The sequence below is a fragment of the Mycolicibacter sinensis genome (assembly GCF_001673565.1).
GTDB lineage: Bacteria > Actinomycetota > Actinomycetes > Mycobacteriales > Mycobacteriaceae > Mycobacterium > Mycobacterium sinense_C.
This window is the reverse complement of sequence record NZ_LZMF01000004.1, coordinates 57524-113573: the sequence shown is the minus strand read 5'-3', so window position 1 is coordinate 113573 and position 56050 is coordinate 57524. Positions and strand designations below refer to the sequence as shown.

At 67.6% G+C, this 56050-nt stretch carries 60 protein-coding genes and 1 tRNA gene (2 of these 61 cut by a window edge); 18 read left to right on the top strand and 43 right to left on the bottom strand.

Going from position 1 to position 56050, the window contains the following annotated elements; all coding sequences use genetic code 11:
- The 17 genes from atpA to argS form a co-directional block, all read right to left on the bottom strand.
- Positions 1-405 carry the 5' end (the start) of a F0F1 ATP synthase subunit alpha gene (atpA, locus tag A5648_RS00575; protein ID WP_065022670.1) on the bottom strand. It extends 1245 nt beyond the left edge of the window, so 405 of the gene's 1650 nt are visible here — the first part of the coding sequence; it begins with the start codon at positions 403-405; the stop codon falls past the left edge of the window.
- Positions 406-466: 61 nt separating this feature from the next.
- On the bottom strand, positions 467-1807 hold the full coding sequence (locus tag A5648_RS00570; RefSeq protein ID WP_065022669.1) for a F0F1 ATP synthase subunit B/delta: 1341 nt from the start codon (positions 1805-1807) through the stop codon (positions 467-469).
- A 6-nt stretch (positions 1808-1813) separates the two neighbouring features.
- Complete coding sequence (locus A5648_RS00565) at positions 1814-2320, bottom strand: F0F1 ATP synthase subunit B (RefSeq protein ID WP_065022668.1); 507 nt, start codon at positions 2318-2320, stop codon at positions 1814-1816.
- A gap of 8 nt (positions 2321-2328) precedes the next feature.
- Positions 2329-2589: a F0F1 ATP synthase subunit C gene (locus A5648_RS00560; RefSeq protein ID WP_019735417.1), complete on the bottom strand. Its 261-nt coding sequence runs from the start codon at positions 2587-2589 to the stop codon at positions 2329-2331.
- Positions 2590-2652: 63 nt separating this feature from the next.
- Positions 2653-3408: a F0F1 ATP synthase subunit A gene (gene atpB / locus A5648_RS00555; RefSeq protein WP_065022667.1), complete on the bottom strand. Its 756-nt coding sequence runs from the start codon at positions 3406-3408 to the stop codon at positions 2653-2655.
- Positions 3401-3847 (bottom strand): ATP synthase subunit I, encoded by a 447-nt coding sequence (locus tag A5648_RS00550; RefSeq protein WP_065022666.1) that lies wholly within the window; start codon positions 3845-3847, stop codon positions 3401-3403. The genes atpB and A5648_RS00550 overlap by 8 nt, the downstream gene beginning before the upstream one ends.
- A gap of 115 nt (positions 3848-3962) precedes the next feature.
- Positions 3963-5141 (bottom strand): glycosyltransferase family 4 protein, encoded by a 1179-nt coding sequence (locus tag A5648_RS00545; protein WP_207511550.1) that lies wholly within the window; start codon positions 5139-5141, stop codon positions 3963-3965.
- Positions 5138-5797: an L-threonylcarbamoyladenylate synthase gene (locus A5648_RS00540; protein WP_065022665.1), complete on the bottom strand. Its 660-nt coding sequence runs from the start codon at positions 5795-5797 to the stop codon at positions 5138-5140. Before A5648_RS00540 ends, A5648_RS00545 begins: the two co-directional genes overlap by 4 nt.
- Positions 5794-6639, bottom strand: a complete 846-nt coding sequence (prmC, locus tag A5648_RS00535) for a peptide chain release factor N(5)-glutamine methyltransferase (RefSeq protein ID WP_065022664.1) — start codon at positions 6637-6639, stop codon at positions 5794-5796. Before prmC ends, A5648_RS00540 begins: the two co-directional genes overlap by 4 nt.
- Entirely contained in the window at positions 6636-7712 is a 1077-nt protein-coding gene (gene prfA / locus A5648_RS00530) for a peptide chain release factor 1 (protein ID WP_065022663.1), read from the bottom strand. Before prfA ends, prmC begins: the two co-directional genes overlap by 4 nt.
- A 72-nt stretch (positions 7713-7784) precedes the next feature.
- Positions 7785-8033 carry a 50S ribosomal protein L31 gene (rpmE, locus tag A5648_RS00525; RefSeq protein WP_065022662.1) on the bottom strand — a complete coding sequence of 83 codons (249 nt, stop codon included), beginning with the start codon at positions 8031-8033 and terminating at the stop codon, positions 7785-7787.
- 112 nt (positions 8034-8145) lie between these two features.
- Positions 8146-10176 carry a transcription termination factor Rho gene (gene rho / locus A5648_RS00520; protein ID WP_065022661.1) on the bottom strand — a complete coding sequence of 677 codons (2031 nt, stop codon included), beginning with the start codon at positions 10174-10176 and terminating at the stop codon, positions 8146-8148.
- 264 nt (positions 10177-10440) lie between these two features.
- A complete protein-coding gene (thrB, locus tag A5648_RS00515) occupies positions 10441-11388 on the bottom strand; it encodes a homoserine kinase (RefSeq protein ID WP_065022660.1) in 948 nt (315 codons plus the stop codon).
- Positions 11388-12470, bottom strand: coding sequence for a threonine synthase (gene thrC, locus A5648_RS00510; RefSeq protein ID WP_065022659.1), 1083 nt, complete (start codon positions 12468-12470; stop codon positions 11388-11390). The genes thrB and thrC overlap by 1 nt, the downstream gene beginning before the upstream one ends.
- A complete protein-coding gene (locus A5648_RS00505; protein WP_065022658.1) occupies positions 12467-13792 on the bottom strand; it encodes a homoserine dehydrogenase in 1326 nt (441 codons plus the stop codon). The genes thrC and A5648_RS00505 overlap by 4 nt, the downstream gene beginning before the upstream one ends.
- A gap of 2 nt (positions 13793-13794) precedes the next feature.
- The gene (gene lysA / locus A5648_RS00500; protein ID WP_065022657.1) at positions 13795-15213 is read right to left on the bottom strand and encodes a diaminopimelate decarboxylase; all 1419 of its coding nucleotides are present in this window, start codon (positions 15211-15213) and stop codon (positions 13795-13797) included.
- Positions 15210-16856 carry an arginine--tRNA ligase gene (argS, locus tag A5648_RS00495; RefSeq protein WP_065022656.1) on the bottom strand — a complete coding sequence of 549 codons (1647 nt, stop codon included), beginning with the start codon at positions 16854-16856 and terminating at the stop codon, positions 15210-15212. The genes lysA and argS overlap by 4 nt, the downstream gene beginning before the upstream one ends.
- A gap of 111 nt (positions 16857-16967) precedes the next feature.
- On the opposite strand from argS, the gene A5648_RS00490 reads away from it, so the two are divergent.
- The 6 genes from A5648_RS00490 (at position 16968) to A5648_RS00465 (ending at position 19492) form a co-directional block, all read left to right on the top strand.
- Positions 16968-17040 (top strand) — tRNA-Arg (locus A5648_RS00490).
- 76 nt (positions 17041-17116) lie between these two features.
- Positions 17117-17647 (top strand): hypothetical protein, encoded by a 531-nt coding sequence (locus A5648_RS00485; protein ID WP_065022655.1) that lies wholly within the window; start codon positions 17117-17119, stop codon positions 17645-17647.
- A complete protein-coding gene (locus tag A5648_RS00480) occupies positions 17644-18030 on the top strand; it encodes a hypothetical protein (protein ID WP_065022654.1) in 387 nt (128 codons plus the stop codon). Before A5648_RS00485 ends, A5648_RS00480 begins: the two co-directional genes overlap by 4 nt.
- Positions 18027-18221, top strand: a complete 195-nt coding sequence (locus A5648_RS00475; RefSeq protein ID WP_065022653.1) for a hypothetical protein — start codon at positions 18027-18029, stop codon at positions 18219-18221. The genes A5648_RS00480 and A5648_RS00475 overlap by 4 nt, the downstream gene beginning before the upstream one ends.
- 307 nt (positions 18222-18528) lie before the next feature.
- On the top strand, positions 18529-18921 hold the full coding sequence (locus tag A5648_RS23570; RefSeq protein WP_131810493.1) for a DUF6941 family protein: 393 nt from the start codon (positions 18529-18531) through the stop codon (positions 18919-18921).
- A gap of 241 nt (positions 18922-19162) precedes the next feature.
- Entirely contained in the window at positions 19163-19492 is a 330-nt protein-coding gene (locus A5648_RS00465) for a DUF2283 domain-containing protein (RefSeq protein WP_065022651.1), read from the top strand.
- A 113-nt stretch (positions 19493-19605) separates the two neighbouring features.
- Here the strand turns inward: A5648_RS00465 and A5648_RS00460 are convergent, their stop codons facing one another.
- The 13 genes from A5648_RS00460 to A5648_RS00405 all read right to left on the bottom strand — a co-directional run bounded on the left by A5648_RS00460 (position 19606) and on the right by A5648_RS00405 (position 27321).
- Complete coding sequence (locus tag A5648_RS00460; protein ID WP_065022650.1) at positions 19606-19815, bottom strand: hypothetical protein; 210 nt, start codon at positions 19813-19815, stop codon at positions 19606-19608.
- The gene (locus A5648_RS00455) at positions 19815-20174 is read right to left on the bottom strand and encodes a hypothetical protein (protein ID WP_065022649.1); all 360 of its coding nucleotides are present in this window, start codon (positions 20172-20174) and stop codon (positions 19815-19817) included. Before A5648_RS00455 ends, A5648_RS00460 begins: the two co-directional genes overlap by 1 nt.
- A 411-nt stretch (positions 20175-20585) precedes the next feature.
- Complete coding sequence (locus A5648_RS00450) at positions 20586-22211, bottom strand: hypothetical protein (protein WP_207511548.1); 1626 nt, start codon at positions 22209-22211, stop codon at positions 20586-20588.
- 177 nt (positions 22212-22388) lie between these two features.
- Entirely contained in the window at positions 22389-22763 is a 375-nt protein-coding gene (locus A5648_RS00445) for a capsid cement protein (RefSeq protein WP_065022647.1), read from the bottom strand.
- Positions 22764-22785: 22 nt separating this feature from the next.
- On the bottom strand, positions 22786-23577 hold the full coding sequence (locus A5648_RS00440; protein ID WP_065022646.1) for a hypothetical protein: 792 nt from the start codon (positions 23575-23577) through the stop codon (positions 22786-22788).
- Positions 23574-23888 carry a hypothetical protein gene (locus A5648_RS00435; protein ID WP_065022645.1) on the bottom strand — a complete coding sequence of 105 codons (315 nt, stop codon included), beginning with the start codon at positions 23886-23888 and terminating at the stop codon, positions 23574-23576. Before A5648_RS00435 ends, A5648_RS00440 begins: the two co-directional genes overlap by 4 nt.
- Positions 23885-24217, bottom strand: coding sequence for a hypothetical protein (locus A5648_RS23565; RefSeq protein WP_131810492.1), 333 nt, complete (start codon positions 24215-24217; stop codon positions 23885-23887). The genes A5648_RS00435 and A5648_RS23565 overlap by 4 nt, the downstream gene beginning before the upstream one ends.
- Positions 24214-24474: a hypothetical protein gene (locus A5648_RS00430; RefSeq protein ID WP_131810491.1), complete on the bottom strand. Its 261-nt coding sequence runs from the start codon at positions 24472-24474 to the stop codon at positions 24214-24216. The genes A5648_RS23565 and A5648_RS00430 overlap by 4 nt, the downstream gene beginning before the upstream one ends.
- A 35-nt stretch (positions 24475-24509) precedes the next feature.
- Positions 24510-25088: a hypothetical protein gene (locus tag A5648_RS00425; protein WP_065022643.1), complete on the bottom strand. Its 579-nt coding sequence runs from the start codon at positions 25086-25088 to the stop codon at positions 24510-24512.
- Entirely contained in the window at positions 25085-25369 is a 285-nt protein-coding gene (locus tag A5648_RS00420) for a hypothetical protein (RefSeq protein ID WP_065022642.1), read from the bottom strand. The genes A5648_RS00425 and A5648_RS00420 overlap by 4 nt, the downstream gene beginning before the upstream one ends.
- A gap of 115 nt (positions 25370-25484) precedes the next feature.
- Positions 25485-25853: a hypothetical protein gene (locus tag A5648_RS00415; protein WP_065022641.1), complete on the bottom strand. Its 369-nt coding sequence runs from the start codon at positions 25851-25853 to the stop codon at positions 25485-25487.
- A 119-nt stretch (positions 25854-25972) separates the two neighbouring features.
- Positions 25973-26995, bottom strand: coding sequence for an AAA family ATPase (locus A5648_RS00410; protein WP_131810490.1), 1023 nt, complete (start codon positions 26993-26995; stop codon positions 25973-25975).
- Complete coding sequence (locus A5648_RS00405) at positions 26995-27321, bottom strand: DUF2742 domain-containing protein (RefSeq protein WP_065022639.1); 327 nt, start codon at positions 27319-27321, stop codon at positions 26995-26997. Before A5648_RS00405 ends, A5648_RS00410 begins: the two co-directional genes overlap by 1 nt.
- 241 nt (positions 27322-27562) lie before the next feature.
- Between A5648_RS00405 and A5648_RS25050 the strand changes: the two genes are divergently transcribed.
- Positions 27563-27880 carry a hypothetical protein gene (locus A5648_RS25050; RefSeq protein WP_428844294.1) on the top strand — a complete coding sequence of 106 codons (318 nt, stop codon included), beginning with the start codon at positions 27563-27565 and terminating at the stop codon, positions 27878-27880.
- Positions 27881-28042: 162 nt separating this feature from the next.
- On the opposite strand, the gene A5648_RS00400 is transcribed toward A5648_RS25050, so the two are convergent.
- The gene (locus A5648_RS00400; protein WP_065022638.1) at positions 28043-29146 is read right to left on the bottom strand and encodes a tyrosine-type recombinase/integrase; all 1104 of its coding nucleotides are present in this window, start codon (positions 29144-29146) and stop codon (positions 28043-28045) included.
- Between the two features lie 341 nt (positions 29147-29487).
- Here A5648_RS00400 and A5648_RS00395 point away from each other — a divergent pair, with 341 nt between their 5' ends.
- The gene (locus A5648_RS00395) at positions 29488-30258 is read left to right on the top strand and encodes an emopamil-binding protein (protein ID WP_065022637.1); all 771 of its coding nucleotides are present in this window, start codon (positions 29488-29490) and stop codon (positions 30256-30258) included.
- A gap of 150 nt (positions 30259-30408) precedes the next feature.
- On the top strand, positions 30409-31326 hold the full coding sequence (locus A5648_RS00390; protein ID WP_065022636.1) for an LLM class F420-dependent oxidoreductase: 918 nt from the start codon (positions 30409-30411) through the stop codon (positions 31324-31326).
- Between the two features lie 8 nt (positions 31327-31334).
- On the opposite strand, the gene A5648_RS00385 is transcribed toward A5648_RS00390, so the two are convergent.
- Together A5648_RS00385 and A5648_RS00380 are read right to left on the bottom strand one after the other, a co-directional pair.
- Positions 31335-32774: a DUF4185 domain-containing protein gene (locus A5648_RS00385; protein WP_065022635.1), complete on the bottom strand. Its 1440-nt coding sequence runs from the start codon at positions 32772-32774 to the stop codon at positions 31335-31337.
- Positions 32775-32912: 138 nt separating this feature from the next.
- Complete coding sequence (locus tag A5648_RS00380) at positions 32913-33809, bottom strand: LLM class flavin-dependent oxidoreductase (protein ID WP_065022686.1); 897 nt, start codon at positions 33807-33809, stop codon at positions 32913-32915.
- A gap of 46 nt (positions 33810-33855) precedes the next feature.
- On the opposite strand from A5648_RS00380, the gene A5648_RS00375 reads away from it, so the two are divergent.
- On the top strand, positions 33856-34245 hold the full coding sequence (locus A5648_RS00375) for a VOC family protein (protein ID WP_065022634.1): 390 nt from the start codon (positions 33856-33858) through the stop codon (positions 34243-34245).
- 115 nt (positions 34246-34360) lie between these two features.
- Here A5648_RS00375 and A5648_RS00370 read toward each other — a convergent pair whose 3' ends face one another.
- The 5 genes from A5648_RS00370 to A5648_RS00350 all read right to left on the bottom strand — a co-directional run bounded on the left by A5648_RS00370 (position 34361) and on the right by A5648_RS00350 (position 39100).
- Positions 34361-34834, bottom strand: coding sequence for an Rrf2 family transcriptional regulator (locus A5648_RS00370; protein ID WP_065022685.1), 474 nt, complete (start codon positions 34832-34834; stop codon positions 34361-34363).
- Between the two features lie 83 nt (positions 34835-34917).
- Positions 34918-35646, bottom strand: coding sequence for a 3'(2'),5'-bisphosphate nucleotidase CysQ (locus A5648_RS00365; protein ID WP_065022633.1), 729 nt, complete (start codon positions 35644-35646; stop codon positions 34918-34920).
- Positions 35643-37496 carry an adenylyl-sulfate kinase gene (gene cysC / locus A5648_RS00360; RefSeq protein ID WP_065022632.1) on the bottom strand — a complete coding sequence of 618 codons (1854 nt, stop codon included), beginning with the start codon at positions 37494-37496 and terminating at the stop codon, positions 35643-35645. Before cysC ends, A5648_RS00365 begins: the two co-directional genes overlap by 4 nt.
- Positions 37496-38425 carry a sulfate adenylyltransferase subunit CysD gene (gene cysD / locus A5648_RS00355; protein ID WP_065022631.1) on the bottom strand — a complete coding sequence of 310 codons (930 nt, stop codon included), beginning with the start codon at positions 38423-38425 and terminating at the stop codon, positions 37496-37498. Before cysD ends, cysC begins: the two co-directional genes overlap by 1 nt.
- 183 nt (positions 38426-38608) lie before the next feature.
- On the bottom strand, positions 38609-39100 hold the full coding sequence (locus A5648_RS00350) for a beta-class carbonic anhydrase (RefSeq protein ID WP_065022630.1): 492 nt from the start codon (positions 39098-39100) through the stop codon (positions 38609-38611).
- A 174-nt stretch (positions 39101-39274) separates the two neighbouring features.
- Here A5648_RS00350 and A5648_RS00345 point away from each other — a divergent pair, with 174 nt between their 5' ends.
- The 4 genes from A5648_RS00345 to A5648_RS00330 are packed head-to-tail and all read left to right on the top strand — an operon-like array spanning position 39275 to position 44671.
- Entirely contained in the window at positions 39275-40252 is a 978-nt protein-coding gene (locus tag A5648_RS00345) for an ABC transporter permease (RefSeq protein ID WP_064853723.1), read from the top strand.
- Positions 40249-41130, top strand: coding sequence for an ABC transporter permease (locus tag A5648_RS00340; RefSeq protein WP_065022629.1), 882 nt, complete (start codon positions 40249-40251; stop codon positions 41128-41130). Before A5648_RS00345 ends, A5648_RS00340 begins: the two co-directional genes overlap by 4 nt.
- Positions 41127-42956, top strand: a complete 1830-nt coding sequence (locus tag A5648_RS00335) for an ABC transporter ATP-binding protein (protein WP_065022628.1) — start codon at positions 41127-41129, stop codon at positions 42954-42956. The genes A5648_RS00340 and A5648_RS00335 overlap by 4 nt, the downstream gene beginning before the upstream one ends.
- Positions 42953-44671 (top strand): ABC transporter family substrate-binding protein, encoded by a 1719-nt coding sequence (locus tag A5648_RS00330; RefSeq protein ID WP_109470640.1) that lies wholly within the window; start codon positions 42953-42955, stop codon positions 44669-44671. The genes A5648_RS00335 and A5648_RS00330 overlap by 4 nt, the downstream gene beginning before the upstream one ends.
- Positions 44672-44681: 10 nt before the next feature.
- Here the strand turns inward: A5648_RS00330 and A5648_RS00325 are convergent, their stop codons facing one another.
- Together A5648_RS00325 and A5648_RS00320 are read right to left on the bottom strand one after the other, a co-directional pair.
- Positions 44682-47297: an AAA family ATPase gene (locus tag A5648_RS00325; protein WP_065022627.1), complete on the bottom strand. Its 2616-nt coding sequence runs from the start codon at positions 47295-47297 to the stop codon at positions 44682-44684.
- On the bottom strand, positions 47294-48439 hold the full coding sequence (locus A5648_RS00320) for a metallophosphoesterase family protein (RefSeq protein WP_065022626.1): 1146 nt from the start codon (positions 48437-48439) through the stop codon (positions 47294-47296). The genes A5648_RS00325 and A5648_RS00320 overlap by 4 nt, the downstream gene beginning before the upstream one ends.
- A 337-nt stretch (positions 48440-48776) precedes the next feature.
- Between A5648_RS00320 and A5648_RS00315 the strand changes: the two genes are divergently transcribed.
- Positions 48777-49283 carry a SixA phosphatase family protein gene (locus tag A5648_RS00315; RefSeq protein WP_065022625.1) on the top strand — a complete coding sequence of 169 codons (507 nt, stop codon included), beginning with the start codon at positions 48777-48779 and terminating at the stop codon, positions 49281-49283.
- A 14-nt stretch (positions 49284-49297) separates the two neighbouring features.
- On the opposite strand, the gene A5648_RS00310 is transcribed toward A5648_RS00315, so the two are convergent.
- Positions 49298-49843: a DUF3558 domain-containing protein gene (locus A5648_RS00310; protein WP_065022624.1), complete on the bottom strand. Its 546-nt coding sequence runs from the start codon at positions 49841-49843 to the stop codon at positions 49298-49300.
- Positions 49840-50337 (bottom strand): DUF3558 domain-containing protein, encoded by a 498-nt coding sequence (locus A5648_RS00305; RefSeq protein ID WP_065022683.1) that lies wholly within the window; start codon positions 50335-50337, stop codon positions 49840-49842. Before A5648_RS00305 ends, A5648_RS00310 begins: the two co-directional genes overlap by 4 nt.
- Before the next feature lie 173 nt (positions 50338-50510).
- On the opposite strand from A5648_RS00305, the gene A5648_RS00300 reads away from it, so the two are divergent.
- Positions 50511-52256: an ABC transporter ATP-binding protein gene (locus A5648_RS00300; protein WP_207511546.1), complete on the top strand. Its 1746-nt coding sequence runs from the start codon at positions 50511-50513 to the stop codon at positions 52254-52256.
- 53 nt (positions 52257-52309) lie between these two features.
- Positions 52310-54139 (top strand): ABC transporter ATP-binding protein, encoded by a 1830-nt coding sequence (locus A5648_RS00295; protein WP_234787241.1) that lies wholly within the window; start codon positions 52310-52312, stop codon positions 54137-54139.
- A gap of 158 nt (positions 54140-54297) precedes the next feature.
- Here A5648_RS00295 and A5648_RS00290 read toward each other — a convergent pair whose 3' ends face one another.
- On the bottom strand, positions 54298-55413 hold the full coding sequence (locus tag A5648_RS00290; protein WP_065022621.1) for an adenylate/guanylate cyclase domain-containing protein: 1116 nt from the start codon (positions 55411-55413) through the stop codon (positions 54298-54300).
- Positions 55414-55445: 32 nt separating this feature from the next.
- Here A5648_RS00290 and A5648_RS00285 point away from each other — a divergent pair, with 32 nt between their 5' ends.
- Positions 55446-56050, top strand: the 5' portion of a protein-coding gene (locus tag A5648_RS00285) for a MalY/PatB family protein (protein ID WP_065022620.1). 547 nt of this gene lie beyond the right edge of the window; the window shows 605 of its 1152 coding nt (coding positions 1-605); it begins with the start codon at positions 55446-55448; the stop codon falls past the right edge of the window.

Sequence of the window (56050 nt, the reverse complement as noted above, 5' to 3'; positions counted from 1 at the left end):
CTGCATCTCCAACGGACGCCGGGTCTCGGACTCGATCTCGCCCCGGGCGTCGATCGGCTGACCCAGCGGGTTGACGACGCGACCGAGGAAGCCGTCGCCGACCGGCACCGAAAGCACCTCACCGGTGCGCTTGACCTGCTGGCCCTCTTCGATGTTCTCGAAGTTGCCCAGGATCACCGCGCCGACGTTGTGCTCGTCGAGGTTCAGGGCCACGCCCAGCACCCCGCCGGGGAACTCCAGGAGTTCCTGGGTCATCACCGAAGGCAGGCCCTCGACGTGTGCGATGCCGTCGCCGGCGTCGATGACGGTGCCGACCTCCTCGCGCGCGGTGTCGGCGCTGAAGGAGCTCACGTACTCCTCGATCGCCCCCTGAATGTCGTCAGAGGAGATTGTCAACTCTGCCATGGCTTTTCGTCTTCCTGCCTTCGAAATTGGGTTGTGGGCTCTGGGACCGGGTAGGTCTTGGTCAGTCGGGCAAGTGCGTCTTGGCGGCGGCTAGGCGCGAGGACAGCGTCCCATCGATCACCTCGTCGCCGACCGAGATCGTCAACCCGCCCAGCAGTGCCGGGTCGATGCCGACCTGCACCCGCACCGGGTGGCTGTAGATCCGGCTCAGCACGGTGTTCAGCCGGGTGCGCTGGGCGTCGCTGAGTTCGGCGGCCGCGCCGACGTGCGCCACCACCTCACCGCGGCGTGCCACGGCGAGCTGGGCCAGGTCGGTCACCGCCTGGTGCGCGGATTGACCGCGCAGCAACCGGACCGTCTGCTCCAGCAGCGCCGTCGTGATCGCATTGGTGCCGCTGGCGTTTCCGATGATGTTGCGCAGCAGCCCCGCCCGGCCGGCCGCCGGCGTCGCGGTGTCGCTGAGCAGGGTGTCCAGCCTGGGTTGCGCGTCGAGGATGCGGGAGAACCGGAACAGCTGGTCCTCCACCTCATCGACCTTGCCCGCGCGCTCGGCAGACAGCAGCAGTGCCTGGCGGGCGACGTGTTCGACGGCAGCGACCAGGTCGGCACCGTTGGACCACCGGGCCGACGCGGCGTCGGTCACCAATGTCAGCGCCGGGGCGCCGATCTTGTCGGCGAACAGCCGCTGCGCCAGACGCTCCTTGGGAGCGGCGTCTTCGGTCGGAACGGTCAGGTGGCGTGTCACCACCGTTTCGCGCTCCAACACCTCGGCGACCGCGGTCAGGTCACCGGCCAGCGTGGCCAGTCCCTGCTCGTCGAGATCGCCGGCCACCTCACCGAACTTGTCCAGCAGGCCGTTGAGCGCCTCCCGGCTGGCCGAACGCAACCGGGCCAGGATGGGTGATTCCACCTCGACCGACTTCGGAGCCATGGCGTCGAGTTCGTCAAGGAATCGATCCACGGTCGCCGACTGCCGCCCCGGGTCGCTGACGTGATCGCGCACCAGTTCGCCGGCCCGACGCACGGATTCGTCGCCGAGGTCGGCACGCAGCTCACGAACGAGTTGCGCACGCAGCAGCTGCACCTGGGCGGCGCCCTGCACCTTGATGCGTTCCACTTCGGCGTCGGCCTGGGTGCGCAACTGCGCACCGATGCGTTCGGCGTCGGTGTGGGCTTCCTCGGTGACCCGCTGCGCCTCCGTCTTCGCCCGTGCCACCGCGTCGGCGTGGGCTTGGTCGGCGGTGGCCAGGCGGTCGGCCGCGGCCGCCGCCTCTGCCAGCTGCTGGCGCACCGACTCCTGCTGGGCCGCCATCAGTCTGCGCACCGGCGGCACGACGAAACGCACCAGCAGGAAGACGATCAGCCCGAAACCGACGAGCTGCCCGAGGAAAATGCCGTCCATACCCAGCTACCGTCCTACCGTCGATACGTCCACGCCGAGAATCCGGCCCGCCAGGGTCGCCGACAGGTCCTCGGCTTTGGCGCGCAATTCCGTCGCCATGGCCTCGCCGTCCCGCTTGAGTTGTTCGTCGGCGCTCTGCAGGGTGGCGGCCACCTCAGTGTCCGCCCGACCACGCATGTCGTCCAAGACCGCGCGGCCCTGGGCTCGTGCCTCGTCACGCACCGCCGAGGCCTCCACCCGAGCCGCCGCCATCTGCTGCTCGTAGTCGGCCTCGGCGGCTGCGGCCTGCTCGGCCGCCTGCCTGCTGTCGGCGAGAGTCTTGGTGACCATGTTCTCACGCTCCCGCAGCACCTTCATGATCGGCGGCACCACGAAGGTGCTGATCACGGCGAGCACGATCAGGAAGATCGCGAGCACGACGAAGAAGGTGCCGTCGGGGACAAGGAAGCTCTTCTTCGGGCCTTCCTCAGCCGCCTGGCTCACGGCCAGCACGACAACGCTCATGTCACCCATCTCGTGCGTTACTGCTGCGCGGCGATCGGAGTCGCGAAGACGAACAACGCCATGAAGGCCAGGTTGATGAAGTAGGCCGCCTCAACCAGACCAACGGTGATGAAGAACGGCGTGAACAGCCGACCCTGGGCCTCGGGCTGCCGAGCGATACCGGCGATCAACGCGTTACCGGCAATACCGTCACCGATACCGGCGCCGATGGCGCCACCGCCCATGATGAGACCGCCGCCGATGAGGGCACCGAGTCCGATCAGATTGGGATCTGCCATTTCCTATCCTCCTTGCTTAGCTGGTAGGGCTCTACCAGGTCTGATGTGGTCGTGCAGGTCGTACTAGTGGTGGTCTTCTTCGAGCTCCATGGCCTGACTGAAGTACAGGATGGTCAGCAGCGCGAAGATGAACGCCTGGATCAGTCCGACGAACAGGTCGAAGGACTTCCAGATCGCGTTCGGCGCCACCATGTAAACGGGCCCCAGCAACGCGATCAGGCTGACCAGGATGCCGCCGGCGAAGATGTTGCCGAACAGACGAAGGGAGAGCGAGACCGGCTTGGCGATCTCCTCGACCAGGTTGATCGGCGCCAGGATCGCCACGTGACCCTTGAGCACCCGTAGCGGGTGGCCCACCAGGCCGCGACGCCAGAACCCGGCCAGGTGATAGCCGACGAAAACCAGCAGCGCCAGCGCCAGGACGAAGTTGATGTCGGCCGCAGCAGAGCTGAGCAATTCGTGGACGCTGCCGTCTTTGGAGTACTGCACCGGCAACACCGACAGCCAGTTGCAGACCAGGATGAACACGAAGATGGTGACTGCCAGCGGCAACACGAACGGCGCGATCCTCATCCCGATGGCGCCCTCGATCTGGTTGCGCATCTGGATGGTGATCGCCTCGAAGAACAGCTGCACGCCGCCGGGAACTCCGGTCGAGGTGACCTTGGCACGCAAGAACAGCGCCAGGGCGATCACGATCACCGCGGCGATCGCGGTGGAGGTGATGGTGTCGATGTTGACCTCACCGACCAGCGGCCATACCGCGGTCTCGTGGTGGCCGACCTCGATGCCACCCTCAGCCAGGATCGACTCAGTCATTTTCCGTCCCTTCAGCGCCGGACTCTGACGCTTGCGCGCGGAGCTTTTTTACCACTGGCAGCATGGTCGTCAGCACCAGCACCACCTCGAACAGCGCCAACCCGAACAGCGCACCGAGGCCCTCGGGCCGGAACTGGTAAGCGATAGCCAGGCCGATGGCGCTGATGACCAGCAGACGGGACGCCGAATTCAGCGCCATCTTCTTCTTCAGCGGGTGGTCCTGGGCGGTGATTCTCAGCGCGGACCGGCGGATCAGCAGCGCATTGCCCAGCCCGAGCGCCAGGCCCAGCCCGAAAAACACGCCGAACAGCGGGCGGCCGAATTGAGCGGCCGCGGCGATCGCGACACCGGTCAACGCGATGCAGATCAGCAGCAGCCGAATCGGTTGGAATACCACCGACGGCAACACCAACGGCGCATCCTGCGCTGGTGTCGTCACCGCCTCACCCCAATCTCGAATTGCGCTGTGTCACTGTCGTGAAGTTGCCCGCCGAGCGTATCGGATCCCCGATCGCGCTGCGGAACCACCTACAGCACCATCCTAGACGGTGCTACTACCGCGTGTCGTAGGGGCTGTCTTCTAGGCCGTTTTCGCGCCGCAGCAGCGGGATCAGCGTAACGACGATCGCGACGAGCATCGCCCCCAGCATCACCGCCCCGGTATAGCGCGGATCGAAGAAGATGGTGCCGGCGGTGCCGAACGCGACGATCGCCACCCACAGATAGATCAGCAACACCACCCGGCGGTGCGAGTGGCCGATCTGCAGCAGCCGGTGGTGCAGGTGCATCTTGTCGGGGCTGAACGGGCTGCGGCCGGCTCGGGTGCGCCGGATGATCGCCAGCAGCATGTCCAGTGCGGGCACGCACACCACGGCCGCCACCAGCAGGAAGGGCGAGAGCAGGGCGAAGACGTCGCGGGCGCCGTACGCGCTCTGCGAGATCGGGCCCGCCGCGGTCGTGGAGGCGGCGGCCAGCATCAGCCCGATCAACATCGATCCGGAATCGCCCATGAAGATCTTGGCGGGATGGAAGTTGTGCGGCAGGAAGCCCAGACAGGCACCGGCGAGCACCACCGAGATCAGCGCCGGCGGGTAGAACAGCACGTCGCCCCCGTGATCGGAGAGCAGGCCGACGGAGAACATGCAGATCGCCAGTGCCGTGATCAGGCCCAGCCCAGCCGCCAGTCCGTCGAGTCCGTCGACGAAGTTCATCGCGTTGACCACTGACACCGTCAGCGCCAGGGTGAGCAGGATCGACGACACCTGGTCGAGGACCACGGTGCCGACTCCGCCGATCGGGATGTAGAGCACGCTCCAGGCGACGCCCATCGTGACCAGCACGCTGGCCGCGGTGATCTGGCCGGCGAACTTGGTCAGCGCATCCAGGCCCCACTTGTCGTCGAGCAGGCCGATGCCCATGATCACCCCGCCGGCCAGCACCACCGCCGGCATGCCGGTGGAGTAGACGAAGCCGCGGGTGAGCGCGGGCAGCTGGGATGCCAAAAAGATCGCGGCGACGATGCCGACATACATCGCCAGCCCGCCCATCCGCGGGGTCGGCTGCACGTGCACGTCGCGCTCCCGCGGGTAGGCGACCGCACCGAGTCGGGTGGCCAGCCAGCGGACCGGCCCGGTGCTGAAGTAGGTGATGATCGCGGCGGTCAACCCGACCAGCGCGAGCTCCCGCAGCGGCACACCGGCGCCACGGTCGGCAAGCGCGAGCAGGCTGGTCACGGCGCCGCCGTCAGCGCGGCCGGGTCCAGGCCCAGCACCGCACCGATCTGCTCGGCCGAGACCGGCCCGCTCCGGACGATGCGGGGCGCGGGTCCGGTCAGATCGACGATCGTCGAGGCCTCCCCCTGTTCGGCCGGGCCCGCGTCGAGGTAGACGTCGACGGCCTCGCCGAGTTGGCGGCGCGCCTCTGCGGCGTCGACGGCCGGGGCGCCTCCGGAGACGTTGGCGCTCGACACGGCCATCGGGCCCACGGCTTTGAGTACTTCGAGGGCCACCGGGTGCAGCGGCATGCGCACCATGACCGTGCCGCGGGCCTCGCCGAGGTCCCACTGCAGCGACGGCGCCTGGGTGACGATGATGCTGAGGGCACCCGGCCAGCACGCCCGGATCAGCTGACGAGCGGTATCGGGTACCACCAGGGCCAGCCCGTCGATGGAGTTCCACGACCCGACCAGCACCCCCACCGGCATGTCGCGACCACGTCTTTTGGCTGCCAGCAGCGCGGTCACCCCGGCGGCATTGAACGCATCGGCGCCGATGCCGTAGACGGTGTCGGTTGGCAGCACCGCCAATCGGCCGCCACGGACCGCGTCGATCGCCGCCGCGATCCCGGCCGCGCGCTGGTCGATATCGGCGCAGTCGAAAACCTCTGTCATGGTTGATCGTTCCTGACCGCTGTCACGAACCGGGGCCGGCCGGCCAGGTCCGATCGGGACACCACGTCCTCAAAAGATCCAGCGTCGTGCACGGTTTGGACCGTGGCCGCCGCGGTGGTGTCGTCATGTTCGACGGCGAACAGGCCACCGGGGCGCAGCAGGCGTGCGGCCAGGGCCGCCAACGAGGTGATCACCAACATGCCGTCCGGGCCGCCGAACAGGGCATGCGCCGGATCATGCTGGGCCACTTCAGGATCCAGAGCTGCGCCCTCGGGGATGTAGGGCGGATTGCTGACCATCAGGTCGACTCGGCCGTCCAGCTCCGACAGCAGGCCGGGCGCGGTGACATCGGCACAGACCAATTCCACCGCCATGTCCGCGCAGTTGCGGTGCGCATAGCGCAGTGCGGTTTCGGAGTCGTCCACGGCGAGCACCCGGGCGCCGGGAAGACAATGGGCCAACGCGATCGCCAGGGCACCGGAGCCGGTGCAGGCGTCAACGATCAATGGAGCACCGGGAAGCTGTTGTCGCAGGGCCCAATCCAGCATCGCCTCGGTCTCCGGTCGCGGGACGAACACTCCCGGACCGACGTGCAGCGTCACCGGACCGAACGGCGCGGTCCCGATCAGATGCTGCAGCGGGATCCGGGATCGGCGCGCGGCGACCAATTCCCGGTAGCGCCCGAAGAAGACATCGCCGGGCGGATCCAGCAGCGCCAGCCGGCCACGTTCGGTGCCGGCGGCATGCGCGGCGAGTTCTTCGGCGTCGTATCGGGCCGAGTCGATTCCGGCATCGGCGAAGACCGCTGTTGCGGAGTCGATCGCGTCCCGGAGTCTGCTCACGCCGTCCCCTGCAACCGGGATTCCTTGTCGGCGGCGGCCAGCGCATCGAACATCGGGTCAAGGTCTCCGTCGAGAACCTGGTCGAGGTTGTGCGCCTTGTAACCGATGCGGTGGTCGGTGATCCGGTTCTCCGGGAAGTTGTAGGTGCGGATGCGTTCGCTGCGGTCCACGGTGCGGATCTGGCTGGCGCGATCAGCCGAGGCGTCGGCCTGCGCCTGCTCCTCGGCGACGGCCTGCAGCCGGGCCGCCAGAACCTGCAGCGCACGGGCCTTGTTCTGCAGCTGGGACCGCTCGTTCTGGCAGGTGACCACGATCCCGGTCGGCAGGTGGGTGATGCGCACCGCGGAGTCGGTGGTGTTGACGCCCTGGCCGCCTTTGCCCGAGGACCGGTAGACGTCGATGCGCAGGTCCGATTCGTCGATCTGGACCTCGCCGACCTCTTCCGGCTCGGGATAGACGAGCACTCCGGCGGCGGAGGTGTGCACCCGCCCCTGGGATTCGGTCACCGGCACCCGCTGCACGCGGTGTACCCCACCCTCGAACTTCATCTTCGACCAGACGCCGTCGGCGCTATCGCCTTTGCTGGCGATGGTGATCGTCGCGTCCTTGTAGCCGCCGAGGTCCGAGGTGGTCTCGTCGAGCACCGTCACCGACCAGCCGTGCCGTTCGGCGTAGCGGATGTACATCCGGGCCAGGTCGGCGGCGAACAGCGCCGACTCCTCACCGCCCTCGCCGGATTTGACCTCAAGCACGATGTCGTCGGCGTCATGCGGGTCGCGGGGCGCGAGCATGTCGGTGAGCGCGCCGTCCAGTTCGGCGACGCGGGCCTCCAGTTCGGGCACCTCCGCGGCGAAGGACGCGTCGTCGGCGGCAAGCTCCCGGGCGGCCTCCAGGTCGCCGCGGGCGGACTCGAGCTTGCGGTGGGTGGCGACGATGGGCGCCAACTGGGCGAAGCGGCGTCCGACTCGGCGGGCCTCGACCGGATTGTTGTGCAGTTCAGGATCGGAGAGTTGAGTTTCCAGCGCGGCGTGTTCGGCCAGCAGAGCCTCGACCGTCTGCATGCTTTGGGTCATCTCACCTCCATCCCCGAACGCAAGCCGACGCCCGGGTGACGTGCGGACACGTTCCGGGCGTCGGTGAGGACGCTACTTGTCGGCGGCTTCGGCTGCGTCGGTTGCGGCGCCGGACTTGCGCTTGCCGTAGCGCTTCTCGAAGCGGGCGACCCGGCCGCCGCTGTCGAGAATCTTCTGCTTACCGGTGTAGAACGGGTGGCACTGCGAGCAGACCTCGACCACGATGTGGCCGCTCTCCTTGGTGCTGCGGGTGGTGAAGCTGTTGCCACATCCGCAGACCACGGTGGTCTCGCCGTAGGCGGGGTGAATGCCAGATTTCATGGTGTCCTCTTCGATCGTGGGTCGCCGGGTCGCCCGCCTGTGGGCTGGACGTGAACCGGAACCTGAGGTGTTCGATTATGCCAGCTGCGCTGTCGCTCCCCCAAAACGCCGATCAGTCGTTGTCCATTCCCGGCGTGGTCTTGGAGACCTGGACCAGGAACTCGTAGTTGTTCTTGGTCTTGCGCAGCTGGCTCATCAACAGGTCGATGGCCTGGTGGGAATCCAGCCCCGACAGCAACCGGCGCAGCTTGTGCACGATCGCGAACTCGTCCGGCGAGAGCAGCAGCTCGTCCTTGCGGGTGCCCGACGGGTTGACGTCGACGGCCGGGAACACCCGGCGCTCGGCGATCTTGCGGTCCAGCTTGAGCTCGGCGTTGCCGGTGCCCTTGAACTCCTCGAAGATCACCGTGTCACCGGTGGACCCGGTCTCCACCATCGCGGTGGCGATGATGGTCAGCGAGCCGCCGTCCTCGATATTGCGGGCCGCGCCCAGGAACCGCTTGGGCGGATACAGCGCGGTGGAGTCCACACCACCGGACAGGATGCGGCCCGACGCCGGCGAGGCGTTGTTGTAGGCCCGTCCCAGCCGGGTGATCGAGTCCAACAGCACGACCACGTCCTTGCCCTGCTCGACCAGGCGCTTGGCCCGCTCGATGGCCAGCTCGGCGGCCTGAGTGTGGTCTGACGGCGGCCGGTCGAAGGTGGAGGCGATGACCTCACCCTTGACCGAGCGCTGCATGTCGGTGACTTCCTCGGGCCGCTCGTCGACCAGCACCACCATCAGGTGGCATTCGGGGTTGTTGCGGGTGATCGCGTTGGCGATGTCCTGCATGATCGTGGTCTTACCGGCCTTGGGCGGCGACACGATCAGCGCGCGCTGGCCCTTGCCGATCGGCATGATCAGATCGATGACGCGGGTGGTCAGCTTCTCCCCGGAGGTCTCCAGGCGCAGCCGCTGGTTCGGGTACAGCGGGGTCAGCTTGGAGAACTCGGGGCGGTTGCGGGCCTCTTCGACCGGGCCGCCGTTGACCGAGTCCAGCCGCACCAGCGGGTTGAACTTCTGCCGCTGGTTGGGCTGCTCACCGTCGCGGGGCACCCGCACCGCGCCGGTCACCGCGTCGCCGCGGCGCAGCCCGTTCTTGCGGACCATGTTCATCGACACGTAGACGTCGTTGGGACCGGCCAGGTAGCCGGAGGTCCGCACGAACGCGTAGTTGTCCAGCACGTCGAGGATGCCGGCGACCGGCTGCACGACGTCGTCCTCGCGCAGTTCGGCGTCTCCGCCCTCACCGCCCCGTTCGCCACGGCGGCGGCGGTCCCGGAAGCGCCGGCCACGCCGGCCCCCGCGCCCGTCATCGTCATCGTCGGAGTTCTGCTGGCCACCCTGCTGGCCCCGGTTCTGCTGGCCACCCTGCTGGCCCCGGTTCTGCTCGTCGCCCTTGGCCTGGGCCGATTCCTCGGACTTGCCGCCGTCGCGGCGGCCGCCGGATTGCTCGGCCTTCTCTTCGGGCTTGTCCTGCTTGTCTTGCTTGTCCTGCTTGCGGGCCTCGCCCTTGTCCTGCTCGCCGCCGTCGCCGGCGGGTGCGCCGCTGTCGCGGCGGGCGCTACGCCGTTCCCGACGAGGCGGTGCGTCCGTGGCCTCGCCCTCGGTGGCTTCGGCCGGCGCGGACTCGGCCGAGGCGGGCTCGGCGCCATTGGCCGCACCGTTCGCGGCGGCCTCGGCCTTCGACGTCTCGGCTTTCGGGGTCTCGGCTTTCGGGGTCTCGGCGTTCGGAGCCGCGGCGCCGCCGCCATTACCGCCGTTGCCGCCGACCTCGCGGATCGCCGCGATCAGCTCGCTCTTGCGCATCCCGGAGGCGCCTTTGACGCCGACGCGATTGGCCAGCGCCCGCAACTCGGGCAAAACCATCCCCGACAAGTCCGATGTGGCTGTCGCGGCACCGTTGTCCGGTGCCGCAGCGGGGGCCGACTCCGCGGCGGCGGGGGCCGTGGAGGCTTGCGCGTCGGACGCCGCGGTCACGTCGCCGCCGGCACTGGAGGCCTCGGGAGCGCTCTGGCTCGGAGTCTCGGGAGTGCTCTGGGGGGTCGACGGCGCATCCTGTGCGGTGCTGCCTTCAGCCGTGAAGAGGTCCGTTTCGGTCACGGATTTCCTTTCTTCCCTCGTCGGTTTTGTCACGCGAGGGGTTGGGTGCATCCAGCGGAATCGCCGAGTGCGTGTCACCGTCGACTGTTAAACGGTGATACCCGTATCGACGGCGTCAAATCGCAAACCGTCAGCTACGGGAAGAATTTGGTGGCATCCCAGTGACATCGCAGTCTGAGCCAGGTGCTGATGCCGCGAATGCGGGACGGGACCGAGGATAGCCCGGTTCGGAGCTGGACGCAACAAGTAACGGGCGGTGTGCCCTCAACCGGGCACTACGACCCCGGTGTTCCATTTGACTGCGTCGCCGGCCGGCATCTCGGCCACAGTGAACCCACGCGCCGCCGGAGCCTCAAGCACCTCAGCAGGCAATTCGGTCGCGGTGCTCAGCGCGATCACCGCGGGCCCGGCGCCCGAGAGCACACCGGCGATGCCATGCCGGCGCAGCAGTTGCAGGTACTGCGCCGACTCGGGCTGCGCCGAGGCGCGCTGCGGCTGGTGCAGCAGATCCTCGGTCGCCACCATCAGCAGGTCGGGCCGCTCGGTCAGCGCGACCACCAGCAGCGCGGCACGGCTGACGTTGAAGCGAGCATCGCGGTGGCTGACCTGCTCGGGCAGCAGCATGCGGGTCTCCGCGGTCGACGACCGCAGTTGCGGTATCGCCGGGAACAGATGGATGTCGGGATGCAGCCGCAACGGCGCCGCTGAATAGTCGGCTCCGCCATCGGCCTTGCTCGCCGTCCAGGAAACCACCGCCCCGCCCAGCACGGCAGCGGCGGCGTTGTCGGGGTGACCCTCGAACTCCGAAGCCAGCTGGATCAATTGGGATTCCGACAGCCCCGGACGATCGATTTGCGCGACAAGGCCGTTGACCGCAGCCAAGCCGCCGACTACCGCGGCCGCGGACGAGCCCAGTCCACGCTGGTGCGGGATGGCGTTGCGGCAGCGCACCACCATCCCGGGAACATCGACGCCGACTTCCCGAAGCCCTCGCCGGATACTTTGAACCACAAGGTGATCCGATGTCAGCGGGACCTGGCCGGCCCCCTCCCCCTCGACCTGCACCACCAGCCCGGAGTCGACGGTCTCGACGATGATCTCGTCGTAGAGGCCCAGCGCCAGGCCGAGGCTGTCGAAGCCGGGGCCCAGGTTGGCGCTCGACGCCGCCACCGCGACGCTGGCCGTCAACCCGGTCGGCAAAAGGTGGACCACTAGGCCAGCCCCAATTCGGCGGCCACCGTGGCCGCGTCGACCGGAACCGCGGTGACCTCAGGCAAATCCCTCAGCGCGGTGTCGGGGTCCTTGAGCCCATTTCCGGTCACGGTGCATACGACGGTCGAACCGCGCGGCACCCAGCCGTCTTCGACTGACTTGAGCAGTCCGGCGATGCTGGCCGCCGAGGCCGGCTCGACGAACACGCCCTCAGACTCCGCCACCAGGTGGTAAGCAGCCAGAATCTCGTCGTCGGTGGCAGCCAGGAACCGCCCACCCGAATCCACCTGCGCTTCGACGGCCTGCGTCCAGGAGGCCGGCGACCCGATGCGGATCGCGGTGGCGATGGTCTCCGGGTTCTTGACCGGCTCACCGCGCACCAGCGGCGCTGCCCCGGCGGCCTGGGTGCCCAACATCTTCGGCAGCTTCTCGGTCAGGCCGTCGGCGAAGTACTCGCGGTAGCCCTTCCAGTACGCGGTGATGTTGCCGGCATTGCCGACCGGCAGCGAATGGATGTCGGGGGCGGTGCCCAGCGCGTCGACGATCTCGAACGCCGCGGTTTTCTGGCCTTCGATGCGCACCGGGTTCACCGAGTTCACCAGTGAGATGGTCGGGAAGTCGGTGGCCATCTTGCGGGCCAGCTCCAGGCAGTCGTCGAAGTTGCCGTCGATCTGGATGATCTTGGCGCCGTGCATGACCGCCTGCGCCAGCTTGCCCATCGCGATCTTGCCCTGCGGGATCAGCACCGCACAGGTGATCCCGGCCCGCGCGGCGTAGGCCGCCGCCGAGGCCGAGGTGTTGCCGGTCGAGGCGCACAGCACCACTTCTTGGCCACGGGCCACCGCGTCGGTGACAGCCATGGTCATGCCACGGTCCTTGAACGAACCCGTCGGGTTGAGCCCCTCCACCTTCAGGTGGACGGTGCAGCCGGTCTGTTCGGAGATCCGCTTGGCGTGGATGAGCGGGGTACCGCCCTCGTGCAAGGTGATCGGCGTCCAGTCGTCGCCGACGGGAAGCCGATCGCGGTAGGCGCCGATCAGGCCCGGCCACGGTTGATGGATCGGTGTCCGGGTGGAGCTCACTGGTCTGTTCCTTCCAGTCGTAGCACGCTGGCGACCTGCTGGACCGCATCCAGTTCGGCCAGCGCCGCAACGGTTTCCGACAGCGCCGATTCGGCGGCCCGGTGGGTGACAACCACGATCCGGGCACCGATCAGTTGGCCCTCTTCGTCGGTCACGCCTTCCTGGCGCACCTCGGCGATGCTGACCTCGTGGGCGGCGAATTCGGCTGCCACGGTGGACAACACACCTGGCTTGTCGGCGACGTCCATGCTCACGTAGTAGCGGGTCTGGACGTCGCCGATCGGTGCGATGGCCAGCTGGGCGTACTTGGACTCGCGCGGCCCGCGGCCACCCTGCACCCGGTTGCGGGCGGCCATCACCAGATCGCCCATGACCGCCGAGGCGGTCGGCGCGCCGCCGGCGCCCTGCCCGTAGAACATCAACCGGCCGGCCGCCTCCGCCTCGACCACCACGGCATTGAATGCGCCGTTGACGGTGGCCAGCGGGTGCTCCAGCGGCACCAGTGCCGGGTAGACCCGGGCCGAAACCCGCTGTTGGCCATCGCGGGTGGTGATGCGTTCGCAGATGGCCAGCAGTTTGATCGTGCACCCCAGCGCGCGTGCGGCGGTGAAATCCTCCGGGGTGATGTTGGCGATGCCCTCGCGGTAGACGTCGTCGGCGGTCACCCGGGTGTGGAAGGCGATCGACGCCAGGATCGCGGCCTTGGCGGCGGCGTCGTAGCCCTCCACGTCGGCGGTGGGGTCGGCCTCGGCGTAGCCCAGCGCGCTCGCGTCGGCCAGCGCGCTGGCGTAGTCGGCGCCGGTGGAGTCCATTTCGGACAGGATGTAGTTGGTGGTGCCGTTGACGATGCCGGCCACCCGCAGCACGGTGTCACCGGCCAGTGACTGGGTCAGCGGCCGGATCACCGGGATCGCGCCGGCGACGCTGGCCTCGAAGTACATATCCACCCGCGCGGTCTCGGCGGCCTCGGCCAACGCCCCGGTGGACCGGGACAGTAGAGCCTTGTTGGCGGTGACGACGGACTTGCCGTGCGTGATCGCCCCCAGGATCGCCTTACGGGCCGGCTCGACGGGGCCCATCAACTCCACGACGATGTCGACGTCGCTGCGCGACACCAGGCTGTCGATGTCGTCGGTGAGCAACTCGACCGGCACGCCACGATCAGCCGCCACCCGGCGCACGCCGATGCCGCGCAGCACCAGCGGAGCACCGATCCGGGCGGCCAGGTCATCAGCGCTGGCCTCGATGATGCGGACGACTTCACTGCCGACGTTGCCCAATCCGAGGACTGCGACGCCCACCGGACTCGCGGATTCGGACACGCTTACCTCACCTCCAGGCTGATCAGGTCATCGACGGTTTCCCGGCGCAGCATAAGGCGAGCCTTCCCGTCGCGCACCGCCACCACCGCGGGCCGGGTGAGCAGGTTGTAGCGGCTCGACATCGAGTAGCAGTAGGCGCCGGTGGCGGCCACGGCGATCAGATCGCCGGGAACCAGGTCTTCGGGCACCCAGGTGTCGCGGACGATGATGTCGCCGGTCTCGCAGTGCTTGCCGACGATGCGCGCCGGTACCGGGCCGGCGTTTCCGGTCCGCGAAACCAACCGCGCGTCGTAGTGCGCGTCATAGAGCGCGGGGCGGATGTTGTCGCTCATGCCGCCGTCGACACTGACGTAGCGGCGATGCGCGGTGGCGCTGACGTCGACGTCCTTGACGGTGCCGACCTCATAAAGAGTGACGGTGCCCGGGCCAGCGATGGCGCGGCCGGGCTCGACGACCAATTGCGGGGTCGGCAGGCCCACCGCGGCCGACTCCTCCCGCACGATCGCGGTGAGTTTGGCGGCCAATTCGGCCATCGGCGGCGGGTCGTCCTGCGGCAGATAGGAAATGCCCAGTCCCCCGCCCAGGTCGACGACCGAGAGCTGGGCCGTCTTGTCGACACCGAACTCGGTGACCACCTCACGCAGCAGGCCGATGACCCGGTGGGCGGCCAGCTCGAAACCGGCCACGTCGAAGATCTGCGAGCCGATGTGACTGTGCAGGCCGACCAGCCGCAGGTGCTCGGTGGCGAAGACCTTTCTGATGGCCTCCATCGCCGCACCGCTGGCCAGCGACAGGCCGAACTTCTGGTCTTCGTGTGCGGTGGAGATGAATTCGTGGGTGTGGGCCTCCACGCCGACGGTGACCCGAACCAGCACGTCCTGCACTATCCCGGCCGCCGCGGCCACGGCTTCGAGGCGTTCGATCTCGACCTGCGAGTCGAGCACGATGTGGCCGACGCCGGCGTTGACCGCGGTCTGAAGCTCTGCGACCGATTTGTTGTTGCCGTGCAAGGTGATCCGAGCTGCGGGGAAGCCGGCGTGCAGCGCGACGGCCAACTCGCCCCCGGTGGCGACATCCAGGCTCAGGCCCTCCTGGTCGATCCAGCGCGCGATCTCACTGCACAGGAAGGCCTTGGCGGCGTAGTGCACGCTGTCGCCGCCGCCGAACGCCTCGGCGATCTCGCGGCAACGGCCACGGAAGTCGTCCTCGTCGATGACGAACAGCGGGGTGCCGTACTGCTCGGCCAGCTCGGTGACCTTCACTCCGGCGATGCTCACTTGGCCATCGTCGCCGCGAACCGCGTTGCGCGGCCACACATTCGGCGCCAGCTCGAGTAGCTGCTGCGGGGTTTGCGGCCGCGGCGGCAGACCGTCGTGGTGGATCTCCTCGGCGTGGCGCGGCCCGGCGGGGTGGACGTTCACATCCGCTCCGGTGCGCTCACGCCCAGGATGCCCAGACCGTTGGCTACGACCTGGCGAGTGGCCTGACACAACGCCAAACGCGCGGTGTGCAGATCGCCCGGCTGCTCGTCGCCCTGCGGCAGCACCCGACAGCTGTCGTAGAACCGATGGTAGTCCCCGGCGAGATCTTCCAGATACCGGCACACCCGGTGCGGTTCGCGCAGCGCGGCAGCGGTTTTGAGCACCCGGGGGAACTCCCCCAGGCTGCGGATCAGCGCGCCCTCCTTCTCATGGCTGAGCAGCCCGAGGTTGGCGGTGTCGGCGGTCATGCCGAGTTCGGCGGCGTTGCGAGCCAGCGCCGAGAGCCGGGCATGCGCATATTGCACGTAGTAGACCGGGTTCTCGTTGCTGGCCGAGGACCACAGCGCCAGGTCGATGTCGATCGGGCTGTCCACCGAGGAGCGGATCAGGCTGTAGCGGGCGGCGTCGACGCCAATGGCCTCGACCAGGTCGTCGAGAGTGATCACGGTGCCGGCCCGCTTGCTCATCTTGACCGGCTGACCGTCGCGCACCAGGTTGACCATTTGACCGATCAGCACCTCGACGGTGGCCGGGTCGTCGCCGAAGGCCGCCGCGGCGGCCTTGAGCCGGGCGATGTAGCCGTGGTGGTCGGCGCCGAGCATGTAGATGCACAGGTTGAAGCCGCGCTCGCGCTTGTCCAGGTAGTAGGCCAGGTCGCCGGCGATGTAGGCGGGCTTGCCGTCGCTCTTGATCACGACACGGTCCTTGTCATCGCCGTAGGCGCTGGTGCGCAGCCAGGTGGCACCGTCCTTTTCGTAGATGTTGCCGTTGGCGCGCAGCCGCTCGATGGCCTGCTCGACGCGGCCGGAGGTGTGCATCGAGTCTTCGTGGGTGTAGACGTCGAAGTCGGTGCCGAACTCGTGCAGCGACTCTTTGATGTGGGTGAACATCAGGTCCACACCGATCGAGCGGAACGTCTCCTGGGCCTCGGGACTGTTCAGGGCGTCGGGAACCTTCGCCTGGATCTGTGCCGCGATGTCGGTGATGTAGGCCCCGGCGTAGCCGTCCTCGGGGGCCGGCTCGCCCTTGGCGGCGGCGATCAACGAGTTCGCGAACCGGTCGATCTGGGCGCCGTGGTCGTTGAAGTAGTACTCACGGGTGACCGCGGCACCCTGGGTGGACAGCAACCGGCCCAAGGCGTCACCGACGGCAGCCCAACGGGTGCCGCCGATATGGATGGGGCCGGTGGGGTTGGCCGAGACGAACTCCAGGTTGACGTTGAGCCCGTCGAACTCGCTCGAGTGGCCGTAATTCTGGCCGGCTTCCACGATGTTGGCCACGATGGTGCCCTGCGCCGAGGCGTCCAGACGGATGTTGACGAAGCCGGGGCCGGCGGTCTCGGCCGAGGCGATGCCGTCGGCTTTTGTTACGGCTTCGGCCAGCCAGCCGGCCAGCTCGCGGGGGTTGACGCCGACCTTCTTGCCCAGCTGAAGGGCCAGGTTGGTGGCGTAGTCGCCGTGCTCGGGATTGCGCGGCCGCTCGACGGTGACCGCCGCGGGCAGCGCGGTGGGGTCCAGGTCGTGCTCGGCCAGCACCGCGGCGGCGGTGGTCTTGAGCAATTCGGCCAGATCGGCGGGGGTCACGAGGCCCCATCCTAGGGTCTTCCGTGGTCAGGACCCGAATCCGTCCGGTTCTTTGAGATACTTCGCGATGCGTTAGTCTGTCAAAGCCCACATGGCGCCCGTGGTACGTGCGCCCCCGTAGCTCAGGGGATAGAGCGTCTGCCTCCGGAGCAGAAGGCCGCAGGTTCGAATCCTGCCGGGGGCACTTTCTGACCAGCACGAATGCAAGTCCGTGCGAGATGCGTGCAACATGCGGCGTGGCTCCAAACAAAGGAGCCGCCATGACCGCCACGAACGACTTGTCAGTGGGCAGTGCCACGCTGCCAAGCATGACGAACACCACCCGCCTGCACCTTGTCGAACCCATCCCTACCTGGCGCGATCTCGCGGGCCAGCTCAGCGCTAGCGACATAGCCTTCCTTGAACACCTCGAGTCCAACCCGGGCACGACCGCCACGCCGTTCAGCCTGCGAATCAGGGCCGAGCGCATGGTTCGACGCGACCAGCTGGCGGCCACCTTCGCCGATGTGCCGCCGCCGGCCGATGCGACGCAGGTCAGCCACTGGGAGGAAGACACCGACACATCGGAGCCGGAGCGCCACTTTTGGGGCACCGTTCGCGACGTCGATGGCATTGGGGTGCAGATTCATGGTTTCCAGCAGGCCGACGGCCGGGTGACAGAGCGGTGCATCACCGTCGATTGCGACTTGGGCGATATCGACGCAGGCAAGGCGCGCGCGGTCGGGTCCGCCTTCCTGGCCGCTGCCGATGAGCTGGAGCAGCTGCAGAGCGCCGGGGCGGTCGCACGATGACGACGATCCACGAGGCCACACACCCTGCCGCCGCAGCCCTCGCCGCTGTCCCCCGGCCAGCCGGCGCTATTTCCGTCGGAGACTGGCAGCGCTCGCCAAATGACGCCGCTTTCTACCGCGAGCACCTGATTCAGCTCGATGAGCCGGGCGATCTGCGCGTGTGGACGCAGGGGTTCGAGGTCGTCGCGGACACCAGCCCGCGTGTCATCGTGCGCGTTATCAAGATCACGCAGAAAGGGCGCCGGGCTGGTGTCATTGCCAACCTGTCGGCGCGGGATGCCGAGGCGCTGGGACGAGCGCTCATCGCCTCCGCTGCGCTGGTGGCCGAGCTGGACGCGGCCGACGAGGGCGACACCCTGGGCGCCGAGGCGGTGGCGAAATGACCACCAAGGTCTTCGAGGAAGCCGGCCGCATCGTCGTCACCAATCGTGGCGGGGAGATTGACCTGGAGCCAGCCGACGCGGCCCTGGTCGCCATCGAAATGCTTCGCCTCGTCCTTGAGGTGTCGCCAGAAACGCTGTCAGGCCCAGCCACGTCCACCTCTTCAAGGCTGGAAGAGGTGGCGGCGAAATGACCACCGCTGCGCCGATTGAGGAGGCCCGGCTTCGGGAGCGGATCCGGCGCGCAACTAGCGCGATGCGAGAAGAGGTCTGGACGCTCCACGAGCTACGCCCGCTGGCAGACCTCCTTGACTCGTTCGTCGAGGCTCGGCGGCATGTCGACCTGGTCGGGAACGTCGCTTGGCTCGCGGATCGGCGGGGGTGAACGAGCCCCTCCCGACAGCACGAAAGCGGCCCCCAGCGATGAGCGGGGGGCCGTTTTTCGTGACGCCACGAAAAAAACTAGGCGTCTCCGTGCTCCGCGGAGTTATGGTGCGAACCGTGGCTGAACTGGACTACGCGTTCATCGCCGAGTACGCCAAAGTCGAAGCAGGCAAGTTGACTGCTGTGGGTGCAAGCTATCTCAGCATCCGGCCCCCAACGTTGCCCGCCTCACACTTCCTTTCGGTAGCTGGTCGCATCCGGGCGCCGGAGGGCACCGAATCCGTCGGCTTGACCATCCGGATCAATCCACCAAGCAACCTAAACATCGTCATCGACGGCACGGTCAACGTCGATGCCGACGTACCTCGATACGACGGAAAAATTGCGGTTCTGTTTGCGGCCGCAACATCGATCCCACTGACTGCCGGGGGTCTCTGTGAGGTATTCATAGATATTGACGGAGTCCAAGAACGCCGACTTGCCTTTGATGTCGTTGCACCTCCGCAATGAATGTGATCATCCCAACGAGGGGCCATTGTCCGCGACGGATGTCAGAACGAGGCATCACGCGCTCGGACATTGAACATGCGCTGACGAGCTGTTTTCAGCACACGCCAGGGCAGGGCGGCGGAACATGTCACCATGGATACGGAGCGGATAGGCAGCGTGCGCTCAAGGTGTGGACCTTGCCACCCCCCATGGCGCACAGCGGGAATATTAGAGTGAAGTCTGTAGCGTGGAAGGACACCTGATGAGCGGCGACATCACACTGAGCATCGACACCGAAGTTGATGCCGCGTACATCAAGGTGAGCGATCACTCCGTCGCCAAGACAATCGAGATCAGCGACGATGTGCAGATCGACATCGATTCAACCGGCACTCTGGTGGGTGTCGAACTACTTGATTTGGCCGCGGAGATCCCGGCCGATGAGATCGCAGCTCGATGCCAGCTGCCGTTCCCCGAGATCATGATGGCCCTGGTCGACGCGCGACCACTCCTAAGGGCAGCGTCCATATCGTCGTCCATATCGTCGTCCAACTCGGGACAGGCCTACGCGGGGATGCTGCAACCAGCGTGACCAGCCAGAGGTGGGGCCGGCCCCGTTCGGCGCCAAACTCGCCCCTCGTGGCTTAGGCGTTTCGAGGGGGAGCCTGTTTTTTCTCGCGGGATCTGGCGGTCCCTCAAATCTCCTCAAATCTCGTCGTAACGGAACGGCTTGTTGCACTTGTGCACGCCGAGCACCGCGAACATGTCGACATCGAGGTTCTCGGCGCGGACGTGCTCACCAAACCAGCATGAGCACGGCTGCGTGCCGCCGTCCCAGCGGTCGCACTGCGGCCAACTGGTCGGGTCGGCGGTGGCGGCGACCTCCGGCGGCGGCTGCGGCCGGCGGCGGCGCATCAGTTGCCCCCGACCGCGTAGATGCCGCGCAGCCCACGGCGCTGAGTTCGGGCGCCGGCCTGAATCTGCGGCACGTCCCCGTCGGCGTCGTCCTCGGTGGGGATGCGCAGCGCGACGAGCAACCGTGCCAAGGTGATGCGCTGCTGACGAACCTCGGCCACGGCGGGATGCACTCGCCCACCCTCGGTCATCAGGCCGTCACGCTCGATCTGGGCTGACAGTTCCTCGATCAGGTCGACGGTGGCGGCGGCGTCATCGAGTAGAGCCTGTTCGTGCTCCGCCAGCTCGTAGGCGGCGAGGACGGCCTTGCGCAGGTCACGGCCTTTACGGCCGGTCGGGCGACATTGGGAGCTAGTCATGATTGCCTCCTATCAGCAAACATTTCGTCCATTCCAGCAAACATCGCCCGTCTGTTTCAGCCTGACAGAGGGAGAGAATTGCCTATGCCACGAGCGGCGCATCGGCGCAGGTCAGGGGCACCCCCCACCATCGATGCAGGTCAGAGGCTTGCCGGTGCCCCTTGAGGCGTTCGGTGCGGACGGACGCCTGCGGACACAGGTGCCCGTTCAGCAAACTCGCTAGGACATCTAGCATTCCCGCGTCACGTGAGCTTACGGGCGTTAGGTGATGCGGGTCGGGTGCTGGCGGACGCTCCAGTACGCCTGGCACCCGACCCGCCGACGCTGCAGCTCGCCCGAAGGGGCGCTGCGTCGCCTGCACGCGCCTGGAGCCGTGCAAGTCAGGAGTGTGGGTGGTTGTCATCAGTTGGCCTAGTACAAGTCGTTCGATCCGAACAGCGTTCCGACGGCGTTCCACATAGTCTGAATCGTCCGAACCGCCTGGCCTAGCGGGTCTTCCTGCTCGGTATCGGTGCCGACCGTGACATCGAACGTCTTGGGCGTGGACTCGTCGTAGTGCAGGCGAACGGCGTTGATTTGGTCCGTGTACAACAGGCTGTCAACCTCGAACAGGCAGCGCGTCCCGAGGTCGAAGTCGTAGTAGATGTTGTACGGGCGCCGATTCCAGATCGACACCTTGAAAGCCTGGTACGGCCGGGTCTTCCAGTGTCCCTGGCGGATTGTGAGCGCCGAGCTGATGGTGTAGGCGGTGCCGCCGCCCTCTTGCGTGAAGTATTCCAAATAGCCCATATCCCCAGCGGCGATCTCACGCAAGGGATCTGTGTAGCGCTGGAAGGCCAGGAGCATGTTGTCGAATTGACCCTGGTAAATCTCTTCGAGGCCGGAGCCTTGTGGCGCGGGGCCGGTGGAGTGGCCTAACCCGTCGACGTTGGTCACCTGAAATTGACTCAGGCCGTACTTGATTCCAAACGTCTGCAACTGGTTGACCCAGCCGGGGCTCTTGCCGCCCACCAGGATCGACTTGGCTTTCGACTTGAAGATCGCCCGCTCGGACGACTTGACGGGAGTCTGGGCGTTGGAGTCACGGAACACGATGCTCGGCAGGATCGGCGCGATGCCCAGAATGTCACGCACGTAGGGCGGCACATTCTGATCGGTGCGAGGGTCGATGGCGTCGGCGTCGCGGAACTCGTACAGAATCTCCGAGATCAGGTCATCTGCGGTGGTGGCCACGAGGTTGATCGCGCCGTCGATAGCGGTGCCGGTCAGGCCGACCATGCCTGAGTTGTCCTCGACGGCGAGCACGATGCAGTTGCGCCCCGGGCGTGCAGCTTCCTCGCCGATGAGCTGGGCCAGCTCAGGGTGCGGGGAGTCCTCGTCTTCCTCTAGCCACGTGTAGGCCCGCACGTTGCAGCCGGAGTCTTTGAGCAGTCCCGCGCAGGTGTCGTGAGCCGGCGACCAGCGGGTGGCGATGACGGAGAAGCGGCTGGTGTCGGTGAACGGGTTGACGAACTGCATTTGGATCGGCCAGTTCAGCGGCGACCACAACCGCCCGTCCGTCAGCGGCTTGACCCATGCGCCGGGGTTCACGAAGTTGTCGATGATCCCCAAGGGCGGCCAGAAGATACGCGCCAGGTTGACGAACCCGGTGGTGGCAACGATGGTGCGCGTGTTGCCCGGCAGCACCCAAGCTTTGAGCGGCTGGAACTCCGGGGCGAACCAGGGCGTGGCCGCGAAATACAGGTGCTTCCAATGCTCACGGTTCTCGGCTACGTCAAAGTGCAGCTCGTGCAAGCCCTGCTCGGTGCGGACGTTGCGGACCGCCGTCACCTTGGCCCCGTAGCGCCACCGCCAGTTGCGGTTGTTCGGGTAGGGGTCGATGGTGATGTTCAGGTCATCGTTGGCCCGCACATCGGTGCGGACGAAGCGATTGATCCAGTCCGAGCCGCGCAGGACGATGGTGCCGGTGCCGGTGTCGTGCAAGCGCTGCTCGACATCCACGGACTTCTCGCCGCCGATACGGCCGATGAAGTCCATGTTCTTGTCCCACAGCCGGATTAGCGGCCGAGCGCGGGACTCGTAGTCCTTCACCTTGCGTTTGGCGTCGGCGTACCGGTAGGCGCTGATGGGGGACGTGAGCGGGTTGGGGACGCCGTTCTCGCCGATCTTGGGAAGCGTGAATGTCATGCCGTGCCCCTTTGCCTCAGATCGGACTTAGACGAACAGCGCAACGAACACGTCGTCGCCACTGGTAGCGGTTTCGATGGCCTGGCCGACGGCCACGCCGGAGGCGAGCTTGACGGCCTTGCCGTCGGTGCCGACCTCCACCTGATCGCCGGCGGTGATCGAGCCGCCAGCGGTGACGGGCACGATGCCGCCACGCAGGATCGGCAGGGTTGCGCCAGAGGCCGCGTCGTAGGCGGCCACACCAAATGCCTTGGCGCCCTGGCCGGCATGGGCGACCTTCACCAGGCCGGTGAAGCCGTCACGGGTTGCCGAGAGGCCGACGAAACGCTTTCCGGTAACAGCAGCCGAAGTCAGTGCAGTGACCTCGGCACCGGGGCGGAATAGCGGTGTTGCTTCGGGCATGAGAGTTCCTTTCGTAGGGGGGTTATGCCGGGGCGGGCAGCGTGCCGTGGGTCGCCGCGTAGTGCTCGGCTTCCGCCTCGATGTGGCGTTGCCGGAAGTCGTCGACCAGCTCGGCGGCGCGACTGGGGAGCTGGAGTTTCAACGCACCGGGTGCGTGATGCCAGCGGCCACCCCGGGCGCCACCGCTGCCGTTGCGGGTCGCCAGGACCGCGTAGGCGGCCGGGTAACTGTCCTGGGTGGCGCAGTACATGGCCGCGTGGCGGATGTTGCGCTGATGCATCCAGGGTTCGCGCTGGCCGAGCACTTCATACTTTTCGACCAGGGCCTCGACCACGACGTCGATCTGGTCCAGTACGCGCCGTGCCTGCGCCAGCTCGCGCCAGGCTTCCGGCCCGCCGTCGAGGGCCAGTGCCTGTTCGGCACCGGCCTGGGCGTCTACCACCTCGGCGGCTGCGGCCATCGCTGCGGAGGCTGCGGCGTGCGGTTTCTGTAGCGACTCCACCAGTTCATCGGCGTGAGCCTTGACCAGGACGGCGGTGTGATCGCAGAGTGCGCCCAGGGCAGCGTGGGTGATGTCGGCGGGACTGCGGTTCGGCTGCACCAACGCCTCGGTCAGCGTCTTGTGCGCGTTCTTCGCGGTCAGTTCGCCGCGCTTGATGATCGCGGCGAGGTCAGGCGACGGCGGGGGGGTCCAGCCGTTGATGGTGTCGCGCAGCGCAATTGCCTCGGCGACTGCGGCCGGGATGGTTCCGCCGGCCCCGGTGGTCGCGGTGACGAGGCGATCAATATCGCCCCAATTCAGGTAGTAGCTCACTTCGACTCCTCACGTTGGAAGCCCCACGAGGCCGGGTAGCTCGGTTGGCGGTAGCGCTCCATGGCGGCGGCCTGGTCCGGTGTTGGTTCGCTCGGTACCACCGGCATCCGCGACGGTGGCGGGCTGCCCTGGGGTCGCACGGGCGCTGCGGGCTGCTCGTCGGGCGGGCGGACCCGCTGCACCAGCTCGGCGAACGCCTCGGCGCTCATGCTGGCCAGCGTCTGTTCGGCGGCGGCGGCCAGCAGGCCCGCCAGACCCTCGGTTGCCGGTGTCACCGGTTCGGCCGGTGCCGGGGTGGGTGTCTCGGTCATCCTCGGAACTCCTTTTTCGCTGCGGCATACTCGGCGACCTTCGCCGGGTCGAATGTCCAACGGCCCGCGACTAGCAAACCGTCGAGGTCGGTGGCGATCCGGCCAATATGGCGCCGGGTGCAGCCGATCAGCTTTGCCGCCTGGGCCGAGCTGATCGGCTGCTGTACTGAGTGTGACTGAGCGACTTGCGGTTCCTGTCCTCTAACGGACATTGTGCTGCTCAGATCACGTAGCCAAGCCGGGATCGGAGCGCCGCCGAGCCGCCGCCGACGAATGACATCAGCAACGCAATAGCGAACCGCTGCGGCCTGTTGGTCGGTCAGGTTCACGGCTCACGCTCGTCCCGCTGGATGACGACCAGCTCGGCCCCGTCCCGCTCAAGATCGGACCAGTATCCCAGGGCCGCAACCAATCCCGTCTGCCCAGTGTGGGCGTGCGCCTCATTCAGCCGACGAACTGCACTCCGATGCCACTCGGCGGGATGCTCCATCCCCGAGACGATTGCGCTCTCGGGGACGCCGTACAGCAGACTCAGGCCGGTGTTGCACAGGTGTAGGTCGCCGGCCTGAGTAACGACGGCACGCACGACGATAGGCGGCAGCACGGGGCCGTCTGGGGCGCTCACTCGTCGCCCCCATCGTCGTCGGTGAACGCCTGGCCGTGGTTACCTACGCGGTCACTCCACGCCTTCACGCGGGCCTCGGCGAGCATCACGCGGGCGTCGTAGTTGCTGCCGTGCTGCTCAAGGTCATCGAGCAATTGCGGGACGACGAGGCTGGCGACGGTTTCCAGCGCCTCGGCGAAAACCAAGAACGCCAAGCCGGGATCGCCACCCACCATCGTGAAGTACCGGTTCTTGACCTCATCGAGCCGGTCGGGGTCTTCGCCGGCATCGAGGGCGTCGAACGCCAACCTGATGCCGTACATCGCCTTGGCCTGCATGCTCGGCAACGCGATGGTGGTCGAAGCCGGATCACCGTCACGGGTGTGCGCACGAAGTTCCGTCACGTACTGGCTGAACGGTTCTTCGATGCGCGACCAGTCGGCCGCGGTCTCGGCATCGGCGCGGGCTTTCGCCAGCCGCTCGGGCTGGGTGTCGCGGGCGTGCTCAATCATCTTGATCTGCTCGCGCATCTGCTCGGCTGCTGATAATCCGGCGGCGATGATGTCATCGGGCGTCATGCCCTCGGTGGTGGTCATGCGGTTACTCGCTTCCGTGCTTTCGCTGGTGGGATGAACTGGCCGGCCAGAACCCCGGCGGGTTTCTTCTGCGGGTAGGCGCGCTCGGCCCACCGCTCGCACGCGACGAACGCAGGACAGGCGCGGCAGATTTCGACGGCGGCTTCGGCGGCTTCGCGGTCACCGCTGGCCGCTGCGTCGAACGTCTCCAGGCGGTCTCGGCACGCCGCACCGGGAAGTGCGGGGACGCCGGCCAGAATCGCGCTGAGCAGCTGGACGGCGCCCTCGGGGTCGGTGGTCATCGGCGACCGCCACGCTTGATGCGGCGGTGAAGGCACTTGCCGCATAGCCATCGTCTGCGGGATTCCAGTGGGGCACCGCAGTCTTTGCAACGACGGGCGAGGATGGCGGCGGGCGTCATTGATCCACCCCCTGGCCAGTCAGCAGCGCCACTAGATCGGCCAGGGTCATCGACACCCACTGCTGCAACGGATCACCGACCCCGTGGCGCTTGTGGACGACGACACCGACCAGAGCGTCGTCGTTGCCGGCCTCCGTGCGGGCCTCACGGGTCCAGGCGGGCAGATCGACACGGGCACAGTCCTTGCACTCGATCACGACGCGCTGGCCGTGAGCACGGACGCCGCCGATGTCGCCGCGGTCTTTCGCGCCGTTGCGCGCGCGCCGTTCGATTCGGTCGTCGGCGAGGGCGTAGCGGAGGGCGGTGGCAATGACGCCTTCGAAGCGGGTTCCAGCGGCCTTGGCGGATGCTCGGGAGCGGGTCATTTGCGGGTCAATGCCTTCCGGTTTTGCTCCGGCTCCTCCACTCACTCCACTCCTAAAGGAGAGTGGAGTGGTGGAGTGGAGAGCGACGGGGTGGAGTGAAAGTGGAGTGGTGGAGTGATTCACGATTGCGACGCCTTGTAGAACGGACGTTTCTCAGTGCCGGTGTTGACCAGCAGGCCGCGTTTCAGCAGGTCATCACGCGCCCGGTAGTAACTTCCCTCGCTGAGGTCGGTCACCTTGCGCAGCTCGGTGTTAGTGGCACCCGTGGTGGAGAAGTGTTGGAGGAACGCGGAGTAAAGAGCGTCATTTCGGGGTGAGCACTCCACGCCGAAGTGGAGTGAAATTACGGCACTTCCTGTGCCCTCCACCGGGTCGATTTTCAGGACGTGTCGGTCGACCGGCGGGCCGTCCTTTCGCTTCTCCCGATCCAGGGTGATCTGCCTGCCCTCGGCCGTCAGCGAATAGACCGTGTCGACCCCGGCCTCAAGTGATGACGAACCGCGTAGGGTCTTGCCGTCCTTTCCGGTGTGGTGCACGCCGAGCACGACGCCGAGACCGCCCGGGGTGGCTTCGCGGAGCTGGCTCATGACGTCGATCACCAGACCCGTGTCTCTGGCATGGTTCTCGTCGCCGCCGACCATGCACCGCGCCAGGGTGTCGAGCACGACCATCCCGTAACCGCCATCGGCCACGACCGTCACCAGTTCGGCTGCCTCCAGCGGCCTGGTCAGGTTCACCGGCCGTGGGAGGACGTGGAACCGCTCATCGGGAATCTGCACCTGCCAGCCGGCCTCCCAGGCGTGGAGGCGTCCCTTGAGGCCGTAGGCACCCTCAGCAGCGACGTACAACACCCGGCGCTGCACCGTGGTCCTGCCCTGCCAGTTGCGACTCGTCGCCACCGACGCCGCCCAGTCCAGCGCGACGAACGATTTACCGGTTCCCCACTTGCCGTACAGGATTGCCGACGTCCCCTGGTCTAGGACATTGTCGATGAGTGGCTGCGGATCGGGCAGATTCTCCAGCGCGGAGCGGGTGAGTAGTCGGCAGGCGATACTGCCGGCGGGCGTCTTGTGGGACTCCTCCCACGGGTCGTCGGGCGGCGGCACATCGGCCCAATCGGCCTCAAACTCACTGAGATCCATCACGACACCGCCTTGCGTCGCGACCACGGATGCGCGGCCCGGAACTCGGCCCGCTGGTGGATCTCTCGACCAACCTTGCCCCAGTCGACAGACGCGGCAACAGCGCGAGATGCCGCGGCGCGATGTCCCTGCGCAACTTCCATGCGAAGCACATGGTGTTCGCCGGCCTGGGCGAGTGACAGCAGCTTCAACGGGTCATCGTCAGCGAGCGCGCACCATGCGGGCGTGCCGGCCATCGGCGGGGCGGTGTTCGCCTGCGCGAGCAGCTCGGCCACGAACTCGTGTGTCGGCCACCAAGAAACGGAGCGGGATGCGGTGGCGTTCATGCGACCACCCCCGCCCGCTGGCGACACACTCTGCCTCGGCGGTATCTGACGCTGATTCTGTCCGTCAGCGGGCGACGGCAATCCAGGCACCGACACGACAGCTGGTAACCGAGGTTCTGCGCTTCGGCGAGAATCCAAGCCTCATACCGCTCATCGGCGGTCGGTGGCGTGTAACCATCCTCGGAGCGATGGATTCGGGTACTGTTGTCGGTAGCGGGAGCGGCGGTTCTGGTGGCGACACTTGAGCCGCCGACTTCTTTTGGTCGACGCCCTCGATGGCGAGTCATCAGGCACCACCGCCCAATGGCTGCAGCATGGCGTCGAGTTGCGCGGCGTCGACCTTGAGCAGTCGCGGACCAACCCTCACGGCTTTGAGCTGGCCGGAGGCTATCCAGCGACGAATGGTGCGGTAATGGACGCCGCACCGTTCGGCAGCCTCGGTCAGGCCGATGAGTTCAGGATGGCGACGTTCGCGGCGGTTGGTTGGGTGAGGCATGTTTCTCCCAAAGAACGAAACGAGGAGAACACCTGCTGCAATTCACAACCCATGTGGTTGTGATGCTTGCTCGGTGTTCTCCTCCTGGGAGAAATAACCGCTCGCCGTATTCCGGCCCCCTGGGCCGCCATTCGGGCTAGCTAGCTGTGTTCAGTTGAGCTGCGACTCCTGGTCGCAGCCGAACCAAGAGTATCAGCGCGCCCTCATTTTTGTGGCTAAGTCCCATCACTTCGGCGTGTCCGCTGCGGCGGCGAGCCGCGACAGGCGTTCGGCAATCTCCGCGTCGCGGCCCTCGGCTACGTGCTGATAGCGCAACGCCATAACGGGTGTCGTGTGCCCAAGACGGTGCATGAGTTCCGCTGTAGTGGCGCCAGATTGGGCGGCAAGAACCGCACCGACGTGCCGCAGATCATGCACGCGCAATCTAGGCTTGCCGACAGCCTCGCGGGCTTTCTCCCAATGGGTTCGGTAGCGGTCGGCCATCAGGTGGGTGCCGTCGTTGTCGGCAAACAAGAGGGAATCGCCGTCCTTGCCAACATGCTTCGCCAGATGGGCTTTGAGCACTGGGCGGATGTGCGGAGGCACGGTCACGTCGCGGATGCCGGCGGCTGTCTTTGGCTCCCCCACGGAGAACTTACCTCCCCTGTAGGTGACGGCCCGCCGGATACGCAGCACCGAGCAGTCGGCGGGAATGTCCTTGCGCCGCAGCTCGGATGTTTCACCCCACCGAAGTCCGCACCACGCGGCCAGAATCACGCTTGCGCGCAGTTCGGCTGGCATCTTGGCGGCGAGCTTGTCGACCTGGGCCGGGGTGAGCACTTCTACGTCGCGGCGGCGTTTGGTCTGCATCGCCGCTCGGATACGGCAGGGATTGGCGTCGAGCACCTCGTCTTGCACGGCGGTCGCGCAGATGGCATGGAGGAGCGCATAGGCGTGAGCGTTGCGGGTCGGATGCTCGGAGCCGAGCGCGGCGTGCCATTCGCGTACCCGCGCCGGGGTCAACTTCACCAGCTTGATATCGCCGAGATCGGGCAAGATCAGCCGATCCAGCATCGAGCGGTAATGCTGCTCGGTGCGGGTCCGTAGCTGTCGCTGCCCGATCCACCGATCCGCATAGGCGCGCAGTGTTATGCCATCCGATGATTCGACCGCGCCCCATGTTCCGAGATCGATCTTCCGGCGCTCGTCGGCCAGCCAGCCCTCGGCCTGGAATTGCTCGGGGAATGTGTTCGGCGCGGTGTGCAGGTTGCCGTCGGGCCCGATGTACGCAGCCTGATACCGGCCGCTCGGCAGCTCCCGCAAGCGGCCAAACCCGCGCTTCTTCGCCATCGTGGCGCCTTTCCCGTGCAAGATCCGTGCAACATTAATGTACCAATACGCCCGGCAATGTCCTATACTGCGGGAGTGGTTGAAGTGCCTTACCAGCAGTTCAGGGCATGAAAACCACAGTTAGAGAAATCAGCCACGTCGGATGTCTCGTCAGGTTCGAATCCTGCCGGGGGCACTTTCAATATCGCCTCTGCCGTGCGTTACGGGCCAGCGTCGAGCAGTCCCCGGAAAACACCTCGCCGCGCCGAGCCCCGGTCCTCAAAACCATGCCGTTCACCAGCGCCTCGGGATAGGCTGCCTCGCAATAGCAAGTAGTTGAGATTGCACCGCGAGGGACGACGATGACTGCCGTGCAGGACCATGAGACGGATTTCGCCCGGCCCTGGGCTCCGCACCGGTTGCGCATTTACACCGGCACTGCCCTGTTCGTGCTGGGCATGTTTCTGCTGCTGACCATGGCGGTCAGCTTGCGCATCATTCCGGCCAGCTTCCGGGTGGACGTGATCGCCAACATGATCTTCGGGATCCCGGTGATGCTGCTGCCCTTCGTGATCCTGTGGGATGCGCCCGGTGAGCATCGCGGCCGGCTGGACCGGGCTGCCGAGTTGACGCTGTTCTACATCCCGTTCACCGCGGCCAGCCAGATCGGCTACGAGCTGATGTTCCTGATCGGTCAACCGCTGGGCTGGTGGGCGCCTACCGACGATCCGGGCTGGAAGTGGCTGTGGTGGCAATACGGGCTGGCTGACACCCGCTACGTCAGCGGCAATCCGTGGGTGTTCGCCCTCGAGGTGGTCGGGGTCAGCACCGGCATCACCGTCTTCGTGATGTGGACCAAACTGCTGCGCGCGACGCTGCCGCTGGAATCCCGAATCCGCTGCCTGTGGGTCGTACTGATCGGCATTTCGGTGTTGATGAGCAGTACCGCGGTCTACTTCCTCAGCGAAGTAGGCGCGGGGTTCGCCGACATCGGGCAGGGCAGTTGGGGCTTCTGGTTCAAGTTCATCGGGGAGAACGTGCCGTTCATCCTGTTGCCGCCTCTGGTGATCTATGCGACGTACCTGCAGATCGACCACCTGACCCGCCAAGCGGGTGCCCGCTACGCTGATTAGCGATCGCTCAGCGACAGCCGTTTCGGCGCGTGCAGTCACTGGAACAATCAAGCAACACGGGAAATGCAAGACCTAGGCGCCCTCGCTTCCCCGCTTCGCGGAGAGCGGAATCATCCCGGCGAAGCCTCCCACGCCCCTAGGCTCAACCGAGTGACGATTCGCCTTGGCTTCCAGATTCCCAACTTCTCGTACGGCACCGACGTTTCGGAGCTGTTCCCCACCGTCATCGCCCAAGCCCGCGAGGCCGAAGCCGCCGGCTTCGACGCGGTGTTCGTGATGGACCACTTCTACCAACTGCCCATGCTGGGCTCCCCCGACCAGCCGATGCTCGAGGCCTACACGGCCCTGGGCGCACTGGCCACCGCGACCGAACGGGTCCAGCTGGGCACGCTGGTCACCGGGAACACCTACCGCAACCCGGCCCTGCTGGCCAAGATCATCACCACCCTGGACGTCGTCAGCGCCGGACGCGCGATCCTGGGCATCGGCACCGGATGGTTCGAACTCGAACACGACCAGCTGGGTTTCGAATTCGGCACCTTCACCGACCGGTTCAACCGGCTCGACGAGGCGCTGCAGATCATCCTGCCGATGCTCAAAGGTGAGCGGCCGACCTTCGAGGGCAAGTGGTATCGCACCCGGGAGGCGATGGCCGAACCCCGCCTCCGCGACCACATTCCGCTGCTGATCGGCGGCAGCGGCGAGAAGAAGACGATCCCGCTGGCGGCACGCCAGTTCGATCACCTCAACATCATCGCCGGATTCGACGAGCTACCCACGAAGGTGGCCGCGGTGCAGCGCAGCTGCGAGGAGATTGGCCGCGATCCGGCCACCCTGGAGACCAGCCAGTTGCTCACCGTGCTGGCCGGCCCGAACGTCACCGCCGATCAGATCCCCGCCGAGATGAGCCAGCGCATGGTGGCCGGCAGCCCCGAATCGATCGCCGACCAGGTCAAGGCCAAGGTGCTCGACGCCGGTGTCGGCGGCGTGATCATCAACATGCCCGCCTACACCCCCGGGATTGTCGCCGAAACCGGTGCGGCGTTGCGGACGGTGCTCGACAGCTGAGCCGGGCCTCAGCCCAGCACGGTGCGCATCAGCATCACGTCGTAGGCGTTCCACAGCGACAAGGTGAAGTACACCTCTTTGCCCGTCGACCACGGGTGCATGTACGGCGCGTAGATGCCGCCGGGAATCTGGCCGGTGGGAATCAGCGTCTGCTCGGCGCTCCACGGGCCCTGCGGCGTGGGAGCGGTGCGGGCTACGACGTCGTTGCCGCCGTTGCCGTAGAGCGCCAAATACTGCCGCAGATAGGTGTTGTACTGCACCGACATCTCGCCCACCGGTCCGGGGATCACCGGCGTGGCCGCTGCCGGGTTGTTGGGCACCCAGGATCCGCTGTCGCCATTCCAGTACTGGTACTGCGCGACGTCGGGGATGGCGCGCTCGGGCACCCGCGACAGGTACGCCGAGCCGCCGCGGCCCGATGGGGTCCCATAGGAGTACAGGAAGCCATCGCCCCCACGCAGGAACGCACCCATCTGGAAATTCTCGTTACCGGGGACGAAGCGCGCCCGCGGAACGTTCTCTGGCGACGTCGAACGCACCGTGCCCGGATAGACGCCCCACGTTTCGCCGTTGTCGTTGGAGACCGCGATCGCCGAGTAGTTGGTGGACCATTCGCCGTCGCGGCCCCACTGCTTGATGGACATGAAGTTCATGTACTGGTTGCCGCCGATCCCGATGGCGGCGGTGGGGATCATGCCCTCCTGGTGCCGTGCCAGTTGGACGGCGGGCAGGATCTGCTTGGAGAAGTTCGCTTGGCGCAGTGGCGAACCCGAGTACTTGTTGCCGACGGCGCCAGGGCCCACCGTGATGCCGTCGGCCAGGTTGTTGTCCGGACTGCGGAACAGCACGTTCTGCCGCCACTGCTTGCCTTGGATGCGGCAGTAGCCGAAGGTGTCGCCGAACGCGTAGAGGACTTGGCGGTTGGCGGGATCGCCGTTGTCCCAAGGGATTCCGAGGTCGGTGCCGGAGATACCGAAGCGTTGCAGGGTTTGGTTGGGGCTGTTGGGCCCGGTCATCCACTCCACCAGCGACGTCTGCGAACCCGCGATCGCCCCGGCGGCGTCGGCGGTCGACAAGCCTGGATCTGCGCCGGCGTTGGGAACGGGCTGAACCGGTTGGGCGGCGTTCGGCGCGACCTGACCATCCGGGGACGGCGCCGGGGGCACCACCGCGGCCTGCTGCTTGATGGTTCCGTTGGGGTTGATCAGGGCGGCGATCAGCGGCCCCAGTTTGGGCAGTGGCGCTTGGTCATTGGTGCCGCGTGGCCGCCGCCCACTGGGCATCTGACCCGCTCCGGTCGAGGGCGAACCCGGCGGCGGGTCGATATTGGCCTCGGGGGCATTGCAGGTCGCCGCCATCGCCGGCGGCGCGAACTCGGTGGCGAGAACCATCCCGAGCACGACCGCCGGCACCATCGCGGCCGAGACGATTCGACGCGTCGCCGACATGTCACACCTTTCCGGGACCGCTCCGGGCCTCGCCTGCTGTGACGATAGTGGCGTTTGAGGCGGTTGTGACCAGCGAGTTGTTGATGGAGACGCTTCCGTAACCGTGTCGCAACGGCTGTTAGCGGCGGTCGCTGGGCCTCAGCGGCGAAACTCGGCGACCACCTCCGCGGCGCACCGCAGCTGGTCACGGTCGGAACTCGTTGGAATCAGGTGGATCTCGTCGGCGCCCACCGCCTGGAAGCTGCGCAGCACCTCAAGGAGCTCGTCCTCGCTGCCGGCCCAGCCGGTGGTCGGGGCCATCGCCTCGACGTACTCGGCGGGAATCCAGTTCATGTAGCGCAGCAGATGCTCGCGCACCTGGTTGCGGGCGGCGTCGCGCTCACCCAGCGCGAACCAGAACGACGTCGCCAGATACGGCTCGGCCTTGCCGGCCTGCCGCCAGGCCTGCCGGGCGACGTCGAACAACTCGTTCTGCTTGGCCACGTCGAGATCCATCGTGATGCCGGCCAGGCCTTCGGCCCAAGTCGCCGCACTGCGCAGGGTTTTCGGGCCGATGGTGCCGACCACCAGTGGCGGCCCGCCGGGTTGGGTGGGCGCCGGCCCGACCGGCAGCACCGACTCGGTGAGCTTCTCCCCCGCCCAGACCCGCTTCATGATCGCGACCCGCTCGGCCATCTCCCGCATCGTCTGCGTCGCCGGATCGGCGCCCACGGCGCAGTAGTCCTCATGGCGGCCACCCACCCCGATGCCGACGGTCAGCCGCCCGCCGCTGAGCAGGTCCGCGGTGGCCAGCGCCTTGGCCAGCATGACCGGATCGTGCAGTTGGGGGACGATGACCGTCGTCACCAGCCGCACCCGCTCGGTCCACGCCGACAACGCGCCCAACAGCGTCAGGCTGTCGGGGTTGGTGAAGGCGATCCGCTCGCCCCAGCTCAGCGACGAGAACGGCCCCTCGTCTACCGCGTGCGCCCAATCCCGCAGCAGCGTTGCATCCAGATCCGGCTCCATCACCGGCATCGTCATTCCGACCTGCATGTCGGCGATTGTGGCATGAGCGCCGAGCGCGGCCGACACTTGGGGAATGAGTATTTCCTTCAATCACACGATCGTCGCCGCCCACGACAAACAGGCCTCCGCGGCGTTTCTGGCGGAGCTGTTCGGCCTGCCCGATCCGCAGCCGTTCGGCCATTTCATGGTCGTCGGGCTCGACCACGACGCCAGCCTCGATTACGCCGACGTGCCGGCTACCGAGGAGATCCTGCCTCAGCATTACGCGTTCATGGTGTCCGAGGACGACTTCGACGCCATCTACGGCAAGATCTCCGCGCGCGGCATCGAGCATTGGGCCGACCCGCGCGCCGAACGCCCCGGCGAGATCAACCACCGCGACGGCGGCCGCGGCGTGTATTTCCGCGATCCCGACGGTCATGCGATGGAGATCCTCACCCGGCCCTACGGCTCGGGTCCCTAGCACTCAGCCCCGGCGGTTAGCGAGGCTCGACGAAGGAGAGCCGAAGCTGGACCGCCGAATCAGCCCCGGCGGTTGGCGAGGCTCGACGAAGGAGAGCCGAAGCTGGACCACCGAATCAGCTGCCGTGGCCGCGCTGGCGTTCCTGGGTGCGGTAGTCGGTGGCGAATTCGGCGACGTGCGCGGGCAGCTCACCGGAGGCCACGTCGGCCAGGCTGGTCTGCTCGAGCACCGAACGCATGCTGGCCCGCAGCGCCCGCCACACGTCGGTCAGCGCGGCGGTAGGGCCCGCATAGGGCAGATCACCCAGGCCGATGTCACGGACGCTGGCCAGCGGGCCGTCGATGCTGCGCAGCACGTCGGCGACGCTGATCTCGGTGGCCGCGCGGGCCAGTTCGTAGCCGCCGTCGCGGCCGCGCTGGCTACGCACCAGCCGGTCGGTGCGCAGATCCGACAGGATGTCGACCAGGAACTGCGCCGGAATGCCCTGAGCAGCGGCAATCTCATCGGTCTTGACCAAAGTGCCCGGGTCGGCGGTGGCGAGTTGGACCATCGCCCGCACCGCGTATTCCGCCTTGGCCGACATCCGCATCATGGGGATTCTGCCATCTGCGCCCGGCGACGATGCAGAGCGAAGCGATGAGGAGGAGGCGGGCAGTCGATTTTCCGGTGGCCTCAGCCGATCGCGGCGAGCACTGCTTGGGCGTATTCGGGGCGGCAGACCACCAGGTCCGGCAACAGCGGATCGGGCCGGTTGTAAGCCAGCGGCGAGCCGTCGATACGCGAGGTGTGCAGGCCGGCGGCCCGGGCGACGGCCACCGGGGCGGCCGAGTCCCACTCGTACTGCCCGCCGGCATGTACGTAGACATCAGCGGCGCCCTGCACGACGGCGGCGACCTTGACCCCGGCCGAGCCCATCGGCACCAGCACGGCGTCGAGGCGCTCACGCACGGTCTCGGCGATCGCCGGCGGGCGGCTGCGCGACACCGCGATCCGCGGCTGGCCGGTATGCGGGGGCGGCGCGGTGACGGTCGGGGTGGCCAAGGTGATGCCGCGTGCCGGCAGGGCGACCGCGCCAGCGGTCAGTTCTCCGGCCTGCCACAGCGCGACGTGCACGGCCCAGTCGTCACGGTCCAGCTCGGAGAACTCCCGGGTGCCGTCCAGCGGGTCGACGATCCACACCCGCTCGGCGCGCAACCGGACCGGATCGTCGGCGCCCTCCTCCGACAGCACCGCGTCGTCGGGGCGTTCGGCGGCCAGCGCTGTCATCAGGTAGTCGTGAGAGCGCTTGTCGCCGGCGGCTTTCCGCTCGGCTGCTGGTGCATCGGCCAGTTCCTCGCGGACTGCCAGCAGCAGCCGACCCGCGTCGGCGGCGAGTTGGGCGGCCAGCTGGTGATCGTTCACTTGCGGGCCTCGATCGCGGCGATGACCTGGCGGGCCTGTTCATCGACGCTGTCCTGCGGGCTCAACCGCACGTCGGGGTTGCGCGGGCGCTGATAGGGGCTGTCGATGCCGGTGAAGTGGGTGATCAGACCCGCACGCGCCTTGGCGTACAGCCCCTTGGGATCGCGCTGCTCGCACTGTTCCAGCGGGGTATCGCAGAACACCTCGACGAAATCGAAACCGGCATCGGTGTGCACCTGACGGGCCAGCTGGCGGTGTTCGATCAGCGGACTGATCGCCGGCACCAGCACGATCTGCCCGGAATCGGCCAGCAGGGTCGCCACGTGCGCCAGCCGGCGCAGGTTCTCGGCGCGGTCGGCCATCGAGAAGCCAAGGTCGGCGTTGAGCCCGTGCCGCAGGTTGTCGCCGTCGAGAACGTAGGCGGGCGTTCCCCGTTCGAGCAGCAGCTGCTCGACGCGCATGGCCACCGACGACTTGCCGGCGCCGGACAGTCCGGTCAGCCACACCGTGCGACCCTTCGACAACCGGTCGGTCGCGGTGACCAGCGAGTCGTGGCGCACCGTGTTGGGGCTGGCGGCACGGCCCGACACATCGCGCAGCACCATGCCGGCCGCCACCGTTCCATTGGTGGCCAGGTCGATGAGGATGAACGATCCGGTGGCGTCGTTGTGGCTGAATTCATCGAGCATCAGCGGAACCTGGGCGCGCAACGAGACACGACCGAGTTCGTTGAGCTGCAACGAGTTCGCTTCCTTGTCCCGGTGCAAGGTGTTGACGTCGAGACGGTAATCCAGCGCCATCACCTTCACCCGGGTGGTGCGGGTGGTGTGCTTGATGATGTAGTCATTGCCGGGTCGCAGCGACGCGCCGTCGGCCATCCAGCACACCGTGGCGTCGAAGTCTTGGGCGATGCGCGGCTGGTTGTTGGTGCGGGCGATCATGTCGCCGCGGGAGATGTCGATGTCGTCATCGAGGCTGACCGACACCGCCATCGGCGGAAACGCTTCGGCCACCGCGCCATTGGGGCCCTCGATCGACGCGATGCGGGTCGGTTTGCCCGACGGCAGCACCACCACGTCGTCACCGGGACGCAGCACACCGCTGGCCACCGTGCCGGCGTAGCTGCGGTGATCGGCGTGTTCATGGGTTTGAGGACGGATCACGTACTGCACCGGGAAGCGCACGTCGACGAGGTTGCGGTCACCGGCGATGTAGACGTCTTCGAGGTGCGACAACAGTGCCGGGCCCTCGTAATAGGGAGTCTTGTCGGACTTGGTCACCACATTGTCACCGAGCAGCGCGGAGATCGGGATGGTCGTCACGTCGTGCACGTCCAGGCGGGTGGCGAACGAGTGGAAGTCGTCGCGGATCGCCTCGAATCGCTCAGCGTCCCAGTCGATCAGATCCATCTTGTTGACCGCGAGCACGATGTGGCGGATCCCGAGCAGCGACGCCAGGAAGGTGTGCCGGCGCGACTGCTCCTGCAAACCGTGGCGCGCGTCGACCAGCACGATCGCCACCTGGGCGGTCGAGGCACCGGTGACCATGTTGCGGGTGTACTGGATGTGCCCGGGCGTGTCGGCGATGATGAATTTCCGCTTGGGCGTGGCGAAGTAGCGGTAGGCGACGTCGATGGTGATGCCCTGCTCGCGCTCGGCACGCAAACCGTCGGTGACCAGCGCCAGGTCGGTGTAGTCGTGACCGCGCTCGCGCGAGGTGCGCTCGACCGAGGCCAGCTGGTCCTCCATGACGGCCTTGGAGTCGAACAGCAGCCGCCCGATCAGGGTGGACTTGCCGTCGTCGACCGAACCGGCCGTCGCGATACGAAGCAGCGTGGTTGCCGCGCTCATCAGAAATACCCCTGCCTCTTGCGGTCTTCCATGCCTGCTTCGGAGATCCGGTCATCAGCGCGGGTGGCCCCGCGCTCGGTCAGCCGCGACACCGCGGTCTCGGCGATCACCGCCTCCACGGTGTCCGCCGTCGACTCCACGCACCCGGTGCAGGTGACGTCGCCGACGGTGCGGAAACGCACTGAGGTCTCGAAGACCTCTTCGCCGTCGACGGGCCGCAGGAATTCGTGGTCGGCCAGCAGCATCCCGTCGCGCTGGAACACCTTGCGCTGATGCGCGAAATAGATTGACGGCAGGGTGATTTCCTCGGCGCCGATGTAGGACCAGATGTCGAATTCGGTCCAGTTCGACAGCGGGAAGACCCGGATGTGCTCGCCGGCGCGGTGCCTGCCGTTGTAGAGGTTCCACAGCTCGGGACGTTGCGCCTTGGGGTCCCACTGGCCGAACTCGTCGCGGAAGCTGAACACCCGCTCCTTGGCGCGGGCCTTCTCCTCGTCGCGGCGGGCACCGCCGAAGGCCGCGTCGAACTTGTTCTCCCGGATGGCCCGCAGCAAGGTGACGGTCTGCAGCGGGTTGCGCGAGGGCCCGTCGTCAATCACCCGCCCGGCGTCGATGTCGTCCTGCACGCTGGCAACCACCAGCCGCACGCCGGTCCGCTCGACCAACTCGTCGCGGGCGGCGATGACCTCGTCGAAGTTGTGGCCGGTGTCGACGTGCATCACCGGGAACGGCAACCGGCCCGGCGCGAACGCCTTGACCGCCAGGTGCAGCATGACGATGGAGTCCTTGCCGCCGGAGAACAGCAGCACCGGCCGCTCGAACTCCGCGGCCACCTCCCGGATGATGTGGATGGCCTCGGCCTCCAGCGTGCGCAGATGCGTCAGCTGATAGTGGCCGGCCGTTGTTGGCGCGGTGACGTTGGTGGTCATGACTTCCTCGGCTGCTTCCCGATAATCTTGGTGAGACTTACCAGATTTATTGGTTATAGGCGGCTATGTAACCAGGCCAACCGGATCGCTGTCAATGTGACCGGTTAGCTTCCACGCGAGCAGTCGCGAAAGCCCCCTCCAGGGCGCTCGGGAGGGGGCTTTGGCGACTGCTCGGCGCAGGGGCTAGACGGTGACTTCGCCGAGCTTGCCGGTGGCGACGTCGAAGACAAACCCGCGCAGCGACGTGGTTTGCGTGATGAACGGGCTGGCCTTGACCCTCCGCAACGACTGACGGACGTCCTCGGCCGGGTCGGGGAAAGCCTCGGCGGCCCAGGGCGGCCGCAGCCCGGTCTCCTCCAGAATGGAGCGCTTGAAGTCGTCGTCGGTGAAGGTGAGCATCCCGCAGTCACTGTGGTGGATCAGGATGATCTCCCGGGTGCCCAGCAGTCGCTGGCTGATCGCCAGCGAGCGGATCGCGTCCTCGGTGATCACCCCGCCGGCGTTGCGGATGCAGTGCGCTTCACCCTCGTTGAGGCCCAGCGCGCGATAGACGTCGAGGCGGGCGTCCATGCAGGCGACGATCGCGACGTGCTTGCTCGGCGGCATCGGCAGCGGCCCCTTGAAGGTCTTCGCATACTCCGCGTTGTTGGCCAGGTAGTCGTCGGTAACGGTCACAGGCTTCTCCCTCTGTCGCAGTGCGCATGCCGAGCCTAATGAACAAGCCCCCGGAATCCACGGATAAAAATCATTCGAATCAGCGGGTTGCGCGCAGCGCGTCGCCCGGCTCACGCAGAAGACGGCGCCCACCCTCTACCCTGTGCTGATGCCGCACGTCTGGGAGGCCGCACCGTGATGCGGTTCCTGGCCGGCCGGGCACTCAACTACCTGGTGCTGTTGGGCCTCGCATCGTTCCTGACGTTCTGCCTCACTTCGCTGGCGTTCGCTCCGCTGGACAGCCTGATGCAGCGCAACCCGCGCCCGCCGCAGGCCGTCATCGACGCCAAGGCCGCCGAGCTCGGCCTGGACAAGCCCATTCCGCTGCGCTACGCGCACTGGGCCTCGCACGCCGTCCGCGGCGATTTCGGCGTCACGGTCACCGGCCAGCCGGTCTCCGGGGAACTGGGCCGGCGCATCGGGGTCAGCCTGCGCCTGCTGGTCGTCGGCTCCCTGGCGGGCACGGTGATCGGGGTGGTGGCCGGTGCATGGGGAGCGGTGCGCCAGTACCGGTTCTCCGACCGGGTCATCACCATGGCGGCGCTGCTGGTGTTGTCGGTGCCCACCTTCGTGCTGGCCAACCTGGTGATCCTGAGCGCGCTGCGGGTGAACTGGGCGCTGGGGGCGCAGCTGTTCGACTACACCGGGGAGACGTCCCCCGGGCTGGTCACCGGCTTCTGGCCGGGGCTGGCCGATCGGCTGCAGCACCTGGTGTTGCCGTCGCTGACGCTGGCGCTGGGCGCCGCGGCCGGCTTCAGCCGCTACCAGCGCAACGCGATGCTCGACGTGCTCGGCCAGGACTTCATCCGCACCGCCCGCGCCAAGGGCCTGACCCGGCGGCGCGCCCTGTTCAAACACGGGCTGCGCACCGCGCTGATCCCGATGGCCACCTTGTTCGCCTACGGGGTGGCCGGGCTGGTCACCGGGGCGGTGTTCGTGGAGAAGATCTTCGGCTGGCACGGCATGGGCGAATGGGTGGTGCAGGGGGTGGCGACCCAGGACACCAACATCGTCGCGGCGATCACGGTGTTCTCCGGTGCGGTGGTGCTGGCCGCCGGGCTGCTCTCCGACGTCATCTACGCGCTGCTCGATCCCCGGGTGCGGGTGTCATGACCACCGAGATCGAGTTCGCCTCCCGGCGCACCCTGGTGCTGCGCCGCTTTCTGCGCAGCCGCACCGCGGTGGGCGCCCTGGCGCTGCTGGCGGTGATGTTCGTCGGCTGCTACGCGCTGCCCCCGCTGCTGCCCTACTCCTACACCGACCTGGACTACGACGCGCTGCTGGTCCCGCCGGGGGCCCGGCATTGGTTGGGCACCAACGCCCTCGGCCAGGACCTGCTGGCCCAAATCCTGCGCGGCATGCAGAAGTCGATGCTGATCGGGGTGTGCGTGGCGCTGATCTCCACGGTGATCGCCGCGACGGTGGGGGCGATCTCGGGATACTTCGGCGGGTGGCGTGACCGGATGCTGATGTGGTTGGTGGATCTGCTGCTGGTGGTGCCGGCGTTCATCCTGATCGCGATCATCACCCCGCGCACCAAGAACAGCGGCAACATCGCGCTGCTGGTGCTGCTACTGGCCGGGTTCAGCTGGATGATCAGCGCCCGCATGGTGCGGGGCCTGACCATGAGCCTGCGTGAGCGCGAATTCATCCGGGCCGCACGGTATATGGGCGTGTCCAGCCGGCGCATCATCATCGACCACATCGTGCCGAACGTGGCGTCGATCCTGATCATCGATACCGCGCTCAACGTGGCGGTGGCGATCCTTGCCGAAACCGGGTTGAGCTACCTGGGTTTCGGCATCCAGCCGCCGGATGTCTCGCTGGGCACGCTGATCGCCGACGGCACCGCCTCGGCGATCACCTTCCCGTGGGTCTTCCTGTTCCCGGCCGGGGTGCTGATCACCATTCTGGTCTGCGCCAACCTCGCCGGCGACGGCCTGCGCGACGCGTTGGACCCCGACGCCGCGAGTCTGCGGGGCCGCCGATGAATGCCCTGCTCGAGGTCACCGACCTGGCCGTGACGTTCGGCGCCGGCGCGGATGCGGTGCAGGCGGTGCGCGGCGTGAGCTATCGGATCGACCCGGGCGAAGTGGTGGCGATGGTCGGCGAGTCCGGCTCCGGCAAATCCGCGGCGGCCATGGCGGTGATGGGCCTGTTGCCCGAGCACGCGCAGGTGTCCGGGTCGGTACGCCTGGGTGGCACACAGCTGATCGGCCTGGGCGACACCGCGATGTCGAAGGTCCGCGGTGCCTCCATCGGAATGGTGTTCCAGGACCCGATGTCGGCGCTGACGCCGGTCTACACCGTCGGTGATCAGATCGCCGAAGCCATCGAGGTGCACCAACCCCGCATCGGGCGGGCCGCGGCCCGGCTCCGTGCGGTGGAACTGCTGGAGCTGGTCGGGATCTCCCGGCCGCAGGAGCGGGCGCGGGCCTTTCCGCACGAGCTGTCCGGCGGGGAACGTCAGCGGGTGGTGATCGCCATCGCCATCTCCTGTGACCCGGACCTGCTGATCTGCGACGAGCCCACCACCGCGCTGGACGTCACCGTGCAGGCCCAGATCCTCGAGGTGCTCAAGACCGCCCGCGATGTGACCGGCGCCGGGGTGCTGATCATCACCCACGACCTCGGGGTGGTCGCCGAGTTCGCCGACCGGGCGCTGGTGATGTACGCCGGTCGGGTGGTGGAAGCCGCGCCGGTCGAGGCCCTTTACCGGCGGCGCAAAATGCCCTACACGGTAGGGCTTTTGGGGTCGGTGCCGCGGCTGGACGCTGCGCAGGGCACCCGGCTGGTGCCGATCCCGGGGGCACCGCCCTCCCTGGCCGACATCGAGCCCGGCTGCCCGTTTGCCCCGCGCTGTCCGCTGGTCACCGAGGAGTGCCGGGCACAGGAGCCGGAGCTGCTGATCGTCGGGCCGGAGCAGTCCGCCGCTTGCATTCACACCGATCAGGTGGGCGAGCGCAGCGCGGCCGACATCTATCGCGTCCCCACCGCGACCCCGGTGCCCGCTTCCGGCGACTCCCCCACCGTGGTGCGGGTGCGTGAGCTGGTCAAGACCTACCCGCTGACCAAGGGTGTGTTTCGCCGCAGTGTCGGCGAGGTCCGCGCGGTCTCCCGCGTGAGTTTCGAGTTGCAGCAAGGCCGCACGCTGGCGATCGTCGGCGAGTCCGGCTCGGGCAAATCCACCACGTTGCACCAGATCCTGGAACTGGCTGCGCCGCAGTCGGGGTCGATCGAGGTGCTCGGCACCGACGTCGCGACCCTCAAGCGCGACGGCCGCCGTGCTCTGCGCCGTGACCTGCAGGTGGTGTTCCAGGATCCGGTGGCCTCCCTGGACCCGCGCCTGCCGGTTTTCGACGTACTGGCCGAACCGTTGCGCGCCAACGGCTCCGACAAGGCGTCGACGCATGCGCGAGTGGCCGAGCTTTTGGAGCTGGTCGGGCTGCGGCGCGGCGACGCGGCGCGGTACCCCTCGGAGTTCTCCGGCGGGCAGAAACAGCGGATCGGCATCGCCCGCGCGCTGGCGCTGCAACCGAAGATCCTCGCGCTCGATGAGCCGGTGTCGGCGCTGGATGTGTCGATTCAAGCCGGAATCATCAACCTGCTGCTGGATTTACAGGAGCAGTTCGGCCTGTCGTATCTGTTCGTGTCGCACGATCTGTCGGTGGTCAAGCATCTGGCGCACACCGTGGCGGTGATGCTCGCCGGGGAGGTCGTGGAACAGGGCGAGGCGGATCAGGTTTTCGGTGACCCGCAACACGACTACACGCGTCGGCTGCTGGCCGCGGTGCCGCACCCGGAGCCGGCCTCATGACGTTGACGCTGCGCTCACGGCGACATTGTGCGAGACGGGCACGCCCTGCGCGCAGAGTCAATGTAGGTGCGGCGCTGGTGACCGCCGTCGGGCTGGCGCTCAGCGGATGCGCGGCGGTCGACATCACCGCCCCGGAGGGAGTCTCCGCGGTCGGCACCGCCAGCGACATCAACCCGCAGGACCCGGCCACCCTGCGCGACGGCGGCAACCTGCGGCTGTCGATGAGCCAGTTCCCGCCGAACTTCAACCCGCTGCACATCGACGGCAACCTCGCCGAGAACGCCGCCATGCTCAAGGCCACCATGCCGCGGGCGTTCATCATCGGCCCGGACGGCTCGGCGACGGTGGACACCGACTACTTCACCAGCGTCGAGTTGACCGGTACCAACCCGCAGGTCGTCACCTACACCATCAACCCGAAGGCGACCTGGTCCGACGGCACCCCACTGTCGTGGGCGGACATCGCCAGCCAGATCCATGCCACCAGCGGCGCCGACGGCGGGTTCGCGATCGCGTCCACCAACGGCGCCGAGCGGGTCGCCTCGGTGACCAGAGGCGTCGACGACCGTCAGGCCGTGGTCCGCTTCGCCAAGCCCTACGCCGAATGGCGGGGCATGTTCGCCGGCAACTCGATGCTGCTGCCGCACAGCATGACCGCCGATCCAGACACCTTCAACAAGGCGCAACTGCGGCGGCCGGGACCGTCGGCCGGGCCGTTCATGCTGTCGACACTGGACCGCACCAGCCAGCGAATCACCTTGACCCGCAACCCCGACTGGTGGGGCAAGCAGCCGAAGCTGGACACCATCACCTACCTGGTGCTCGATGAGTCCGCCCGGATGCCGGCTTTGCAGAACCACACTATCGACGCCACCGGGGTGGCCACCTTGGATCAGCTGACGATCGCGCGGCGCACCGAGGGCATCGCGATCCGCCGGGCGCCGACCCCGGCCTGGAATCACTTCACCTTCAACGGCGCTCCGGGGGCGATCCTGTCCGACAAGGCGCTGCGGCTCGCGGTGATGCGCGGTATCGACCGCACCACGATCGCCAGGGTGACCCAGCGCGGGCTGACCGCCGACCCGGTGGCGCTGAACAACCACATCTACGTCGCCGGCCAGGAGGGCTACCAGGACAACAGCAAAGTGGTGGCCTACGACCCGGAGCGCGCCAAGCGTGAACTCGACGCGCTGGGTTGGAAACTGAACGGGAAGTTCCGGGAGAAGGACGGCCGCCCGCTGGTGATCCGGCACCTGTTCTATGACGCGTCGAGCACCCGGCAGTTCGCCCAGGTGGCCCAGCACAATCTGGCTCAGATCGGGGTGAAGCTGCAGCTGGATTCGAAAGCCGGTGGTGGTTTCTTCACCGACTACGTCAACGTCGGCGACTTCGACATCGCCCAGTTCAGTTGGGTCGGTGACGCTTTCCCGCTGGCCGGGCTGAACCAGATCTCCGCGTCCTACGGGGAGGCCAACTTCGGCAAAATCGGCAGCCCGGAGATCGACGCGAAAATCGAGGAGACGCTGCAGGCGCTGGACCCGGCGTTGGCCCGCGCGCGGGCCAACGAGGTCGACGCGCTGTTGTGGGCCGAGGGGTTCAGCCTGCCGCTGATCCAGACGACCGGCAATGTCGCGGTGCGCAGTTCCCTTGCGAACTTCGGGGCGCCGGGCTTGGCCGATCTGGATTACACGGCAATAGGTTTCATGAAGGACTGATGACTCAGCATCAGGCACTCAAGTCGATGCGGTGCGCATCCTTGACGCTGCCGTAGCGGTCGGGGCTGCAGGTCAGCACGATCACCTGGCCCTGGGCGCCGACTGCGTCGAATACCGCGCCCATCTTCTCCAGCCGATCCGGGTCGGTGAAGCCGAGCGCGTCGTCGATCACCACCGGGACGCTGTCCTCCTTGGCCACCAGCGCCGCCCCAGCCAGCCGGGTCAGAATGCCGAGCTGTTCTTTGGCCCCGCCCGACAGCGACTCATAGGGCACGGTGCGGCCGTCGAGGGTGCGGGCGCAGATCTTCAGGTCGGTGTCGATGTCGACTTCGAAGTCGGCGCCGAACACCTTTGCACCTAGTCGCTGGATCTCGGCACGGAACGGTTCGACGTAGCGGCGGCGGGTGTCATCGCGATGCCGGTTCATCGTTGCACGCAACAGCTGCACGGCGCGGGCCCGCTGACCGATCCGATCGTGTTCGGCCGCAGCGTGTTCGCGCTTGGTCTGCGCGGCATCGAGTTGGCCGCGGCGGCCTTGGGCGCCGAACACCGACAGTTCGACCTCGACCTCGTGTTGCGCGCGGGCGGTCTCGACGTGGGCGGTACGCAGCGCCTGCGCCGCCGCCTGCGCCTCGGCGAGTTCGGTGTCGACCGCATCGGGGGCGGCGGCACCGAGCTGCTCCGACAACTCCGTGACTCGCTGTTGGGCGGTGGCTACGGCGTGCCGAGTGGATTCGGCGGCGGCAGAGAGGTTTTGGTCGCTGACCGATGCCCGGTCGGCGGTGAGACGCTGCGTGACGGTGTCGAGCTCGGCGCGCTGCGTCGCGAGGTTGTTCTGTAGCAGCGTCACGCGCGTCGACGCCTCGGTGCGGTGGGTGGACGCGTCCAGGGCGGCCCGGCGCCGGGCCTCGCAGTCGGTGTCGGCCTGTGCGCGCAGCGCCTCGGCGGCGTCGCGTTCGGTGCGGGCAACTTCGGGCGTGATCCCGGTGACCGCCTCGTCGTGGTCGCTGCGTGACGCTGCCAGTTGGGCACGCAGCGCCGGTATTTCGTCATCGCCGCGCAACGCCGTCAGGGCGGCGGTCAACTGGTCGCGGGTGCCCTGCAGTTCGCGGCGCCGCTGGTCGGCCCGCCGTGCCTGCGCCAGATCGTCTACGCCGGCTGCTGCCAGCGCCTCGGCCAGCTCACCTTGCGCTGCCGTGTGTTTCGCAGCGGCCTCACGGGCGCTGTCCCCTGGCCTGACCCGCACGGTCAACAGACCGGGTACGTCAACTTCGGTGCCGTCGCCGACGGTCGCCGACCAGCTCTGGCCGGCCGGCAGCGCGGTGTGCTCTCCGGCGATCACCAGCTCGACGTCGACGGCTGCGGTGACCTCCAGCGTCGCCGAGATCGCGGCCAACGAGGCCTGTGCCCGGTCGAGTGCTGCTGCCGCGTCCTCGATCCCGCGCAGCAGCGGCTCGGTCACGACGATGCCGGCCAGTTCAGCGACCACCAGCTCGAGGTCGCGCTCGGCCGCGTCGATGCGGTCGATGCGGGCGGCCAGCCGATCGGCCTCGTCCCGGGCGGCGAGCTGGTCGACGACCCGGCGGGTGGTCTCGACGTGTCGGGTCGCGGCGGCCAGAACCGCTGCAGCTTCGGCCGCAGCGGCGTCGGCGGCCTCGGCGGCGGTGTCCGCGGCGGCCTGCGCCTGAACGGCCTCGGCGATCTCGGCGTCCAACGCGGCCACCGCGGCCGCCCGGGATTCGAGTTCGGTGCAGAGCCGCTCCCGCTCGGTGTGGGCGGATTGCGCGGCGGCGCCGGTGGCCTCAGCGGCCGTGGCCACCAGCTGGGCGTCGCGCAGATGGTCGCGCAGCGTGTTGATCCTGGCACTGGCGGCCTGGGCGGCGCTGTGCCGGGCATCGGTGGCGGCCTGCTCTGCGGTCAGCCGAGCGAGTTCCTCGGTCAGCTCGGCGTGCCCGAGCACTCGGTCGTCGACCTCGGCGAGCAGTGCCGTGCACCGTGCCACCTCCGCGTCGGCATCGGCCAGGGCGGAGATCGCGGCGGCCCACTCCCCCGTCGCGCGTCCGGTGGGGGTGAAGTAGCGCCCGTATTCGGCATCGATGCGTTCGATGAGCACCGGTTCGGTTCCGCTGAGCGTGGCGGTATCGCCGGCGGCGACATCCAGCGCCCGCGACAGCGCGTCGCATCCGGACATGTCCACTGCCGCGGTCGATGCCGCCTGCAGCACCCGCTGCGCCTGCCACAGGCCGGTGTCCATCGTCTCGGCCAGCATGACGCGGACCCGCTCGTGCGCTTCGTCACCGGTGAGCTGCTCGCGACGCGGGGCCTCGATGGTCAGCGTCGTCTGGGGCGATTTATGAAAACGCTTGTGGTAGACGAAACGGTAAGGGCCGGTGCTGATCTCAGCGGTGACCTCGGCACCGACGTCGGCGTGGGTAGGCTTGACCTGTTTGACGTCCTTCTTGGCGGAGCGGTCCTTGGACTCCAGCAGCAGATCCAGCGCCTCGATCATCGAGGACTTGCCGATCTCGTTGGCGCCGCACACCACGACCACGCCGTGATCGGGAAAGTCGATCTCGCGGTGGGCCACGCCGCGATAGTTGGTCAGGACCAGCCGGTGCAGCCTCATGCCGCACCCCGGTCGACGAGCCGCAGCAGTAGCGCCAGCGCGGCGTTCGCGTCGCCGGCGGTGCCGGTGTCCTCGCTGCGTGCCGCTGTGACCAATTCCTCGACCGCGTCGGCGGCGAAACCGCCGATGCCGAGGTCGGTGAACTCACCGTCGGCAGGAACCACCACCAGGTCGGTGTGGCGTTTCCAGGTGCCCACCCAAGCGAATAGCCGCGAATACCGGTCCAGGCAGGCATCGAGTGCGGCCCGGTCGGTGACGCTCAGCGCGCCGGCCAGCGCCAGCCGGACCACCGTGCGTCCCTTGTCGGGCAGCTGATCGAGGTTGATATCCAGATCCGTGACGTCACGGCCGGTGTCGAGCTGGCGGTGCAGCGTCAGGAACCGCCACATGCCGATGCGGCGGGAGTCGACGGTGACAGCGCCGTCGGTTTCGTCGACATCGACCAGCAAGACATGGCCGGGATCGGGTTCGATGTCGTCGAAGTTGGTGACCTCCGGCGAGCCCGAATACCAGATCCGGCCAGTGGTGCCCACTTCGGTGCGGGAATGCTTGTCCCCCAACGCGACATAGTGGATCGCGCCGCGGTCCAATGCGTCTTCGAGGGCTGCGAGCCGGATCAGCGCCGGGTTATCCGGGTTGGGGTCCAGCACGTCGACGCCCCCGTGGGCGACCAGAATCCGGATGGTGCCGTCCGCGGGCAGGACGTCGAGCACAGCGCTCGCCAAGTCGGTGGTGGGTCGTTTCGACCGCCACGGGGCGGCGACGATGTCCAGGCCGGGGCGCACCGGATGCACGCCGGCGGTGTCGAGGACGACGACGTTGTCGGGGCGCTCGGCGGTGAACAAGGTGCTGGTGTAGACCGATGCGGCGTCCAAGGGGTCATGGTTTCCGGGTAGTAGATACACCGGAATCCCGATGGTGCGCATGGCTTCCAGGGACTGGCTGATCACCTCCGGGGCGAGCTGGTTGTCCTCGAACACGTCTCCGGCGACGACGACGAACTCGGCGCCCGTCTCGGCCGCCAGCGCACCTAGCCCCGCCACCGCGTCGCGCCGGGCCGCCGAATAGCGGGGCTGAGCATCACCGGCGAGGAAGTGCCGGGTCATGCCGAGCTGCCAGTCGGCGGTGTGCACGAATCGCATGTCTCTCGTCCTTCCACCCGGCCGTGAGCCGAGGCAACGCGAGTGTATGGCCGCCCACCGACAAGTCCGCGGACCTCGCTCGGCAGGTCCGGACGGCCGGGTGATCGCGTGCTCCCATGCATCACATAAGCCACATCGGCACCGCGAGGGGTAGGGTGATATGGCTTCAAAACGGATGTCGCATGCGCTATCACACCGGCCGTTGCCGGCGGCTGCTATCGCCAGCGCTATCCAATCCGGAAAGATCTCTACCCCGCCGTTGCGTGGCGGATACGGCGCAAGTTCCACATGTGGCAGAAGAGACGCGTTCGGCGGACCGGGGCCTAGCCTTGGCTGCATGAGCGATGAACACCGGACCCTGATCCTGCTGCGGCATGCGAAATCGGACTACCCGCCCGGGGCCGTCGATCACAGCAGGCCGCTGGCGCCGCGCGGCATTCGGGAGGCAGCGCTGGCCGGCGACTGGCTGCGCGCCAACGTGCCCGCCATCGACGAAGTGCTCTGCTCAACGGCAACCCGGACCCGGGAAACCCTGGAGCGCACCGGGATTCAATCGCCGACGCGCTACCGTGACGAACTCTACGATGCTGCCCCGGGCAGTGTCATCGCCGAGATCAACGAGGTCGACCACGCGATCCGCACCCTACTGGTGATCGGGCACGAACCGGCGATGTCGAGCGTCGCACTCGGCTTGGCCGGCGCACCGGGAACCGACGCCGCTGTCGCCCAACAAATTTCCGAGAAGTTCCCCACGTCGAGCATCGCGGTGCTGCACGTCACCGGCAGCTGGGCGGCGGTGGAGCTGGGTTCAGCGCAGCTGGTCGAGTTCCACGTGCCGCGCTAACGCGGCCCCGGCAGCTACGAGTTCGTCGCGAGCGTCAACTCCATCAGCTTGATCGCCTGCTCGCACGCGTCGATCCCCGGCGCCTGCGGATTCACCCACCAGCCGACCACGCCGGCGGCGTCGCTGGCCACCCCGCACGAGCCGTTCGGGTCCCCAGGGCGCATCACGATCGACGGCACGCCCACGATGGTCTTGTTCTCGATCTGATACTTCAGGAACTCGGCGACCTTGCGCTCGTTGTCCAGGCTGCCCTGCTCGAACCAGAACCGGGTGATGTCGATCAGCCCGGCCGGGTTGGCCGCCTGCCAGCGGCAGATCGCGCCGACGAAGGTGCTCTGGATGTCCAGCGGGTCCGCCCCCACCGTCTTGGCCAAGATGTCGGTGGTCAGCACCTCGCACTCCTTGAGCAGGTTGGGGTACTGCCGTTCGGAGTTGTTGTTGCGCTGGGTGTCGCCGGCGCCCGCCTTGACCGCGGTGCCGCCCACCTCGCGGGAACAGCCCGTCAAGCTGATCAACACCGTCAACACGCAGGCGGCACTGGCAAAAATCCGGCGGCTCATTTGGCGTTCGCAATCGACTGGCGGGTCAGCTCTTTGGCGACGTCGCAGGGATCCGGGAACGGCTTCTGGGCGAAACTCACCGACCACTCGATGAAGTCGTCCTTGAACTGGATGCCGATCTCACACAGGTTGTCGCCCATCGTCGGGGCGGTGCCGATCGCGATGAAGCCGCTGTGGCCGTCGATGTTGATGTCCTCCACCGACGTCCGCGACACCTCCTCGGTCTTGCGTTCACGCCCGATCGGGCTGCCGCGGTACCAGGAGAAGGAGAAGTGCGGGCCCATGATCCCGCCGCGGGCCAGCCACTGGCAGCCCACCGAGTTCTGCGCGGTGTTGACCAGGCCGGACACCCGGGTCAGGTTGGTGACGGTCTCGTCGCTGATGCCCCCGCACTGCGGGAACGACGGCCCGTGACTGCCCTGGTCGGACTTGGTCGCCGAGGCCTCGCCGGACTGAGCTTCGGTCGAACCGGAGTCGGAACATCCGGCGACCATCGGAATCACGGTAGCGACCGCCAGGGCCGGGACCGTCAGTTTGAGCCGCACACGATGCACTGTAGCGGCACCACCGCCGGGCAACCACGACACACCGGGTGACCAGTTGGTTTGTGTCGCCCCGGCACTGTCACCACCGCATGCGGCCCGTACGGATGTGCGACAGTAACCCCATGCTCCTGGCGCTGCTGCGCTGCTACATCAGGCCGTACCGGTGGCCGGTCGCGGCGGTGATGACCCTGCAGCTGATCAGCACCCTGGCCTCCTTGTACCTGCCGACCGTCAACGCCTCGATCATCGACGACGGCGTCATCCGCGGCGACACCGCCGTCATCACCCGGCTGGGCGGAGTGATGCTGGTCGTCACCGTCCTGCAGGTGCTGTGCGCGGTCGCCGCGGTCTACTACGGCGCGCGCACCGGAACCGGGTTCGGCCGCGACCTGCGCCGGGCGGTGTTCAGCCGGGTGATCGGGTTCTCCGAGCGGGAGACCACCCGATTCGGCACGCCGACGCTGCTGACCCGCACCACCAACGACGTCCGCCAGATCCAGCTGGTGGTGCAGTTGGGCGCCACCGTGCTGGTCGCCGCGCCGATCATGAGCATCGGCGGGCTGCTGATGGCGCTGCACCAGGACGTCGGGCTGTCCTGGCTGCTGGCGGTGGCCGTTCCGGTGCTGGCGGGGGCCAACTACGCGATCGTGGTGCGGATGCTGCCGCTGTTCCGCCGCATGCAGATGCTGATCGACAACATCAACCGGGTGCTGCGCGATCAGCTCACCGGCATCCGGGTCATCCGTGCGTTCGCCCGCGAAGCGAAAGAGCGCGACCGGTTCGCTCGCGCCAACCTGGCGCTGTCGGACACCTCGATGACCGTCGGCAATCTGCAGGCGCTGATGCTGCCGGCGACCACGCTGACCATCAACGCCTCCAGCGTCGCGCTGATCTGGTTCGGCGGGCTGCGCATCGATGCCGGGCAGATGCAGGTCGGCTCGCTGATCGCGTTCCTGTCCTATTTCATGCAGATCCTGATGGCGGTGTTGATGGCCACCATGGTCGTGGCGATCCTGCCGCGGGCCTCGGTGTGTGCCGAGCGGATCACCGAGGTGCTGTCCACCGAGCCGACGCTGAGCTCGCCGGTGCAGCCGGTGATACCTGCCGCCATCGCGGGCGAGGTCCGACTGGCCGGGGTCGGCTTCGCGTACCCCGGCGCCGACCGGGCGGTGTTGCACGACGTGTCGCTGACGGCGCGACCCGGCACCACCACTGCGGTGGTCGGCTCCACCGGGTCGGGAAAATCCACCCTGGTGTCGCTGATCTGCCGGCTGCGCGACGTGACCGACGGTGCGGTGCTCATCGACGGCGTCGACGTGCGCGACCGCGACCCCGAAGAGCTGTGGTCGGGTATCGGGCTGGTGCCGCAGCGCGGCTACCTGTTCTCCGGGACCGTCGCCGACAACCTGCGCTACGGCGCCCCAGCCGGCGCCCAGGTCGGCGACGAGCAGATGTGGGAGGCGTTGCGGGTGGCCGCCGCCGACGATTTCGTGGCCGCGCACCCCGAGGGATTGGCGATGCCGGTGGCCCAGGGCGGGATCAACTTGTCCGGCGGGCAGCGGCAGCGACTGGCGATCGCTCGGGCGGTGATCCGGCGGCCGTCGATCTATCTGTTCGACGACGCGTTCTCCGCGCTGGACACCCGCACCGACGCTGCCGTGCGCGCCGCACTGCGCGAGGTGGCCGAGCAGGCGACGGTGATCGTTGTGGCGCAGCGGATCTCGACAGTGGTGCAGGCCGATCAGGTGATCGTGATCGACGACGGGCGGGTGGTCGGCACGGGAACCCACCAGCAATTGCTGACCGAGTGCCCCACCTACGCCGAGTTCGCCGAATCCCAGTCGGTGATGGCCGGTGAGCTGCCGTGAGCGCGCCGGTGACGGATCCCGCCGCGCGGGCCGCTGATTTCTCGGCCACCGCGATGCGCCTGGTGCGGCGGCTGGGCCCGCAGCGCCGGTGGATCGCCGCGGTGATCGCGCTGTCGCTGGGCGGCATTGCGATCGGGGTGGCCGGCCCGCGCATCCTCGGCCACGCCACCGACCTGGTGTTCAACGGAGTGATCGGCCGCGGACTGCCATCGGGCATGAGCAAGCAGCAGGCCGTCGAGGCCGCCCGCGCTGCCGGCCGGGGCTCCTACGCCGACATGCTGTCGGGAATGGACGTGCTGCCTGGCGCCGGCGTCGACTTCGGCGCGGTCGCGCGCACCCTGGCCCTGGCGATGGTCCTGTATCTGGTTGCGGCGCTGATGGTCTGGATCCAGGCGCGGCTGCTCAACGTGATCCTGCAGCGCACCCTGCGGACGCTGCGCCGCGATGTCGAGGACAAGATGCATCGGCTGCCGCTGCGCTACTTCGATACTCAGCGCCGCGGTGAGCTGCTGAGCCGGGTCACCAACGACGTCGACAACACCGCGACGTCGGTGTCAATGACGGTCAGCCAACTGTTCAGCTCGGTGCTGACCGTGGTGGTGGTGCTGGCGATGATGCTGTCGATCTCGCCGCTGCTGGCGGCGATCACGCTGCTCGGCGTGCCGGTGTCGCTGCTGGCGGTGCGGGCGATCACCCGGCGCTCGCAGCGGCTGTTCGCCGCACAGTGGGCGGCCACCGGACGGCTCAACGCCCACCTGGAGGAGACCTACAGCGGCTTCACCCTGGTCCGCACGTTCGGCCACCGGGACTGGGCGCAGCAGCGTTTCGACGACTGCAATGACGAGCTGTACCGGGCCGGATTCGGCGCTCAGTTCCTGTCCGGGCTGGTGGCCCCGGCGACCGGGCTGATCGCCAACCTGGGCTATGTCGCGGTCGCGGTGATCGGCGGCTTCCAAGTGGCCACCGGGCAGATCACTCTTGGCAGCATCCAGGCGTTCATCGCCTACGTCCGGCAGTTCAACCAGCCGCTGGGCAACCTCGCGGGCATGTACAACACCCTGCAATCCGGGGCGGCCAGCGCCGAGCGGGTGTTCGCTTTCCTCGACGAGCCCGAGGAGGCGCCGTCTGCGGTAAAGCCGCTGTCGCTCAACGGCTCCGGGCCGCGCGGCCGGGTGGAGTTCCGCGACGTGGCCTTCGGCTACCGGCCCGGGGTCCCGGTGATCGAAGACCTGTCGCTGACCGTCGAGCCGGGCAGCACGGTGGCGATCGTCGGGCCGACCGGGGCGGGCAAGACGACCCTGGTCAACCTGCTGATGCGGTTCTACGACGTGGACCGTGGCCAGATCCTGATCGACGGCGTCGACATCACCACGGTCGACCGCTCGGCACTGCGGTCCTCGATCGGCATGGTGCTGCAGGACACTTGGCTGTTCACCGGGACGATCGCCGACAACATCCGCTACGGACGCCCCGACGCCGGTGAAGATGAAGTGCTGCAGGCCGCCCGCGCCGCGCACGTCGACCGCTTCGCCGAGGCGCTGCCGAACGGTTACGCCACCCGGGTCAGCGACGACGCGGCCGGGATCAGCGCCGGAGAGAAACAGCTGATCACCATCGCCCGGGCGTTCCTGGCCCGCCCGCAACTGCTCATCCTCGATGAGGCGACCAGTTCAGTGGACACCCGCACCGAACTGTTGATCCAGCGGGCGACGCGCGAACTACGCCGGGACCGCACCAGTTTCATCATCGCCCACCGGCTTTCGACGATCCGCGACGCGGATGTGATCCTGGTGATGCAAGCCGGCCGGATCGTGGAACAGGGCAGCCACACCGAGCTGCTGGCCCGCCGCGGGGCGTACTGGGCGATGGCCGAGGGCAGCTGAATCCGGCCCGCGTCACCCATTGCTGACCGCTGGTCATCGGCGTAGATTCGACCGCGAAGCAGGCCCGGACATGACCGAACCGAAGAGCTGGTCCAGTGGGTGGAAGCCAGCCGCGCAGGAAGTGTGAGCCGCCCCCCACGTCAGCCGGGCCTGCCCAACTATGTCGAGTCTCCGTTGTGCCGGACCCGGAAGACGCTCACCTCGCCTTTGATGCCTTTGAGGTGCCGCGCCCCCGCGAACGACCAGCGGAATGTGTCGTCGTCCGCCAGCGCAGCCTGCACCGGCCCGGCGACGAGCACCGAACCGGGACGCGCCACCCCGGTCACTCGGCTGGCCAAGTTCACCGGGCTGCCGAACCAGTCTCCGCCCCGGCTCACCGCCTGCCCCGCCGCGATACCGGCTCGCAGCCGCGGCAGATCGGCGTCGGCCTCGGCGGCCTCGTTCAGCCTCAGCACCGCATCCACCATCGGCGCCGGTTCCGGGCAGACGAACATCACCGCGTCGCCGATGGTCTTGATGAACCGCACCGGCGGAACGGCGATCTCACGGCCCAGCACCGCCAACCGCTCGGCCAGCTGAACCAGCTCCTCGGGCGGCACCATCTCCCCGAGCCGGGTGAACCCGACCAGGTCAGCGAAGGCCACGGTGATCTGCCGCGCCCCCGGCAGCGGTGCGCCCGCCATGCGCTCGCTGGCGGTCACGGCATCGATGTCGAGCTGATGGCGCAGCTGCAGCATCAGCATGTCCTGGACGAAGGGGCCCAGCATCGGCGACAGCTCCGCCACCAGATCCCGCGACCGCTGCGCGATCTGCAGCTCGGTGACGCCCGGCTCGCCGATCGCCGACAAAACCGTGAAGCGCATGAAATCAGCGGTGTGCGCCAGCCCGTCGGCCAGCACGCGGGCGGTTTGCAGGGCGTGCTCGGCGTCAATACCGGCCTCGACAAAGCGGCGCGCATGCACGGCGATGCTGGCGTCGGCACGCATCAGCACCGGGGCGTCGGGATCGTCGACCCAGGGCAGCCCGACCGCCCGCTGCAGCCGCTGCAACTGCTCGAGGTCCACCCCGGTCGACTCGCAGATCTCGCGGGCCGACACATACGTGCCGTCATCGCCGACCAGCCGACGTGACGCCAACAGCATCGGTGAGACGTTCCCGCGAATCTCGTCAGTGGTGATGCCCTGTCCCAGCAGCCATTCGATCAATTCGGCGCGTTCGGCGCGCGCAGGGCCGTCCAGCCCGTCGAGCAATTCGTCGATCTTGGGATCAGCCACGCCGCAAACGTATCGCCCGGCAGACTGTCGAGGTGGCTGAAGTCTTCGATGCGCTGACCGCCGAGCAACTCCGAGCCCGCGGGACGATCAAATGGAACCACTTCGACCCCGACGTCTTGCCGCTGTGGATCGCCGAGATGGATTTCCCCACCGCTCCGGCGGTGCTCGACGGCGTGCGTGCCTGCGTGGCCGCCGAGGAGTTCGGCTACCCGGCGCTTGGTTCTGATGCGCTGCCGGTGGCGGCCGCGCGCTGGTGCCAACAGCGCTACGGCTGGGCGGCTCAGCCGGAGTGGGTGCGGGTGGTGCCCGATGTGCTCAAAGGCATGGAGGTGGTCATCGGGTTCCTCACCCGCCCGGAGAGCCCGGTGGTGCTGCCGGTTCCGGCCTACATGCCGTTTTTCGATCTGCTGCAGGTCACCGGCCGGCAGCGGGTGGAAATCCTGATGACACAAGATGATTCCGGACGCTATCTGATCGATCTGGATGCGTTGGATGCCGCGTTCGCCGCGGGTGCGGGATCACTGATCCTGTGCAACCCGAACAATCCGCTGGGCACCGCGTTCACCGCCGAGGAGCTGCGCGCGATCATCGATGTCGCCGCCCACCACGGCGCCCGGGTGATCGCCGACGAAATCCA

Excerpts from the sequence above, each read along its gene's own strand:
- A5648_RS00570 (WP_065022669.1), bottom strand. The coding sequence starts at position 1,807 with ATGGACGGCATTTTCCTCGGGCAGCTCGTCGGTTTCGGGCTGATCGTC.
- A5648_RS00565 (WP_065022668.1), bottom strand. The coding sequence starts at position 2,320 with ATGGGTGACATGAGCGTTGTCGTGCTGGCCGTGAGCCAGGCGGCTGAG.
- A5648_RS00560 (WP_019735417.1), bottom strand. The coding sequence starts at position 2,589 with ATGGCAGATCCCAATCTGATCGGACTCGGTGCCCTCATCGGCGGCGGT.
- atpB (WP_065022667.1), bottom strand. The coding sequence starts at position 3,408 with ATGACTGAGTCGATCCTGGCTGAGGGTGGCATCGAGGTCGGCCACCAC.
- A5648_RS00540 (WP_065022665.1), bottom strand. The coding sequence starts at position 5,797 with ATGACAGAGGTTTTCGACTGCGCCGATATCGACCAGCGCGCGGCCGGG.
- prfA (WP_065022663.1), bottom strand. The coding sequence starts at position 7,712 with ATGACCCAAAGCATGCAGACGGTCGAGGCTCTGCTGGCCGAACACGCC.
- rpmE (WP_065022662.1), bottom strand. The coding sequence starts at position 8,033 with ATGAAATCTGGCATTCACCCCGCCTACGGCGAGACCACCGTGGTCTGC.
- A5648_RS00485 (WP_065022655.1), top strand. The coding sequence starts at position 17,117 with ATGACCGCCACGAACGACTTGTCAGTGGGCAGTGCCACGCTGCCAAGC.
- A5648_RS00480 (WP_065022654.1), top strand. The coding sequence starts at position 17,644 with ATGACGACGATCCACGAGGCCACACACCCTGCCGCCGCAGCCCTCGCC.
- A5648_RS00475 (WP_065022653.1), top strand. The coding sequence starts at position 18,027 with ATGACCACCAAGGTCTTCGAGGAAGCCGGCCGCATCGTCGTCACCAAT.
- A5648_RS00465 (WP_065022651.1), top strand. The coding sequence starts at position 19,163 with ATGAGCGGCGACATCACACTGAGCATCGACACCGAAGTTGATGCCGCG.
- A5648_RS00460 (WP_065022650.1), bottom strand. The coding sequence starts at position 19,815 with ATGCGCCGCCGCCGGCCGCAGCCGCCGCCGGAGGTCGCCGCCACCGCC.
- A5648_RS00455 (WP_065022649.1), bottom strand. The coding sequence starts at position 20,174 with ATGACTAGCTCCCAATGTCGCCCGACCGGCCGTAAAGGCCGTGACCTG.
- A5648_RS00450 (WP_207511548.1), bottom strand. The coding sequence starts at position 22,211 with ATGGACTTCATCGGCCGTATCGGCGGCGAGAAGTCCGTGGATGTCGAG.
- A5648_RS00445 (WP_065022647.1), bottom strand. The coding sequence starts at position 22,763 with ATGCCCGAAGCAACACCGCTATTCCGCCCCGGTGCCGAGGTCACTGCA.
- A5648_RS00435 (WP_065022645.1), bottom strand. The coding sequence starts at position 23,888 with ATGACCGAGACACCCACCCCGGCACCGGCCGAACCGGTGACACCGGCA.
- A5648_RS00425 (WP_065022643.1), bottom strand. The coding sequence starts at position 25,088 with ATGACCACCACCGAGGGCATGACGCCCGATGACATCATCGCCGCCGGA.
- A5648_RS00420 (WP_065022642.1), bottom strand. The coding sequence starts at position 25,369 with ATGACCACCGACCCCGAGGGCGCCGTCCAGCTGCTCAGCGCGATTCTG.
- A5648_RS00415 (WP_065022641.1), bottom strand. The coding sequence starts at position 25,853 with ATGACCCGCTCCCGAGCATCCGCCAAGGCCGCTGGAACCCGCTTCGAA.
- A5648_RS00410 (WP_131810490.1), bottom strand. The coding sequence starts at position 26,995 with ATGGATCTCAGTGAGTTTGAGGCCGATTGGGCCGATGTGCCGCCGCCC.
- A5648_RS00405 (WP_065022639.1), bottom strand. The coding sequence starts at position 27,321 with ATGAACGCCACCGCATCCCGCTCCGTTTCTTGGTGGCCGACACACGAG.
- A5648_RS00400 (WP_065022638.1), bottom strand. The coding sequence starts at position 29,146 with ATGGCGAAGAAGCGCGGGTTTGGCCGCTTGCGGGAGCTGCCGAGCGGC.
- A5648_RS00395 (WP_065022637.1), top strand. The coding sequence starts at position 29,488 with ATGACTGCCGTGCAGGACCATGAGACGGATTTCGCCCGGCCCTGGGCT.
- A5648_RS00385 (WP_065022635.1), bottom strand. The coding sequence starts at position 32,774 with ATGTCGGCGACGCGTCGAATCGTCTCGGCCGCGATGGTGCCGGCGGTC.
- A5648_RS00380 (WP_065022686.1), bottom strand. The coding sequence starts at position 33,809 with ATGCAGGTCGGAATGACGATGCCGGTGATGGAGCCGGATCTGGATGCA.
- A5648_RS00375 (WP_065022634.1), top strand. The coding sequence starts at position 33,856 with ATGAGTATTTCCTTCAATCACACGATCGTCGCCGCCCACGACAAACAG.
- A5648_RS00370 (WP_065022685.1), bottom strand. The coding sequence starts at position 34,834 with ATGCGGATGTCGGCCAAGGCGGAATACGCGGTGCGGGCGATGGTCCAA.
- cysC (WP_065022632.1), bottom strand. The coding sequence starts at position 37,496 with ATGAGCGCGGCAACCACGCTGCTTCGTATCGCGACGGCCGGTTCGGTC.
- cysD (WP_065022631.1), bottom strand. The coding sequence starts at position 38,425 with ATGACCACCAACGTCACCGCGCCAACAACGGCCGGCCACTATCAGCTG.
- A5648_RS00340 (WP_065022629.1), top strand. The coding sequence starts at position 40,249 with ATGACCACCGAGATCGAGTTCGCCTCCCGGCGCACCCTGGTGCTGCGC.
- A5648_RS00335 (WP_065022628.1), top strand. The coding sequence starts at position 41,127 with ATGAATGCCCTGCTCGAGGTCACCGACCTGGCCGTGACGTTCGGCGCC.
- A5648_RS00330 (WP_109470640.1), top strand. The coding sequence starts at position 42,953 with ATGACGTTGACGCTGCGCTCACGGCGACATTGTGCGAGACGGGCACGC.
- A5648_RS00325 (WP_065022627.1), bottom strand. The coding sequence starts at position 47,297 with ATGAGGCTGCACCGGCTGGTCCTGACCAACTATCGCGGCGTGGCCCAC.
- A5648_RS00320 (WP_065022626.1), bottom strand. The coding sequence starts at position 48,439 with ATGCGATTCGTGCACACCGCCGACTGGCAGCTCGGCATGACCCGGCAC.
- A5648_RS00315 (WP_065022625.1), top strand. The coding sequence starts at position 48,777 with ATGAGCGATGAACACCGGACCCTGATCCTGCTGCGGCATGCGAAATCG.
- A5648_RS00310 (WP_065022624.1), bottom strand. The coding sequence starts at position 49,843 with ATGAGCCGCCGGATTTTTGCCAGTGCCGCCTGCGTGTTGACGGTGTTG.
- A5648_RS00305 (WP_065022683.1), bottom strand. The coding sequence starts at position 50,337 with ATGGTCGCCGGATGTTCCGACTCCGGTTCGACCGAAGCTCAGTCCGGC.
- A5648_RS00300 (WP_207511546.1), top strand. The coding sequence starts at position 50,511 with ATGCTCCTGGCGCTGCTGCGCTGCTACATCAGGCCGTACCGGTGGCCG.
- A5648_RS00295 (WP_234787241.1), top strand. The coding sequence starts at position 52,310 with ATGCGCCTGGTGCGGCGGCTGGGCCCGCAGCGCCGGTGGATCGCCGCG.